46 protein-coding genes and 1 other RNA gene (1 of these 47 running past the window's edge) are annotated in these 57,671 nt (G+C 42.7%); 22 read left to right on the top strand and 25 right to left on the bottom strand.

The features are described 5' to 3' along the window. The 4 genes from IEW93_RS05745 to IEW93_RS05730 all read right to left on the bottom strand — a co-directional run. Positions 1-406, bottom strand: the 5' portion of a protein-coding gene (locus IEW93_RS05745; RefSeq protein WP_160052590.1) for a YjfI family protein. It extends 8 nt beyond the left edge of the window; the window shows 406 of its 414 coding nt (coding positions 1-406); it begins with the start codon at positions 404-406; its stop codon lies beyond the left edge, outside the window. 79 nt (positions 407-485) lie between these two features. Then, positions 486-2,246, bottom strand: a complete 1,761-nt coding sequence (locus IEW93_RS05740; protein ID WP_223419296.1) for a polyamine aminopropyltransferase — start codon at positions 2,244-2,246, stop codon at positions 486-488. 3 nt (positions 2,247-2,249) lie between these two features. Next, positions 2,250-3,149: a DUF350 domain-containing protein gene (locus IEW93_RS05735; protein ID WP_188737846.1), complete on the bottom strand. Its 900-nt coding sequence runs from the start codon at positions 3,147-3,149 to the stop codon at positions 2,250-2,252. A 13-nt stretch (positions 3,150-3,162) separates the two neighbouring features. Further along, positions 3,163-4,131: a hypothetical protein gene (locus tag IEW93_RS05730; RefSeq protein WP_188737844.1), complete on the bottom strand. Its 969-nt coding sequence runs from the start codon at positions 4,129-4,131 to the stop codon at positions 3,163-3,165. Positions 4,132-4,296: 165 nt separating this feature from the next. Here IEW93_RS05730 and glnE point away from each other — a divergent pair, with 165 nt between their 5' ends. Continuing rightward, entirely contained in the window at positions 4,297-7,146 is a 2,850-nt protein-coding gene (glnE, locus tag IEW93_RS05725) for a bifunctional [glutamate--ammonia ligase]-adenylyl-L-tyrosine phosphorylase/[glutamate--ammonia-ligase] adenylyltransferase (protein WP_188737842.1), read from the top strand. Between the two features lie 99 nt (positions 7,147-7,245). Here glnE and IEW93_RS05720 read toward each other — a convergent pair whose 3' ends face one another. Beyond that, positions 7,246-8,199, bottom strand: a complete 954-nt coding sequence (locus IEW93_RS05720) for a sodium-dependent bicarbonate transport family permease (protein ID WP_188737840.1) — start codon at positions 8,197-8,199, stop codon at positions 7,246-7,248. Between the two features lie 152 nt (positions 8,200-8,351). Here IEW93_RS05720 and IEW93_RS05715 point away from each other — a divergent pair, with 152 nt between their 5' ends. Continuing rightward, positions 8,352-8,651, top strand: coding sequence for a DUF3081 domain-containing protein (locus IEW93_RS05715; protein WP_188737838.1), 300 nt, complete (start codon positions 8,352-8,354; stop codon positions 8,649-8,651). A 5-nt stretch (positions 8,652-8,656) separates the two neighbouring features. Here the strand turns inward: IEW93_RS05715 and zapE are convergent, their stop codons facing one another. After that, complete coding sequence (zapE, locus tag IEW93_RS05710) at positions 8,657-9,886, bottom strand: cell division protein ZapE (protein WP_188737836.1); 1,230 nt, start codon at positions 9,884-9,886, stop codon at positions 8,657-8,659. A gap of 137 nt (positions 9,887-10,023) precedes the next feature. Between zapE and IEW93_RS05705 the strand changes: the two genes are divergently transcribed. Further along, the gene (locus tag IEW93_RS05705) at positions 10,024-10,800 is read left to right on the top strand and encodes a bactofilin family protein (protein WP_188737834.1); all 777 of its coding nucleotides are present in this window, start codon (positions 10,024-10,026) and stop codon (positions 10,798-10,800) included. A 102-nt stretch (positions 10,801-10,902) separates the two neighbouring features. On the opposite strand, the gene IEW93_RS05700 is transcribed toward IEW93_RS05705, so the two are convergent. The 3 genes from IEW93_RS05700 to IEW93_RS05690 form a co-directional block, all read right to left on the bottom strand. Further along, on the bottom strand, positions 10,903-11,820 hold the full coding sequence (locus IEW93_RS05700) for a L,D-transpeptidase family protein (RefSeq protein ID WP_373284881.1): 918 nt from the start codon (positions 11,818-11,820) through the stop codon (positions 10,903-10,905). A gap of 134 nt (positions 11,821-11,954) precedes the next feature. Next, the gene (gene norR / locus IEW93_RS05695) at positions 11,955-13,505 is read right to left on the bottom strand and encodes a nitric oxide reductase transcriptional regulator NorR (protein WP_188737830.1); all 1,551 of its coding nucleotides are present in this window, start codon (positions 13,503-13,505) and stop codon (positions 11,955-11,957) included. 142 nt (positions 13,506-13,647) lie between these two features. Continuing rightward, positions 13,648-15,930 (bottom strand): nitric-oxide reductase large subunit, encoded by a 2,283-nt coding sequence (locus IEW93_RS05690; RefSeq protein WP_188737828.1) that lies wholly within the window; start codon positions 15,928-15,930, stop codon positions 13,648-13,650. Between the two features lie 409 nt (positions 15,931-16,339). Here IEW93_RS05690 and IEW93_RS05685 point away from each other — a divergent pair, with 409 nt between their 5' ends. Then, complete coding sequence (locus IEW93_RS05685; RefSeq protein ID WP_188737827.1) at positions 16,340-17,221, top strand: tetratricopeptide repeat protein; 882 nt, start codon at positions 16,340-16,342, stop codon at positions 17,219-17,221. A 73-nt stretch (positions 17,222-17,294) separates the two neighbouring features. On the opposite strand, the gene IEW93_RS05680 is transcribed toward IEW93_RS05685, so the two are convergent. Genes IEW93_RS05680 through IEW93_RS05670 form a run of 3 tightly spaced genes read right to left on the bottom strand, consistent with a single transcriptional unit; the run spans position 17,295 to position 18,768 of the window. Continuing rightward, a complete protein-coding gene (locus IEW93_RS05680) occupies positions 17,295-17,510 on the bottom strand; it encodes a TIGR02450 family Trp-rich protein (RefSeq protein WP_188737824.1) in 216 nt (71 codons plus the stop codon). A gap of 35 nt (positions 17,511-17,545) precedes the next feature. After that, the gene (locus IEW93_RS05675) at positions 17,546-18,133 is read right to left on the bottom strand and encodes an HAD family hydrolase (protein ID WP_188737822.1); all 588 of its coding nucleotides are present in this window, start codon (positions 18,131-18,133) and stop codon (positions 17,546-17,548) included. A gap of 32 nt (positions 18,134-18,165) precedes the next feature. Further along, on the bottom strand, positions 18,166-18,768 hold the full coding sequence (locus IEW93_RS05670) for a CIA30 family protein (RefSeq protein WP_188737820.1): 603 nt from the start codon (positions 18,766-18,768) through the stop codon (positions 18,166-18,168). A gap of 350 nt (positions 18,769-19,118) precedes the next feature. On the opposite strand from IEW93_RS05670, the gene IEW93_RS05665 reads away from it, so the two are divergent. Next, positions 19,119-20,255, top strand: coding sequence for an endonuclease/exonuclease/phosphatase family protein (locus IEW93_RS05665; protein WP_188737817.1), 1,137 nt, complete (start codon positions 19,119-19,121; stop codon positions 20,253-20,255). Positions 20,256-20,291: 36 nt separating this feature from the next. Here IEW93_RS05665 and IEW93_RS05660 read toward each other — a convergent pair whose 3' ends face one another. Further along, on the bottom strand, positions 20,292-20,741 hold the full coding sequence (locus IEW93_RS05660; protein ID WP_188737815.1) for a GNAT family N-acetyltransferase: 450 nt from the start codon (positions 20,739-20,741) through the stop codon (positions 20,292-20,294). Positions 20,742-21,226: 485 nt separating this feature from the next. Here IEW93_RS05660 and mdh point away from each other — a divergent pair, with 485 nt between their 5' ends. The 4 genes from mdh (at position 21,227) to IEW93_RS05640 (ending at position 26,738) form a co-directional block, all read left to right on the top strand. After that, positions 21,227-22,162 (top strand): malate dehydrogenase, encoded by a 936-nt coding sequence (gene mdh / locus IEW93_RS05655; protein WP_188737813.1) that lies wholly within the window; start codon positions 21,227-21,229, stop codon positions 22,160-22,162. 283 nt (positions 22,163-22,445) lie between these two features. Further along, on the top strand, positions 22,446-23,408 hold the full coding sequence (locus IEW93_RS05650) for an extracellular catalytic domain type 1 short-chain-length polyhydroxyalkanoate depolymerase (protein ID WP_188737811.1): 963 nt from the start codon (positions 22,446-22,448) through the stop codon (positions 23,406-23,408). 229 nt (positions 23,409-23,637) lie between these two features. Continuing rightward, positions 23,638-25,917, top strand: coding sequence for a TonB-dependent receptor (locus IEW93_RS05645; protein ID WP_188737809.1), 2,280 nt, complete (start codon positions 23,638-23,640; stop codon positions 25,915-25,917). Positions 25,918-26,066: 149 nt separating this feature from the next. Continuing rightward, positions 26,067-26,738, top strand: coding sequence for a response regulator transcription factor (locus IEW93_RS05640; protein ID WP_188737807.1), 672 nt, complete (start codon positions 26,067-26,069; stop codon positions 26,736-26,738). Positions 26,739-26,843: 105 nt separating this feature from the next. Here IEW93_RS05640 and IEW93_RS05635 read toward each other — a convergent pair whose 3' ends face one another. After that, a complete protein-coding gene (locus IEW93_RS05635) occupies positions 26,844-30,317 on the bottom strand; it encodes a hybrid sensor histidine kinase/response regulator (RefSeq protein ID WP_188737805.1) in 3,474 nt (1,157 codons plus the stop codon). A gap of 167 nt (positions 30,318-30,484) precedes the next feature. On the opposite strand from IEW93_RS05635, the gene IEW93_RS05630 reads away from it, so the two are divergent. Beyond that, positions 30,485-31,654 carry an MFS transporter gene (locus IEW93_RS05630; RefSeq protein WP_188737881.1) on the top strand — a complete coding sequence of 390 codons (1,170 nt, stop codon included), beginning with the start codon at positions 30,485-30,487 and terminating at the stop codon, positions 31,652-31,654. Positions 31,655-31,656: 2 nt separating this feature from the next. Beyond that, positions 31,657-32,595 (top strand): alpha/beta hydrolase, encoded by a 939-nt coding sequence (locus tag IEW93_RS05625; protein ID WP_188737802.1) that lies wholly within the window; start codon positions 31,657-31,659, stop codon positions 32,593-32,595. Between the two features lie 109 nt (positions 32,596-32,704). Here the strand turns inward: IEW93_RS05625 and IEW93_RS05620 are convergent, their stop codons facing one another. The 3 genes from IEW93_RS05620 to IEW93_RS05610 all read right to left on the bottom strand — a co-directional run bounded on the left by IEW93_RS05620 (position 32,705) and on the right by IEW93_RS05610 (position 34,893). Next, positions 32,705-33,505 carry a 3-hydroxybutyrate dehydrogenase gene (locus IEW93_RS05620; protein WP_188737801.1) on the bottom strand — a complete coding sequence of 267 codons (801 nt, stop codon included), beginning with the start codon at positions 33,503-33,505 and terminating at the stop codon, positions 32,705-32,707. A gap of 117 nt (positions 33,506-33,622) precedes the next feature. Further along, complete coding sequence (locus IEW93_RS05615) at positions 33,623-34,492, bottom strand: SDR family NAD(P)-dependent oxidoreductase (protein WP_188737799.1); 870 nt, start codon at positions 34,490-34,492, stop codon at positions 33,623-33,625. 11 nt (positions 34,493-34,503) lie between these two features. After that, positions 34,504-34,893, bottom strand: a complete 390-nt coding sequence (locus IEW93_RS05610; RefSeq protein ID WP_188737797.1) for a thiol-disulfide oxidoreductase DCC family protein — start codon at positions 34,891-34,893, stop codon at positions 34,504-34,506. Between the two features lie 150 nt (positions 34,894-35,043). Here IEW93_RS05610 and folX point away from each other — a divergent pair, with 150 nt between their 5' ends. The 4 genes from folX (at position 35,044) to IEW93_RS05590 (ending at position 38,435) form a co-directional block, all read left to right on the top strand. Continuing rightward, positions 35,044-35,406, top strand: a complete 363-nt coding sequence (gene folX / locus IEW93_RS05605) for a dihydroneopterin triphosphate 2'-epimerase (protein ID WP_188737795.1) — start codon at positions 35,044-35,046, stop codon at positions 35,404-35,406. 22 nt (positions 35,407-35,428) lie between these two features. After that, entirely contained in the window at positions 35,429-36,097 is a 669-nt protein-coding gene (gene folE / locus IEW93_RS05600) for a GTP cyclohydrolase I FolE (protein WP_188737793.1), read from the top strand. A 170-nt stretch (positions 36,098-36,267) separates the two neighbouring features. After that, complete coding sequence (folM, locus tag IEW93_RS05595; protein ID WP_188737791.1) at positions 36,268-36,996, top strand: dihydromonapterin reductase; 729 nt, start codon at positions 36,268-36,270, stop codon at positions 36,994-36,996. A gap of 146 nt (positions 36,997-37,142) precedes the next feature. Beyond that, the gene (locus tag IEW93_RS05590; protein ID WP_188737879.1) at positions 37,143-38,435 is read left to right on the top strand and encodes an O-acetylhomoserine aminocarboxypropyltransferase/cysteine synthase family protein; all 1,293 of its coding nucleotides are present in this window, start codon (positions 37,143-37,145) and stop codon (positions 38,433-38,435) included. Between the two features lie 83 nt (positions 38,436-38,518). Here the strand turns inward: IEW93_RS05590 and IEW93_RS05585 are convergent, their stop codons facing one another. The 3 genes from IEW93_RS05585 to zapA all read right to left on the bottom strand — a co-directional run bounded on the left by IEW93_RS05585 (position 38,519) and on the right by zapA (position 39,760). Then, positions 38,519-39,217, bottom strand: a complete 699-nt coding sequence (locus IEW93_RS05585; protein ID WP_188737789.1) for a 5-formyltetrahydrofolate cyclo-ligase — start codon at positions 39,215-39,217, stop codon at positions 38,519-38,521. 9 nt (positions 39,218-39,226) lie between these two features. Further along, positions 39,227-39,408: non-coding RNA, 6S RNA (gene ssrS / locus IEW93_RS05580), on the bottom strand. A gap of 43 nt (positions 39,409-39,451) precedes the next feature. Next, complete coding sequence (zapA, locus tag IEW93_RS05575; RefSeq protein WP_188737787.1) at positions 39,452-39,760, bottom strand: cell division protein ZapA; 309 nt, start codon at positions 39,758-39,760, stop codon at positions 39,452-39,454. 211 nt (positions 39,761-39,971) lie between these two features. Between zapA and IEW93_RS05570 the strand changes: the two genes are divergently transcribed. The 6 genes from IEW93_RS05570 to gcvP all read left to right on the top strand — a co-directional run bounded on the left by IEW93_RS05570 (position 39,972) and on the right by gcvP (position 48,026). Further along, positions 39,972-40,547: a UPF0149 family protein gene (locus IEW93_RS05570; protein ID WP_188737785.1), complete on the top strand. Its 576-nt coding sequence runs from the start codon at positions 39,972-39,974 to the stop codon at positions 40,545-40,547. A gap of 30 nt (positions 40,548-40,577) precedes the next feature. Next, positions 40,578-41,822: a 2-octaprenyl-6-methoxyphenyl hydroxylase gene (gene ubiH / locus IEW93_RS05565; RefSeq protein ID WP_188737783.1), complete on the top strand. Its 1,245-nt coding sequence runs from the start codon at positions 40,578-40,580 to the stop codon at positions 41,820-41,822. A 23-nt stretch (positions 41,823-41,845) separates the two neighbouring features. Next, positions 41,846-43,069 carry an FAD-dependent monooxygenase gene (locus tag IEW93_RS05560; protein WP_188737782.1) on the top strand — a complete coding sequence of 408 codons (1,224 nt, stop codon included), beginning with the start codon at positions 41,846-41,848 and terminating at the stop codon, positions 43,067-43,069. 219 nt (positions 43,070-43,288) lie between these two features. After that, positions 43,289-44,383 carry a glycine cleavage system aminomethyltransferase GcvT gene (gene gcvT, locus IEW93_RS05555; protein WP_188737779.1) on the top strand — a complete coding sequence of 365 codons (1,095 nt, stop codon included), beginning with the start codon at positions 43,289-43,291 and terminating at the stop codon, positions 44,381-44,383. Between the two features lie 129 nt (positions 44,384-44,512). Further along, positions 44,513-44,902 (top strand): glycine cleavage system protein GcvH, encoded by a 390-nt coding sequence (gene gcvH, locus IEW93_RS05550; RefSeq protein WP_188737777.1) that lies wholly within the window; start codon positions 44,513-44,515, stop codon positions 44,900-44,902. 235 nt (positions 44,903-45,137) lie between these two features. Then, complete coding sequence (gene gcvP / locus IEW93_RS05545; protein WP_188737775.1) at positions 45,138-48,026, top strand: aminomethyl-transferring glycine dehydrogenase; 2,889 nt, start codon at positions 45,138-45,140, stop codon at positions 48,024-48,026. 613 nt (positions 48,027-48,639) lie between these two features. Here gcvP and IEW93_RS05540 read toward each other — a convergent pair. Then, on the bottom strand, positions 48,640-49,620 hold the full coding sequence (locus tag IEW93_RS05540; RefSeq protein WP_188737773.1) for a M12 family metallopeptidase: 981 nt from the start codon (positions 49,618-49,620) through the stop codon (positions 48,640-48,642). Positions 49,621-49,821: 201 nt separating this feature from the next. Between IEW93_RS05540 and IEW93_RS05535 the strand changes: the two genes are divergently transcribed. Then, a complete protein-coding gene (locus IEW93_RS05535; RefSeq protein WP_188737772.1) occupies positions 49,822-50,361 on the top strand; it encodes a DUF4377 domain-containing protein in 540 nt (179 codons plus the stop codon). A 278-nt stretch (positions 50,362-50,639) separates the two neighbouring features. On the opposite strand, the gene IEW93_RS05530 is transcribed toward IEW93_RS05535, so the two are convergent. The 4 genes from IEW93_RS05530 to IEW93_RS05515 form a co-directional block, all read right to left on the bottom strand. Further along, positions 50,640-51,878 carry a hypothetical protein gene (locus IEW93_RS05530; RefSeq protein WP_229706621.1) on the bottom strand — a complete coding sequence of 413 codons (1,239 nt, stop codon included), beginning with the start codon at positions 51,876-51,878 and terminating at the stop codon, positions 50,640-50,642. A 199-nt stretch (positions 51,879-52,077) separates the two neighbouring features. Continuing rightward, positions 52,078-53,180 (bottom strand): IS3 family transposase gene (locus IEW93_RS05525; RefSeq protein ID WP_373284878.1). Its coding sequence is split into 2 segments (ribosomal slippage): positions 52,078-52,925 and positions 52,925-53,180, totalling 1,104 coding nucleotides; the frame shifts between segments, so codons are not numbered across the junction. A gap of 623 nt (positions 53,181-53,803) precedes the next feature. Continuing rightward, the gene (locus tag IEW93_RS05520) at positions 53,804-54,487 is read right to left on the bottom strand and encodes a DUF6933 domain-containing protein (protein ID WP_182745093.1); all 684 of its coding nucleotides are present in this window, start codon (positions 54,485-54,487) and stop codon (positions 53,804-53,806) included. Between the two features lie 196 nt (positions 54,488-54,683). Beyond that, positions 54,684-57,671: site-specific integrase (locus IEW93_RS05515; protein ID WP_188737767.1), on the bottom strand; the 2,988-nt coding region annotated here is incomplete at its 5' end.

Below are 57,671 nucleotides of genomic sequence, written 5' to 3'. Positions count from 1 at the left end.
AAAATTCGACGAGTTCGTCGATAACTTCCAGACAATTGTCTGACAGTACTGCTAATTCTTGTTCAATCTCAATCATGCTTGATTGCACTGATAACGCACCATACACCACGTACTTATCATCAATTTTGGCAAATGAAGATAATGGCATTGGAATGTTGAGCTCTAACATGGTCTCAAACATTTCAGCGCGGCGGGCCTGGTTTACTTCGTTTTCGCCCCACAGATAACTGATACACAATATTTGGTTGTCAGTTACCGATACAAACACCGGGATTTCTTCACGGCCTACAACATTCACTTGTAACACTTCAACATCGCCATCAATGGGATAGCAGTCAAACTGAAAGCCGGTTTGGCTTTGGTCGCACAGTCCGTTCAGGTGGCTTGCAATAGTATGTATGTTCATATTCGTCCTTAATTGACATATTATGTCTGTGAGTAAAGATAGCATCCAGACATAATATGTCAAGTGCTATCTGTTCCAATTAAAAAAGATTAATTACTTCGTTTTCAGACCAGGCCGATAAATGGTAATGGTACAACTGTAATGAGCCAATTTCGTTGACCTTAATATTATCGATATCGTCGTAAAAATGTTTCGGAAACTCAAATGATGCTTGAATAAGTCCTGGTGTTAGCCAGTCTTCAGGCACCGGGATCTCTTCAATGGCAGCTAATCGTTGTTGCGGATTTTTACCCATCTTAGTGCCAATGCTCCAGCCCCATTCGCCAAAACTTGGTACATTGTGATGGTACTGTTTTACCGTAAAACCGGCTGCGCCGAGGGTTTTACCCACCGAAATAAACGCATTAGGCGCATGATACGGTGAGGTTGATTGCACTGTGATGACACCGTCAGCACTGAGCAGCTCGTTGAGTTTTCGGTAAAATAAATCAGAGTACAGTTTATTTAAATCGGGATGGCTTGGGTCGGGTAAATCCACAATAATGGCATCAAACATTTCACCCTGGCTGAGTAATTTATCGACACCGTTAAAGGCGTCATCGACTACTAAGGTTAAACGCGGGTCGTTTAATGCATCGCCATTGAGCGTTAATAATGCCTCACTTAAATGAGCCGGCATGTCAGCGGGCGGTGTTTTAAAAAGCGTTAATAAATCCTCGTCTAGGTCCATTAAGGTCACCGCTTTAGGTTGCCATTTGAGCACTTGTTTGAGCCCAAGACCATCGCCACCACCAATAATTAATACTTTGTCGTGGCGAGCGCTGGCTGCCAATGTTGGGTGCACTAAAAAGCTATGGTAGATGTGTTCATCGCTGCTAGAAAACTGTAAACGGCCATTGATGTATAGGTTGTACACGGGCGTAAGGCCACCGCCACGAAGCCGCTCAGTAAAGTTAAGTTGTTGAAAACGAGTAGCCTTGGCATAAACCACTTTGTCTTTATACAGCAGGTTATTAAAGTGCTGTTCCCAACTCGGGCCTTTTACTGCCAGTAAACCAATAACAACGCTGGCAATAATATGGCCAACTAATAATAATTTAACATGCCGAATTTGTGCCCAAAAACGCCAGATAAACCCAAGCCCTGCTAATAGGTTTACACTGGCGGTTAATGCTGCCGCTAATTGAATATCAATGGCTAACATAAACCCGACCCATATGGCAGCGCCGACACCTGCGCCAATGTAATCGGCACCATAAATGGTGCCAGCATTGTGTAGCAAATGGGCGTCAGATAACGATTGTCGTACTCGGGCAATAAGTGGGATTTCCATACCAATCATTAACCCCAGCAACACCCCCCAAACGTAAGGTAGGTATTCGCTTAAGGTTTGCAAGCTGGCAATAAAGCCGCCGTTAGGGATATGGTCTGGTGGTAAGCCAAGGGTGTTTGCAATGGCCAGTGGCAGTTGCTGGCCAAAGCCAATCACTGCTGCGGTAATGATAATCGCAAACGAGCCACACAAAGCCACGGTGAGTTCGAGCATGGCAAAGCCGGTAAAGGCACATTTTATTTTACGCGCTGCAAACGCGCCCACACCCATAGACACAATCATTAAGCCAATCATGGTGTAAATGGCGGCTTCTAACGCACCTAAAATACGCCCTGCATAGTGTGACAAAAGGTATTCATAAATAAGACCGCATCCCGCAAGTGCCGCCATAATGCCCAATAGCAGGGCATCGTCAAACCACGACACATTACGAGATACTGGGGCGCTTTGCTCTGCACCCCCATGGGCAGAAGAGTGGGGGCTAGACTCAAGCAAAGGGGTTGTCATAAATTACGCCATTAACCCCGTTAAAATCAGTGCAACTGCAATACTGATGGCCATTTCTACTGCGGCAATACCAATGTTGTGCTGCTTTTCTACTTCTTCTGCCAAGTTAATGCCCGCTAGAACCAGTTTTTTCACTAAAGCAATGAGCAATGACAGGGCCACTAACATTATCAATGAGAACACAAACCAGCCAATGATGTTGCTGACATAGCCCGTCGGTTGATAAATAATAAAGTGGCTGGCAGCGTTAAAGCTTAATGCCATAGCAATCATGTAACCGCTGTGACGCAGTGCTAAAGCGGTTTGACCTTGAGCTAATGCCTGTTGCATTGAGGCTTGCTGATTGCGTTTCGCGTAACGCTGTTCGCGTAAGCGAGTTAGCAGTACTAGCATTAACTGCGAAATTAAAAACGCGCTAAAAATAGCAATAAAGGTGTTTACTGTGATGTCTTCTGCCCACATCAATACAGCGCGAATAATAATGGCTGTGGCAATGGCCGCGGCAGCATCAACAACGGCAACAGACACGTTGCCTTTTAAAATTTCGGCGTTTTTAGCAAACTCGTTCAACGCGATTTTGTCATGCAAAAAGCGCCCTAGTTTAATCAGTACTAAACCAAACAAGCCATAAGCCGACATGCCAATGGCCTCGGTTAAATACGATGGCGCCGCTTCGCCAGTAATCGCACCCGTTAGCACAATACCTAATGCTGCAACAGCGCCTGCAGTACTAATACCAAAGGCAAAATTGTCGCGTTCAGCCAGTTCGGCGCTGCTATTCACTTTAATGCTCCAACCTTGCAAATAACGCATCAATGCCAACAGCACAATCGCGATACTCAAGTCGATTACTAAGATGATCGCCAGAGGTTGAGTTAAGCCATATTCTTGAAAAAATGTCATGGGGAGTCCTTACCTATTTACCACGGCTAACACCGCGACTAGTGCGGCTGCTTGAGTTGCGGAAACTGCTGTCTTTAGAATAATTTGAACGAAACTTACTGCTAGAACTTGCCGTGCGAGTCGTGCTACTCGGTTTTGGCGCACTGGTGCTTTGGCGCGACAAAGTAGTAGAGCCGGTACGAGTTTTAGCATATGGGCTATCAAATCGTTTACCCTGGCTGTCAAAACGCTTTTTAGTTTGTTCGAAAGTTTTGGCTTGTGAAGTGGCCTGTTTTGGCGAGGTATAGCGATAACGTCCTACATCGTTGTAGTAGCTGTACCCACGACGGCTTGACCAGTTATCGTAATAAATGGGGCGCGTAAAATTAGAAAACATGGCGTACATGCCATACCAAGCCCAAAAAGACATGCCATTTGAGCCAGTTTGCCAGCTACCATAAGCTGGGTTACCCACTAATTGACTACCCGGTTCTGTGCCATCCGTGCCGTTTGCCAATGCCTCAGTTTCACGGCTAATGGCGTTCACACGGGCTAATTGACCTTTAGACATGTCGGCCACCACGTTTACCGGGTCCGATAACATGTCGTTGTATAAGCTGGTGTCGGCGGCTTGATAGATGTTTTGTGCTTCGGCCAGTTGTTGGTCTAAATCAACAAAATTAGCGCTATTGCTCAAATCCTTATATCGACGAGTCAACGATTGAAACATTGGCCCTTCAGTGCCTGCATCTTTGGCTAATTCATCAAGCAGTGGGCGTAAATCAGGTTGGCTTTTAGCTAAAATACTGGTGTATTGCTTAAGCAAATTGGCATTACGCAATTGATTATCGTTAAGTGAGGTTGATAGCAATTCAAGGCGTTGTTGCGTCAATTGCTGATATTTAGCAATTTGCTCAGGCCTGTCATCGCCACAACCACTTAAGGTGAGCGCAATCATCATTACGGTTATCAATATGAGTACACGGGGGAGGTGACCTACCATGTTTTCTCCAAAATGTAGATTTTTTCATGTGCTAATTCAATATGACACAGGTTATAGTAATCTTGATGTCAATGATATTAATCTGCATCAATAGACTAATTATTAGATATAGCATTCACGACATAATATGTCCAACATTTCATTTTCTTTAGGGATATTTTTGCCATGCAAAACCAAAGTAACAAGATGTTATCTGCAGCGTTATTAGAAACCGCAGATCGTTACTGGTTAAGACTTTGCGAAGTTTGGCCTGAAGCGACAACCGCATTGTCCAAAGATCAACAGCAAGAGTTAATGTCGGTATTTGCGTTAAGTGATTATATTGCAGAGCAATTATGTCGTCATCCTCAATGGATCCTCCAACTCTTTGATGGCTTGTTGAATAATGTGGAACGCAATGAGTTTGATAGTGAACTGCACGTATTATTGCAAGACATCACCCAAGAAGAACAGGCTAAATCGGTGTTACGCCGTTATCGTAATCTGCACATGGTACGTTTAGCCTGGCGCGATTTTTTAAATTACACCCCAATAGAAGAGTCATTACTTGATTTGTCATCTTTGGCAGAAGCTCTTGTTATTGCCGGCCGAGACTGGGTGTATCAAGACATGTGCAAGCAATTTGGTACGCCAACTAGCCCTGACGGAACGCCGCAGCCTTTACTTATTTTAGGTATGGGCAAACTTGGTGGGCGTGAATTGAATTTTTCATCCGACATCGATTTGATTTTTACTTTTCCTGAGCATGGCGAAACCGTGGGCGGTCGTCGCACCCAGGACAATCAACAGTTTTTTATCAAAATGGGTCAGCGCTTGGTTAATATTTTGGATCAAGTGACCGTGGATGGGTTTGTGTTTCGCGTTGATATGCGCCTGCGTCCCTACGGTGAAAGTGGCCCATTAGTGGTTAGTTTTAGTGGCCTGGAGGACTACTATCAAGAACAAGGTCGCGACTGGGAACGTTACGCCATGGTTAAAGCCCGCGTGTTGGGGCCATGGAATGCTTATTGCGACGAATTGCATGACTTGTTACGTCCATTCGTTTATCGACGCTATATCGACTTTTCGGCCATTGAGTCATTACGTAAAATGAAGCAATTAATCGCCCAGGAAGTTAGGCGCAGACAATTAACAGACAACATTAAACTGGGCGCAGGTGGGATCCGCGAAGTTGAATTCGTGGTGCAAAGCTTTCAGCTCATTCGCGGCGGCCGCGAGCCAGCGCTGCGCCAACAGAGTTTATTCGGCGCTATTGATACCCTATACAGCTTGGGGCAATTAGAATATTTAGCCGTTGATCAGTTAAAGCACAGTTATATTCTACTGCGCCGAGTGGAAAACCTACTTCAAGCAATTAATGACAAACAAACGCAAACATTGCCCAATAATGATCTTGATTGGCAACGACTGTGCGTGCCGCTTGAGCTAGATGACGAAACACAGCTGCGCGAGCAAATTGATGATGCAATGGCCACTATTCACGGCCACTTTAATGCCACAGTCGGTGGCAGCGATAACCAAGATTACAATGATCATTGGTCATCTTTGTTTTGGAATATTCAGCAAGATGAAGACGCTGCAACGCTTCTGCAAGAGCAACAAATAGAAGATGAAGCGCTATGGCCTATGTTAAGCGATTGGCGTCAAACTGTGGCTAAACGCTCTATCGGCCCTCGTGGTCGTGAAACCTTAGATAAACTCATGCCCAAGTTGCTGGAAGAGTTATTTAATCAGTCAACGCCTAGCTTAGCATTTAAGCCTGTATCTAATGTGTTGGATAAAATTTTAACCCGCACAACCTATTTAGAATTGCTATGTGAAAACCCAGGCGCAAGGCAACAGCTGGTAAGTTTATGTTGTGCCAGCCCGTGGATTGCACGCGAATTAGCTAATTTTCCAATGTTGCTTGATGAACTCATTGACCCATCGCAGTTATATGACATTACCTCTATTGATGATTACCCAAGCGAGCTTCGTCAATATTTACTGCGCGTGCCTGAAGATGACATGGAGCAGCAAATGGAAGCATTGCGACAATTTAAGTTGTCGCAACAGCTAAAAATTGCCGCGGCAGATGTCACAGGCGTGTTGCCTGTGATGCAAGTGAGCGATCATTTAACCTTTTTAGCTGAGGCGATTATTGAGCAAGTGGTACTGCAGGCATGGCATCAAGTTGCCGCTAGGCATGGCGTGCCAGAAGGCACAAGCCCAACTAACATGGGCTTTGCGGTTATTGGTTACGGTAAGCTTGGCGGTATTGAGTTGGGTTATGGTTCTGACTTAGATTTGGTCTTTTTGCATGGTCACAGTGGTACAGGGAGCACCAATGGTGAGCGCTCAATAGATAACAGTCATTTTTATTTAAAACTGGCTCAACGTATTGTGCATTTATTTGCTACTCGCACCACCTCAGGGGAATTATATGAGGTAGACATGCGTTTGCGCCCATCAGGCGCCTCAGGCTTATTGGTAAGCGAAATCGAACAATTTGGTCAGTATCAATTAACCGAAGCATGGACTTGGGAGCATCAGGCGCTAGTGCGAGCTCGTTTTGTGTTTGGCGACAATACATTGGCTGGGCGCTTTAGCGAAGTGCGCGGGCAAATTTTGCAACAAGCGCGCGACCAAATCGAGCTTGCAAAAACGGTACGCGATATGCGTACTAAAATGCGCGATCATTTACTGCAAGTCGAACCAGGGCAGTTTGATCTTAAACAAAGCGCCGGCGGCATTGCTGACATTGAGTTTATTGCTCAGTATCTGGTTTTGGCGCATGCTCATGAGCATCACGAGTTGACCATATGGTCTGATAACGTGCGAATTTTTGAAGTGTTAGCTGACTTAGAGTTAATTCCTGTCATGCATGCGCAACATCTAACACAAACCTATTGCTGGCTGCGTGATGAAAACCATGAACTGACGTTACAACAACTACCCGGTAAATTGCCTTACTCTATAGTTGAGCAAAAAACTAACGCTGTGATTGAAATATATAATGAGATTTTACAGCCATAACAGGATGCCAAACTGCGATAAACGCTCATGTTAGTTTAGCACTCAGCGCTATAAATAGGCCTACTGCTTATACTCAGTAGGCCTTAATGGTTGAGGCTGTTACATCAAGAGTTGCTCAATCCACATTTGATAAATAGGCAAACCAATGAGTACGTTAATTGGGAAGGTAATGCCAAGAGATGCCAGCATTGCCAGCCCAATATTTGCATCGGGTATTGCGGCTTTTATTGCAGCAGGTGCGGCAATATACGAAGCACTGGCGCTTAACCCTGCTAACACTAAAATACTGCCTGAAGGTAAATCTAGAGCAATACCTAAGCCAATCCCCACCCATGCTAATACAAATGGTATCAACGCAGCAAAAATCAGTAACCGCCATTGCTTGTAAGGAATTGGAAAACATACTTTGGCTGTACTAATACCCATTTCTAGTAAAAATAACGCTAATAATGTTTTAAAGCCAGCGAGTAACATTGGCGTTAATGGTGCCATGCCTGTGGTGCCATATATCCAACCTATGACTACACCACCACACAATAATACGACACCGCGACTGGTTAGAGCCTCGTGTAAAATACTGCCAGCAGAGGAGTGTACTTCGTTGCCTGCCGTTTTGGCTTGCAAGTATCGGTGTAGCCATAACATGATGATAATGGCGGGCAGCTCCAATAATACTAAATATAATGTGGTTTCAGGCCGAAGAGGCCATTGAGACTTATCTACCATAGCCATGACAACTGCAAAGGTCCCCGCACTTACAGAGCCATAATGCGCGGCAATACTAATGGCTTCTTTTTGCGGTAATTTGATGAGTTTTCGTAAAAGTGGGTACAAGCTCAGTGGAGTAATAAAGCCTAACGCAATTACGGCAAGCAATTCTGATATTGCTAAATTGGCTGTTTCACCGTGTAATGCCATACCGCCTTTAAGGCCAAGAGTCAGCATTAATAAAATAGACAAGGTTTCGTAGGTGGCTTTGGGCACTTTTAAATCTGATTTAATCAGCCCAGCAATCAGGCCAAGGGCAAAAAAAGCAATCACAATATCAGGCATCGTTTGGTTATTCCGCAGCTTATAAGGTTGGCCGATTTTGCCTTGCTGAAGCGTTAAAAGGAAATGTTTTAACTCTTTATTTATGACAATATTGGACAGTTTTAATATTGCAGGCGTATTGTTTACTTATTGATCTTCATAGGATGTACATAATGAAAAATGAAATTGATATTCACCGTGCACTAAAAGTGTTTAATAAAGTGACTCAATACGGTGAAAAACGCACCGCTAAAAGTGATGATACCCAAAAAAGTGTCTTTGGAAACGACTATTATTTATGTGGCATAACAGCACAAACTGACCATGATGGTTACACCATTGTGTTGTCTGATACACAAGTGAGTTTGACCGTGTTTTTTCACAATAAATATCAGTTTGAGTATCCGTCTAATGAGGCGCTAGACAACTTTTTACGTCGGTTTAGTGATGTTGAAAATTATCAGCTAACTTAGTGCTGCTATTTGATGGTAGCTGTTAGCATCCAATGCTTCATTTCTGTTAGGCGGCTATAGGTGCGTCTAAATTCAAATGACAGTGCACCATCTTGATATAACTCATCTAATGAACATTGGCTGTGAATGATCAACATAACCTTTTGGTCATACAGTTCGTCAACCAAGCTAATAAAACGGCGAGCAGGATCGTCCTCACTGGCGTAAGCTAATTGTCGCTCTCCTGTTGCCGTTGCCAGTGCGCCATCTTCTGTGCCTCTGGCTCTTATCCAGCTGCGTACTTGTCCGCCAAGCCTGGGTACATTACTTAATAAGATGTACCGAAACTGGCTGGCGATTTCTATGTAATCTAATGCCGATCTTGGGCCTTGGCAAAGTGCACTAAATTCAAACCAAGCCAATTGACCGCATTGTGCCTGTATGACGATGTCTCGCCCGCAAATGGTCAGCGTTTTATTGCTCTCCTGCTGGGTGTGTTGTTGTGCAAGATGTTGACTTATAAAATTAAATATATCTTTAGCATTATCCTGAGAGGGTAAAGACAATTCTGTCAATTGCGGGTTGCTCTGTGAGCGTGAACGTTGCGGGGCCATCCGATGATCTTTATCGCCATTGAGGTGGATTTCTTGGGTAAAGCGCTGCAATAAATCAATCGTGGCTAAAAATCTATCTCGCTGCAAACCGTTTTTGTATAAATCGACAATCGGTATGTTGGATGTAGCCACCAGAGTTACGCCTGAGTGGAACAACGTTTCAAATAGTCGAGCCAGTAAAATGGCATCACCAATGTCGGATACAAAAAATTCGTCAAAACAAATGATTTGATATTGAGAGGCAATCTGTTTGGCAATATGGGAGAGGGGATCGCGAATCCCAGATGTTTGATTAAGTTGCTGGTGGATCATGGCCATAAACCGATGAAAATGCAGGCGTAATATCGGCGCTTTATGATTGCAATGATATTGATTAACGCATTGGTAAAACATGTCCATTAACAACGTTTTGCCTCGGCCTACATCTCCCCACATGTATACCCCAGCTACTGGTGAGGCTGTGGTTATATGTTGCTGATATAGCGTTTCTAATGCCAGTAATGCTTGTTGCTGGGCTGGGTCAGCTTTAAGGCCTTCGTTTAATGCTTTTTGGTATGCCTGATATGGCGACAAAACGAATGTATTGTGCTCCAAAGCATTTGGGTGCGGGGTTAACAATGTTTTAGGAGAAGATGAGGGCATAATGATACAGGCATAACACGACAGGCAAATAGTTGATCTAGGTAATATAGCATAAATAGTATGCTTTATTATGAAGGCTTTTTACTTTAAGCTTTGCGGCTGCCTGTAACAATTTATTAACCCTAAAAGGATGCCAAATGAATAATAAAAAGAAGGGGATAACCTATATAGGTGCCGACATGTCTTTAGAGGGCGATATGTCGATTAGCGGCCCTGCCATTATTGCAGGTAAAACCAAAGGCCAGATTAACTCAAGCCATCACATTAGTATCGATTTTGGCGGCGAAGTAGAAGGTGAGGTTTTTTGCCAAGAAATTCGCGTCTCTGGCGTGTTTAAGGGTAAGTTACATTGTAACAAATTAGTGATTGTCAGCTCAGGCCTAGTCGATGGTGAAGTGTCGAGTCACCACATGGAAATTTACGATGGCGGCCAATTTATTGGGATGCGTACCAAAGGGCCTGAAGCCGGTATTCTTCCTGAGCCGGCAGCAGGTATCGATGCCTCTGAGAATATGCCATCTATAGTGGGTTCGAACAGTAAATCCTCATCACCTAAATGGGCATACGCTGCTTTTGCCGGTGCAGTTATTGTGGCTGGGGTGATATTTTTACCACAAATAAGCTCAGTATTTATGCCGCAAAATATATCAACTGAAACGCTGGCGACCCAAGAGAGCCTATACCCGACAACCTCGAGTGATGATGCCGAAAATGATGCCACGTTATTATTACAAGACGTTGAGCAGCAAAATGCTTTTGTTGAGCAACATGAAGAGCTTATCAATGCCGGGCAAACTGATGTCAATACTGCGATGGAAGATTTGCATGCATTAGAACAAACCAGCGAGGTGTTAGGCGAAACGCAAACGATAGATGCCGAAGTAAGAGAAGCAACATCGCCGAATAAACCTTAAGGTCTTTATCAACAAAGTAGAACAAAATAAAAAGGCTTGAATAACGTTTGTGTTGCAGCGTTATTCAAGCCTTTTTTGATGCCAAATTTAGCGTGAAGGCAACTAAGGGTTAATGCGCGTAGGCATACCGCTACGTGTTTCTAATGAACGTTTTAATGTCATTGAATCCGTTTCTGGGTGAGCAAGGAAACGTGTCATTTTTTGGTCTAGGGTTAATGACACAGGCTCTTTTGAATCAAACTCTTCTTGCGTTTTTGACAAAGGCTCGTGCACTTCAATATAACGGCTACCATCTGGCTCTGCTGTGGCTTTAATCGGTTTATTTAAAAACTCAACGCGAGTACCAACCGGCACAGTTTCAAACAAATGCTTAATATCATCATCGCGTAAACGGATACAGCCAGAGCTCACACGTAAACCAATACCAAAGGTGGCATTTGTGCCGTGGATAGCAAATAAGTTACCTACATATAATGCATATAAGCCCATTGGATTGTCTGGACCAGCAGGCCATACTGCGGGCAGGGTAATACCATTTGCAGCATAAATGCGACGAGTGTTGGCAGTTGGTGTCCAGGTGGGTCTTTCACGCTTACGCTGAACTGTGGTTACCCAGTTTTCTGGCGTGTCACGGCCAATTTGGCCAATACCAATAGGTAACACTTCAACGATATTTTTACCCTTTGGATAATAATATAGGCGCATTTCGGCAGAGTTAATCACAATGCCTTCACGCTTGGTGTCTGGCAAAATTAATTGGTGAGGAATAATTAACGTACTTCCTGGTTTTGGTAAAAATGGATCAACACCAGGATTGGCTTCGATAAGGTTTGTTAAGCCTAATTGAAATTCTGCAGCAATTTGCTCTAATGTTAGTTTACCTTCTTCAGGCACCACATAATATTGGTTTTCACCCACTAAACTACTGCCATCGGCCGGTAAACGGTATTCAACAGCAGCGCTTGAAAAGCTTAATATTATTGCAGACGCGGCGGCGAATGCTGTGCGTAACGAATTTATCATAAGGGGGGTATCATTCCTAAAAATAGACGTTATTTAAGTCAGACTACAATATCTTACAAAGCTTGACTATTGAATAGCGCGCATCCTCACTTATTACGCCTAATATTTCAACTGATTTTTTTGCACTTGAGTCATTTTAATCCCAGGCGCTTCGCTAGGCGATGCAGGTTACCCGAATCAAGTTGTAAGCTTCGTGCTGTTGCGGCCCAATTTCCATTGTGAAGGCGTAAAATTTGTTGGATATATTGGCCTTGAAATTGTTCGGTTGCATCACGTAAGTTCATTTGAGCTTTAGACGAAGCTGATTGTTTAATCGTGTTTTGGGGTGTTGGCGGTAAGTGATTTTCGCCCTGGGGAGCAAATTCAAAATGATGCGCTTGTATGGTGCACATACCATCTCGTATGCCCGCTGATTTTGCGAGTACTGCCGCGCGATGAATGGCATGTTCAAGCTCACGAATGTTTCCTGGCCAATCGTACTGATTGAGTAATGCTAAGGCGTCACTACATAATCCTAAATGATTTAGCTGTAATTGTTGGCGATAGCGCTCAATAAAAAAGCCGGCCAACAAATGAATGTCTTTAGGTCGCTCTCGAAGCGCTGGTACCACAACGGGAAACACACTTAAACGATGATATAAGTCGGCCCTAAAGCGACCTGCGAGTATTTCGCTTTTTAGATCTTTGTTGGTGGCAGCAATGATGCGTACATCGACTTTTAAGCTGCGGTCATCGCCTACTTTTTGCAAGTCACCGTACTGCAATACTCGCAGTAATTTCGCTTGTAAATTAAGCGGCAATTCACCTATTTCATCTAGGAATAATGTGCCTTTATCAGCCACTTCAAATTTACCACTGCGATGGCTAATCGCCCCGGTAAAAGCCCCTTTTACATGGCCAAATAATTCGCTTTCGGCAACTGACTCTGCCAATGCGGCGCAGTTTAAATACACCAATGGTTTATCTGCGCGGGGTGAGTGTTGGTGTACGGTTTTGGCGATGAGTTCTTTGCCTGTACCCGTTTCGCCTAAAATCAATACGTTTAGTTCAGTTGCAGCGACAACATTGACTTCATTGAGTAATGCTAAAAATGCATCGTCCTGGCCGATAATCTCAGTGGCAGTATCGAGTTGCCCCTTGGTTTTATTGTTGATAAGAGCAAAGTTATTGGCTTGTTTTTCAAGTTTATCAATCAGTAAAGCATTATTAAGTGAGGCGGCGGTTATGGCGCTTATGCTGCGCAATTCATGATTGGTAAAATGATCAAATTTATTGGGGTCAAGGGCATCAATAGTTAATGCTCCAATCAGTTGATCGTTAGCAAAGAGTGGTAACCCCACACAGGCGTGTACTTTTAAATCACCATCCACATTAGGGATTAATCCATCATAAGGGTCGGGTAATTGGCTGTCGGCAGGAAAGCGCACCACATCACCGGCCCGCGCAATGGCCTCAAGCCTTGGGTGTTCATTGATAATAAAACGTCTACCCAGTACGTCTGCGCTTAAACCATCAATGGCTAATGGGGTAAATTGATGGCCCTGAAACGACAATAACGCAGCGGCATCACATTCGAGAGTGTCTCTGAGCGTGGTTAATAAACGTGAAAATCGATCGTGAGTTGATAAATTTGCAGTGATATCAAGCGCGATACGAGTTAAATCTGTCTGACTCAATGCCATGGCAAACTCCGAGATGAACTACATACTTGTCATTATGACAAGTGTAAAAATAACAACAAGGGTTGCGTAGTTATCATGATCACAAAAGGGCCGCTATGTTCATAAAAGGGCCCTTTTGTGAGTTAATTACTCGGTTATAGTGTTATGCCAATGCGACGGTTTGCTTCGCTTTAGCGCTCTTGCTACTAATGGCTTTTTTGATCAAATCAAATAAAAACGCTGCCATCAATAATCCACCAACACTAAAGATAATGTCGCCGAACATTCTCATCCATACGAGGTTTTCAACTAACTCACTGTGAATAACCGCAGGTGAGCGCGCATACCAGTAACCGTGATCGATAGCGGCAAAGAACTGTACAATACCTACAGGCAATAGCGACATAAAGACCATCGCAGCAAGGCCAAGGTTTAACGTCCAAAATGCCCCTTTAAGGTATTTATGGTTCCATTGCATGTTGCCAGTTAATCCACGTAAGCAGAATAGCATCAGCCCCATGCCGAGCATGCCGTATACTCCCATAAATGCAGCGTGAGCATGGGTAGCCGTCGTGTTTAAGCCTTGAATAAAGTACAGCGAGATTGGTGGGTTGATTAGGAACCCTAATACCCCAGCACCTACTAAATTCCAAAATGAGGTGGCAACAAAAAACATAATGGCCCAGTGATAACGCTCCATCCAAGGGCTGGCTTTACGTAAGCGATAGGTCTCCATTGCTTCAAAGCCAATGAGGGCTAAAGGCACCACTTCAAGGGCCGAGAATATCGCGCCCCATGCAATCACAGAGGTTTGAGTGCCAGTAAAGTACAAGTGGTGCAGGGTACCGATTAAGCCACCGGTTAAAAAGATAACCGTAGAAAACAATACTGCACCGTTGGCACTGCGTGCACGGATTAAGCCTAAGCGAACTAGCATTAATGCAATAACCGAGGTGGCAAAGGTTTCAAAGAAGCCTTCTACCCACAAATGCACAACCCACCAGCGCCAATACTCTGCAATTGCAAGGTTTGAGTGTTTGCCCATAAATAGGCCTGCACCATAAAACAAACCAATAGCAACACATGAGGCATACAGCACCCAAATAACCGGTTGCATGTCGTTACTGACTTTAAGTGCCGGACGCATTGAAGCCGTAACTAATGCAAGCCAAATTAATAAACCACCCAGTAATAGGATTTGCCACACACGGCCTAAATCAATGTATTCGTAGCCTTGATGTCCAAATAAGAAGTTCATGTCGAGATCAAAATACTGCTGGACGCCTAACCATTCACCCGCCATAGAGCCTAGAACGACAATAACTAAAGCCACCCACAACACATTAACGCCAAGGCGTTGATACTTCGGCTCATAACCAGATAATGCTGGTGCAATATAAAGCCCTGTCCCTAACCATGCAGTGGCAATCCAAAATACGGCTAGCTGGGTGTGCCAGGTACGCGTAACCGAATAAGGTAAGATTTCAGAGATGGCGATGCCGTAAAACTCCTGGCCTTCTACTGCGTAATGCGCGGTCACGCCTCCCAATAATATTTGAAGTAAAAACAGACCAATAGCGGTAATAAAGTATTTGCCTACTGCTTTTTGCGATGCAGTTGGTTTAGTGTGAAATAACGGATCTTCTTTCGCGGGTTCAGGTAACGACTCTTCTTTACAGCTGGCGTGATGCCAAATCAGCATCCCTACACCTAAAATCAGGGTGATAACACTTAATATTGACCACACGATATTGTCTGAGGTGGGTAAATTGCCAATTTGTGGGTCGTACGGCCAGTTGTTGGTGTAGGTGTAATCATAACCTGGGCGCTCAGTTACCGCGGCCCATGCGCCCCAGAATAGGAAAGCATTTAATAACTCACGATGTTCGGCATCGGTTATCGTGCCTTCTTTCATGGCGTATTGTTCACGCAGTGAGCTTAATTCTGGGTCGTCACCAAATAATGACAAATAATGTTGCATCACCTGGTTAATGGCGGCAATACGCGTATTTGACAGTGCAACATAGGTCTTGTCTTCAGCCCCTTTTATCACCGTATTATGACGAATATCATTTCTAAGGGCTTTTTCTAACCCCGCTTGTTGCTCAGTATCAAGATCAGCAAAATCGCGGTTAAAACGTTCTTTTGCCGTAATAGACAGCCAGGCTTGTGCTTCACGATGTAACCAGTCTGCAGTCCAGTCGGGTGCCACGTATGAGCCATGACCCCAAATTGAGCCTAGTTGATGTCCGCCCATTGAGCGCCATACTAACTGGCCTTGTTCAATATCGTGTTGAGTAAAAATAGGTTGGCCATTAGTGTCAGTAAAGGCTGTTGGAATGGGTGGTTTTTCTCGATAGATGCCACTTCCTAAACTGAGTAACACAGTAAAAGAAGCGACTAGCACGATTAGCAGTGCAATGCCGGTGAGTTTGTTTTTGCTCATAAGTCCTCTTAGCACAAAGTCATTTTGATACAGATAACCTGACATTACACAAGACGTGCCAACTTTTTATTTTTATTTAACGTGCTGATTTTAAATATTAATTTTTTGTGTCGGCTTGTTGTTGGTGTGTCATTAAGACATTCTTTTTGTGTGTCATTATGACTGTTTCGTGTCAAAAAGACTGTAATTGTTGGCTTGTGATGTATTTTTGAAGCGACTTTTAAGGCTAGCTAATTTGAAATTTTTAAACGTTGAACCAATCTAAGCAAACCTAGATAAACACTGGCGTAGTGTTAATGTATTGTTGCATTTGGGTATTCGTAGGTTGTTTTTTAACCCTTTTATACTATGGACAACGTAAGCTTTGGCGCTGATAGTAGAAAATCGTTAACTAAAAGGAATTAGCAAAATGCACTATAAAACAATTATTTTTAGCTTAATCGCGAGTCTGCTTATTTTTGTGCCATACAAAGGTGAGGCCAGCCAGTTGCCTGAATGTCAAACAGCGGAATGTGTTGAATACTTTAAAGCCTACCGCATTTTGACTAAACGTGGTCATTCATCGGCAATGGCAATGTTAGGTGAGTTTTATTATGCCGGATATGGTACTGATAAAGATTTAGACATGGCATTAAAATGGTATCGTCGTGCAGGTAAATTTGTATTGGATGCTAAATACAAAGCTGGAGTCTTGTATTTGCAAGACACTCACCTTAAAGATGTCGACGAAGGTATCGAATTTTTAGAATATGCCTCAAAATTGGGCCATGCTCAATCATCATACTTATTGGGTAAGATGTATTTAGGTGGTGGTATTGTCGAAGAGGATATGGGCAAGGCAGACCAATATCTTGCACGAGCTTACGAAGAAAAAAATTATGCTGCTAGAGATTTTGGTCAACAACTTTATCTGCATGAAAAAACGAAAGATCTGCCTCTAACGCAATTGTATGCATTAATTGCAAAAGATGTAGTGACGTTATCACCTAAGCAGGGAGGGGCAGCTGAACAAACTGCGGCGGTAGTGTTCCCAGAAGGTGAAATGGAAACGCTAGATGTGACGATGGATACGTTTGAGAACATGTTTGGCTCTCACATCGCTCAATTGAATCATATGATCCCAGACACATCAAAAGGCACTGGCTCAAATATCCCTGGGCAAACATGCGCTAAAATGTGGGGTTGTAGCAGTGAAGGCGATAGCTTGCGCATAGGTGATGTTATGCTATCTGACTGGGGCTTAGAGACTCTTCAATTTAGAATTGAAGGTTCAGTATTCAATATTAGATAAAAGAATGTTAAATAAGCCAATATTAACTATGTAGGCTTTGGGCTTAAAAAAGTGACTCATGGCGAGTCACTTTTTATTGCCAGCCTATTTTCCATTGCTGTGGATCTTTTAAATCGCGCCATTCGATAGCAAATTCAGCGTTATTCATTTCTGCGCGAATAATGCATTCAATCACATTTTGTTGCTCATCATATTCCACTTTGGTAACGCTAAAGTGCTTAAGCTTATTAACCACCTCAACTTTAGTCCATTTGCTGTGAAGTAATTTCTTAGGGTGAATTCGATTCATGCGGTTCTCTATTTGGCTACGACGTTAGCACCAGATTACTGGATAAATGGCAGTAATTGGTTGAGCTCATCAATCACAATGTCGGCAAGGTCTTGATAGCGGCTTTCAACACCGTGTGTAATTAAACAGGCAATCATGCCGGCATTATTGGCGGCTTGAATGTCATATAAATAATCACCGACATACATAATGTGCTCAGGGGCAATTTGCCATTGGTTTGCAATTGCTAATAGTGCATCTGGTGCAGGTTTTGCCGGGTAGTCTTCTCTGGTTAATACGTGGTCAATGGCGATAGCATTTTGTTTTACTTTCATTGTGCTGGCCACAAGACTGTTGCGGGTGACAATGGCTGTGGGCAGTTTTGCAGCTTCAATCGCGCAAATTAACTCGGCCATGCCTTTAATCGGTTTGGCTGTTATCGCGTCTTGGTATTCATGTTCAATAATAATGTCGTTGGCACGAGCCTGACTGGTTTGACAGCTCAATTCATCAACGTATTTAAGTAGGTCTATACCTTCTGGGCAGCCGATTTGTTGGCGTATTAAATTAAAGTCTAAACTCGACTCAACTAGCGTGCCGTCTAAGTCGAAAATAATGCCTTTAATTTTATAAGGTGATTGCAATTTTTGGCCTTTTTATCTTACATATTAAAAGATTAGCGTTGAGCATCGAATGCAATAGAGTGTAACTCAATTGCAAAAGGGCCTTGCTGCTTTTGTGCTACAAGAAAACCAACACGATCAACATCCATCAAGCTTAATGCTGGTGGATTGCTTACCGTTCGTCCTCTAAAGCTAACCGTAAAATCCTCTACTGTAAAAGTATGCTTGGTAAGCATACCCGCTTGGGTAGTAAAGTTGGCAACGTAGGCTTCACCATAAGACAGCTTAGGTGTTTTTAAACGCAGTTGATAAACCTTACCGTCACCTTTAACTGCAATAGTGAGTGCTGATGCAGCAGATATTTGATGCTTAAACCGAAACTCTGTCGATGCGAATCCACCGTTATTGTCTAACGACACATTACCGGTAAACAACAGTTCTTGCTGTTGATTCTGTTTGATTTGGCTTTGTGATACACCGCCCATCACAGTGTCATTATTGATCTGCCAATGTTCAAAGTGATTCTTGTCTGCAAAATGAAATAACATAGTGTCCTCACTCGTCGCATTAGCCGAATTCATCAAGATTACCGCGACAATAGCGCTATTGGTCAAGGTGTGTTTACACAGTTTATCAGTGTTAAAGGCTAACATCATTGATCCCTCTGCAGTATTGTTTCGTTTGGGTTCGGTGAATTTCGCCGTAAAAAAATGGCTTATCAGGGTGAGGGATAAGCCAAAGGGTCTTACGGAGGTTGGTTACACTTTCATGCATAGGGTTAAATCGGGTCTAAATTACTGACAACGAATGTATTGAAGGTTAATCATGGACCTTTATTCATTCACTGATTATTTTTACGTGAGTTTTTGGGATTCGGTTCAATTTATTTTTGATTTGCTCAACAGACCAATATAAGCGCTTAATGAGCTAAAACTGAGTCTTGTTATTCATGGCGTTCTATCACACAAATCAGTATCCTAGTATGAGGTTTTATTAGGATTAACATATGTTAAACGTAAACGATGGATCATCACCTGCAGCCCAAGAGCTTAGCTTTAATGTGGTGAGCATTAACTTATTTAACTTTATTGAACCGCCTTATGCGTTTTATGACTTTGAAAACATTTACAGCGACAAGCAATGGCAAAAAAAGTGTGCCTGGTTGAGTGATTTTATTGAACAAAGTCAACCAGACATTATCGGTTTTCAAGAGGTGTTTAGCCCAGATGCCTTAGCTAAACTGACCCAATCATTAGGGTATGACTATTTTGTGGCCTTAGATGAGCCAGAAGTGATTAGCGACTATGTTTACCGCAGCCCAGTGGTGGCGATTGCTTCTAAATACCCGATTGTTGATGCTGTGAATGTTAGCCCAGATCCGCAATGGGTCGCTCAATTAGGCCTAGCTGATACTTTTGCATTTAGTCGACATCCATTGAGGGCTACGATTGAATTACCCGTATTTGGCCCTTGTGATTATTATGTTATCCATCTTAAGTCAAAGCGCAGTGGCGTAAGCCGCGACGACATTAGCGAGAGCGGCCTTAGCGGCGCACCAGACTTTGTAGCACGCCAGGTGCTGGGGCGGTGGGCGTCGAGTTTACAACGAGGCAGTGAGTCAGCATTGTTGTGCCACCAAATGTTAATGCGTCGTCAGCAAACTCAGCATCCGTTTATGTTAATGGGTGACTTTAATGACACGCTGGGCAGTGAGTTATTAGCGGCCTTTAATAATCAGCTGCGGGTGTTTCGCAGTGATATTGAAGACCCGAAATTAGCTAAACTTAGCGAGACCGCGTTAATGTCAGAGTTGCATCAAAGCAGTTTGTACGACAGTTATGAATTGTTTATAGCCGCAACCAAATGTAACGCAACATTGGCACAAGATGAGTTTGAATCGGCATCGATCATAGATGATGAACCACACCTTGCAAGACAACCCACTCATTATTACGGCAACACAGGATCTGTACTTGATTATATTTTAGTGTCGAGTGAGTTTAACCCCACTCAACAGCAAAATTTGGCGCATGTTATTGATTATCAAACCTTCGACAGGCACCTTGTTCGACCCGATTATGAACGCGACAGTGACAGTACTGATCACGCGCCCGTGATGATGCGCTTTAGCGTCAGAACCTAAGACTGACAAAGAGTTTGGTTAGTTAGGGGCAACACTTTACTTGGTATTTTCTTCAAACATCACATAATGGCTTTGCTGCATGCCAAGAGACTCATAGGTTTTTTGAGCAATTTTATTATCATGCTCAACATATAATCTAAAGCTTGCGGTGCCACCATTGGCTGCGGCAAAGTCTTTCACTGCTTGGTAGAGTTTGCCATAAATGCCCTGGCGACGGTTTTGCGGGCGTACATACACACTTTGGATCCAGTAATAATTACTGGCGCGCCAGTCGCTCCACTCGTAAGTGACCATCAATGAGCCTGCAATTTCGCCGTCAATTTCAGCCACTAAATAAACCCCGCGTTCAGGGTGCGTTAATAGCCCCTCGACTCCTTTGGTCAGTGTGTCTTTATCTAGGGTTAAGTTTTCGGTTTCCATTGCCATGGCTTGATTAAAATTAACTAGGGCGTGTAAATCGGCGTGTTGGCCAGCTCTTATTATCATGAAATTCTCGCAAATAATTGGACATTGAGGAATGCCGCGATCGTTAATGAATTTTTATATATTCGTTCGTGGCAGCTTTAGTGTACGCCAATATCACACCGTTTCGTAAGAGCGTATGAGCAAACTCATGGGATAAAATCAGTGTTAATGGGGTTGATGGCTTGAGTAAGTAAACACTGCACGGGCAACAATGGCTTATTGTGCCTTTGTTTAAAGGCTAAATCGAACAGCTGGTGCATATTTATACACAAAAACTGACTGGTTGTAGCGAATAAAAAGAGGTCATGTTGATAAGGGATTTCACTCTGCCTTGAGGATAACCTTGAGTATTATTCATGCTCAGGCCTTAGCGTAAACCTTATTAGTGCTCACTTATTTACTCTTGTCCACTAACGTATAATTGAAATTATTGTGACTATGCAGTAATGTGACGCCACGACAATTTAGATCAATGTCACAAACTGCATAAATTGATGGAGATAATTATGAAAGTTGCTGTATTAGGTGCTGCTGGTGGTATCGGCCAGGCTCTAGCTTTACTGTTAAAAACTCAACTGCCTGCGGGCTCAAAGTTGTCTCTATATGACATCGCTCCTGTTACTCCGGGTGTTGCGGTTGACTTAAGTCACATCCCAACAGACGTAGAAGTAAAAGGTTTTGCTGGTGAAGACCCAACGGCTGCATTAGTTGATGCTGACGTAGTATTAATGTCTGCTGGTGTAGCGCGTAAGCCTGGTATGGATCGTTCAGATCTATTCAACATCAACGCTGGCATCGTACGTAACCTAATGGAAAAAGTGGCAGTTACTTGCCCTAAAGCATTAGTGGGTATTATTACAAACCCAGTTAACACCACTGTAGCCATTGCTGCTGAAGTGTTAAAGAATGCCGGTGTTTACGACAAAAACCGTTTATTCGGTATTACTACTCTTGACGTTATCCGCAGCGAAACTTTTATCGCTGAGCTTAAAGGCTTAAACGTTGCTGACGTTAAAGTGAACGTTATCGGCGGCCACAGCGGTGTGACGATTCTGCCACTACTTTCTCAAGTTGAAGGTGTGACTTTCACTGATGAAGAAGTTGCAGCAATGACCACTCGCATTCAAAACGCGGGTACTGAAGTTGTTGAAGCTAAAGCCGGTGGCGGCAGCGCAACATTATCAATGGGCCAAGCAGCATGTCGCTTTGGTTTATCATTGGTACGTGGTCTACAAGGCGAAGCCAACATTGTTGAATGCGCCTATGTTGACGGCGGCAGTGAGCACGCTGAATTCTTCGCACAGCCAGTATTACTTGGCAAAAACGGCGTAGAAAAAGTATTACCTTACGGTGAAATCAGCGTATTTGAAGCTAACGCTCGTGATGCAATGCTAGACACCCTTAAAGGTGACATTAAATTAGGCGTTGAATTTGTTAAGTAATTAACAAAGCTATGCAAAAAAACGCGAAGCCTTGGCTTCGCGTTTTTGTTATTCAAAACACCTAATACCTAAAACCTAACACAGAATAGTTAGCCTCTCGATTTACTTCCATTTCATTTTTCACATTGTCTACAACCACAATCCTACAAAGCGCCAAAGTCTTAGATTAATACCTTACCTTATTGACATACCGACATTATTTTTTATGTGGATCTAAAGTGCCATTGCTGTTTTACGCAAAATTCTGCAAGTTACTAATATGTTAAATTTGGAAATCGCTGAAATGAGCAATAAAAAAAATAGCTTAACGCTACCGCTGCTTTTACTGGGTTGGATTTTTTCGATTCAGTCGGCTCAAGCAACCGACACGCATTACACCCCACTCACTGATTTTGGTGATAATCCCGGTGAGCTGACAGGCTTTTATCTTCCCGCGACTGATACCTCAAATACTTCTCCAACAGGAGATTTCTCTTTAGTGGTGTTACTGCATGGTTGTATTCAAGATGGTGTTGAGCTAGCGAACAAAAGCGGATTAACGTCATTAGCGATAGCGAATAAGTTTGCGGTTTTAGTGCCACAACAAAGCTATGACAATAACGTAAAGGCTTGTTTTAATTGGTTTGCAAGTCAAGATACACAAATAGACAGTGGTGAAATGTTATCGATAAAAAACATGATACTGGCCACTCAAGAAAAACTAGGCGCAAAACATGTTTATGTTATCGGGTTATCAGCGGGTGGTGCTATGGCGAGCGCTGCAATCGTCAATTACCCCAATCTATTTCAAAGCGGTGCGGTCATCGCTGGCTTACCCTATCCCTGCGCCGACAATTTGATTAAAGCCATCTCTTGTATGAAACAAGGGCCTGCGCAGTCAGTTGAAGAATTAGCCCAATTTGCTAAAGCAATACATCCTAAACAAACACGCTGGCCTTCACTCAGTATTTGGACGGGGGACAGTGACAATGTCGTCAGTGCAAACAATGCGAAAATGCTGGCCTCTCAATGGCAAGTGCTAACTCAATCTAATGCTAAGCCGACAGTCACCAATGGATCTGGCTACAGCGTCTCACGTTGGAAAGATAATCAAAATAATACTGTTATCGAACTCGTTACGATCAACAGTTTTGGTCACGGCATTGCCGTTAATCCAGACATAAAACATGGCGGTGAACAAAGTGATTTTTTACTTAAAGCACCGATCAGCAGCATTAATGAAGTCATCAAATTTTGGGGTATTTAATTAATTTTTATATTTAAGTGTTTATTTTTAATTGTATTTTCATTTTATTTGTTTGGCGAGAAAAGAGCAAAACGCATACTACTATAGTACCGATTCAATAAACTTGAAAATGCGATACAGTCAATGTGTGAACAAATAACAGTCAATAAACCAATAAGAAAAATGAGTTGTTAATCGGAATTTGCAGTAATTAAAACCATTAATAATAACTATTACAACGGGGACCTGTATGAAACAGAATACGATTAAAATGAGCTGCATTGCTTTAGCCATTTCGTCAGTGTTAACCGCTCAGCATGCGATAGCCGCAGAAAATGACAGTAACAGGAGCGATAAACAACCTGTACTAGAACGCATTGAAGTGACCGCACGTAAAACAGTGGAGAGTTTACAAAATGTGCCAGTAGCGGTGACATCGGTTAGTGCCACAGAGTTAGCCGAAAATGGCATCAGCGTGATGACAGAAATTCAGCAGTTTTCCCCCAACACCACATTGCAATCAAGCCGAGGGACTAACTCTACACTAACAGCCTTTATCCGCGGTGTTGGCCAAGAAGACCCATTGTGGGGCTATGAGCCTGGTGTGGGTATCTATATAGATGATGTTTATATTGCCCGTCCGCAAGGTGCGGTGTTAGACATTCTCGACGTGCAGCGAATCGAAGTGTTACGTGGGCCTCAAGGCACGCTGTATGGTAAAAATACCATTGGCGGTGCGGTGAAATATGTCACCAAAAAAATGTCTGGTGACGGAGAGTTAAGCCTTAAAGGCACAGTGGGTAGTTATGGCCAAAAAGATGCCAAAATTGCGGGTCAATTACCGATTGTCGATGACAAACTTTACGTCGGTTTTGCCTTTGCAAGTTTAAATCGTGATGGCTTTGGAGATTTTAAGACTTCAGCATTAGATGACCAAGATACCGATAACTATAACAAGGATGTAATGGCAGGGCGGTTAAGTGTTGAGTACACCCCTACAGACGACCTGTTTATGCGATTTACTTACGATAAAACCGAAGATGATTCTAATTCAAAAGGAGGTTATCGACTGCTTCCTAGTTTATTAACCGATGCCCCTGTGCCAGACAGTAAATACGACTCTTACACCAGTATGCCGACATGGAACAAGGTTGAAACTGAAGGTTGGAGTGCGACGGTTGAATATAATTTTAATGAGAATTGGAGTGCGAAATCAGTTACCGCTAAGCGTGAAGGCGAGTCACTCACCAACATCGATTTTGATAATACCAGCTTACGTATTTTCGATGTGCCGGCTATTTATGAAGATGAGCAATTTAGCCAAGAGTTTCAAGTGAACTATGTTGGTGACAATCTCAATTTAGTCTCTGGTATTTACTATTTTGATGGTGACTCTTGTGGCGTTTTTGATGCGATTTTAGAAGAAGCTTTTAAAGCATTTGGTGGGTTAACTCGTGAGGTTAGCGGTTGTAATAATAGCGAAAGCTACGCCGCTTATGTGCAAGGGTCATACAGTTTTACCGAAAAACTGTCGATGACATTAGGCGGCCGCTACACCCGCGAATCTAAAGAAGCCACGGTATACAATGGTGTAATATTCGATAGTATTTATCCTGAAACCGGCTGGTATCCTGGTTTTGTGCGTGATGACACCTTAATTGAGTCGCAAATACCTAAAGTGCTCGACGATGAAGAAACATGGTCTAAATTCAATCCTCGAGTGGGTCTAGAGTATCAAGTGAATGATGACTTGATGGTATTCACCAGCTACTCACAAGGCTTTAAATCGGGCACGTTTAACCCAAGGGCAACGGGCGCCGAGCCTGCGGTTGATCCTGAAACGGTTAACTCATATGAGATAGGTTTTAAAAGTGAGTGGAACGATAATCTTCGTGTAAATGCCGCTGCATTTTATCTCGATCATAAAGACAGACAGTTTGTGACAGTGTTACCGGGCGAAGATAATTCTGATCTTAATCAACGTTTAGGTAATATCGGTAAATCAACCGCGACAGGTCTTGAGCTTGAAGTTGAATTTGCGGCTACTGAATCACTGGATTTGTTTGCCAATATCGGTTTAATTGATGCGTCATTTGATGAGGTCATCTCTTACGACGCTCAGGGTACTAAAATTGATATTAGCGATACCTACACCATTACTAATACCCCTGATACCACTGCCAACCTAGGCTTTAGCTACAATATTGAATCAGATATTGGCAGCTTTATCCTAAACGGTAATTACTATTACCGCAGTGATTACGATTTAGCGGTCGTGGATAACTTACTGAGCCAAGATGGTTATGGACTGCTTAATTTTGGTCTAAATTGGTATAGCAATGATGGTCATTGGAATGCTGGGTTACATTGGAAAAATGTCACAGATGAAGAGTATTTGGTGGGTAACTACGCCTTTGTTACACCAACAGGCGATGGCGACTTTACCCCTGGACTCGGCGGCGATAATACCTTAGTTGGTTACTATGGTGATCCAGAGACTATTTCATTAACGGTTGGCTATACGTTCTAAACATTGTGGTCATTTATTGAGGAACCAACACATTAGGTTAGATAAGAATAGCCGGTCTCATAAGAACCGGTTATTCTGTTTTTATTGCTTATCTATAATGAACCATAACAATATCAATAATAATATCAACGCAATGTAAGGGAGTCATAATGTCTCAAATTAAAGTTGCCATTGCAGATGACCATCCATTATTTCGTGCCGCTCTTACTCAAGCTGTGCAAAAAAGTGTCAACGATGCACACATGCTTGAGGCGGAAAACTTTCAAGAGTTAATTGCTTTAGTGGAGCAGCACCCAGATATCGAGCTTATCTTTATTGATTTACACATGCCAGGAAACGATGGTTTTACTGGCCTCACGTTATTACAAAATCACTTTCCAGACATTGTGGTTATCATGGTGTCATCTGACGATCAGCCTGAAATTATTCGTAAAGCTATCAATTTCGGCGCCAGTGCATTTATCCCTAAATCGGCCAACTTAACCCAAATCTCTGCAGCGATAGACACTGTGCTCGAAGGAGAAGTTTGGCTGCCAGAACACACCAATATCAGTGCCGATCAACACACCGCAGCCGAGCATCAACGATTAGCAAAGCAATTAGCTCAACTTACGCCGCAGCAATACACTGTGCTGGCTAACATTGCCAATGGTCGATTAAACAAACAAATTGCGTATGACTTAAACATTAAAGAAACCACAGTAAAAAAACATGTATCAGCGATTTTGCTCAAACTCGAAATTAATAATCGCACGCAAGCGGGCTTGGTATTTCAGCAATTAATGATTACCTCAACTGAAAACCAGCAAGTAGAGGCGTAAGCATAATCTATAAAAGTAATAAATGCGGCTAAGAGCTTCAATGCTAAAACTAAATGCCTCTCAGTGAGGCATTTTTTGTGGCCATTAATCTATTGGTTGTATGAATTATTCAGGGGGTAATTGTTTAATAATCCGCTTTAACGCGATTGCCTTAAGCGGTTTACGTACAAAACTAAACTGGGCACTGCTGGTGTGTTGCCTTACGGACTCCGACGGGTCGGCAGAGCAAATAATACAGGTGGGTTTGTTGTTGTCATTAAGATGATTGGCCAGTATATATTCTACTAGGTCGACACCATTTTTATCATCCTCTAAATGATAATCAGCAATGATCAGTTTGGGTTGTGGATGTACTATTAATTGTTGTATCGCGCTGGATTGATCTTTAGCCGTAATCACTTGGCATCCCCAACCACTGAGCAAGGATGAGATGGCTTTAAGCATCAGGTCGTCATTATCGATAACCAACACGGTAACGTTGATACTATCGCTGTTAATCTCGTCTTCCGATGTTATCTCAGGAGCCCTAAGTGGTTTTCGTTGTTGTAATACTCGGGGTATTTCGACACTAAAACAGGTGCCTTTTCCAATCTCAGAATGTAGCGATATTGTTACATTGAGCAATTTAGCGATACGATCGCAAATGGCTAATCCTAGACCTAACCCAGGGATTTCACGGGTTAATTCTAAGCGTTCAAACTCAGTAAAAATCGCTTGTTGTTTATCAAGCGGGATCCCCGGGCCATTATCCCAAACTTGTATTAATATTGACTGCTTTAGTCGCCTTACGCCCAAGAGCACCTTGGGTATAAACGCTGTTGTTTTACCCTGATGGTCTGCTTGCTCTTTTGTTTTGCCTGAGGGTGAATAATGAAACGCATTGGATAGAAAATTCTGAATAATTCGCCTCAACAACCTTTGGTCGCTTTGAACAAAACACGACGACATTTGATATTTAAAATCAATACCTTGTTGAATAGATAAGGCGTTAAATTCATTAACTAAGGTAGAGAGTAAGTCATCTATCGCAAATTGGCTTTGCTCGGTTTTGAGCGACTTACTGTCTAACCGTGATATTTCCACTAAGTCGGATAATAGGCTTTCAACAACGTTTAATGACTCTTCAATATTGCTAGCCAAATCTTGTAATTCAGTCGATTTAACGCGTTGCTTTAGCATATCGGTAAATAACGTTAAGGCATTAAAAGGCTGCATTAAGTCATGGCTGGCGGCGGCTAAAAAGCGGGTTTTACTACTGTTAGCGGCTTCGGCCTCGGCTTTGGCTTTTTCCAGTTCTTGAGTGCGACTTTCTACGCGCTTTTCGAGTGTTTCATTAGCCAATTGCAACGCTTTTTCGGCTTCAATATGCGCGGTAATATCAGCAAATGTACTCACAAAACCGCCACCTGGCATAGCTTGACCACGGATCTCTAATACTTTGCCATTAAGCATGGTACGTTGAAAGTGATGCGGGCTGCCACCGCGCATATGCGTTAAGCGTTTCTCTACCAATTGATGAGCTTCATCGCCAACAATAATCCCTCTATCGATATTGAAGCGAATTAATTGTTCGATATGCAAACCGGCTTTAACAAAGTCTTGTGGGTAATCTAGCAGTTCAATATAGCGCTGGTTCCAGGCCACTAAACGCATGTCGGCATCGACAACACTGATGCCTTGTTCAATGTTCTCCACTCCAGATTGCAGCAGCTCTCGGTTAAACTCAAAAATTTGGCTAGCTTCGTCAACAATGCTCACTACATCTTCAAGTGGCACGTGTTGCACTCGAGATGCGGCATTCATTACCATACGAGTTGATGCTGAACCAAGTACGCCAGATAATTTTAAACGAGTATAGTCAACCAATTGTTGCTGCTGGTGTTTTCCACTAAGTTGCTTTGCTTTTGTTAATAATGCATCGGCTTCATCTTTATTAATAAAACGGTTTAACAAACTGGCTAAATCATCAATCGACAAATGCCTTTCTGACTGCACAGGCTTTCTATTTACAAATAAATCTGCTTGTAATACCTCGCCAACACTTTGCTCTTTTAATAATGAAATGATCACAAAACAGCCGATGTTTGCCGCTAAACTGTAAAATACTCCGTGGCTGATACTGTCTAGACTAGTTAATCCAAATAAGGCTGTTGGAGTTAACCATGTAATATCAAACAAGCCAAATTTAACCCAATGCGCATCTGGGAATGTCACCGGCAACAGTAAGGTATACAGCCAAACAATGCTGCCCATAATTAAGCCCACAAAAGCCCCTTGAGTGGTGGCATTTCGCCAATATAAGGCACCAATTGCAGCTGGCGCAAATTGAGATAAGAGCACAAATGAAAGTAAGCCGATGCTGGCTAGGTGGTTTTGTTGATCAATAAATCGCTCAAATGCAAAGGCTGACAGTAAAATCACCGCGATCGAAACACGGCGTAAATTTAATAAAATTCCTGATAACTGCGGCGTTTGTTGCGAGCTAAATTTTGATAGTCGTAATAGTAATGGCGTTAACATTTCGGTAGATATCATGGTGCTTAATACAATTGCCGCTACGATAACCATAGCGGTGGCTGCCGCGAGCCCGCCAATATAAACCAATATGCCCAGCCAAGCCTGCTGATAAAATAGCGGCAATGTTAATACATAAGTATCAGCACCTACACTGCCGCCTGGGAAACTCAATTGCCCTGCAAGCGCGATGGGCAGAACAAAAATATTAATGAGGAGTAGGTATAATGGCACCATCCAACGAGCCGATTTAAGTTCCTTGTCATGATTATTTTCAATCATCATCATGTGAAACTCTTGTGGCAAGGCGTACATGGTTATCGCCCCTAAAATAACCTGTGACACAATAAGATAAATAGAATCTGAATGAGTAGTTTGTTCAAGGCTTTGGCTTTTAGTGAGCAGGTCGCCAAAACCATCAAATAGGTAAAAAGTGGCAAAAATCCCAACCGCAGTCAGGGCCAATAATTTAACAATAGAGCTAAATGCAATTGCTAATACTAAGCCATGATTATGCTTACTGGCAGAGAGCTGGCGCGCGCCAAATAACACGCTAAAAATAATCAGCACAATGGTAACAACAAATGCGGTGCTAATGCCTGACTGAAAAGTGCCGGTGAGTAAATCAAAACTGGTGCTAATAGCTCGTAATTGCAAGGCAATGTAAGGAATCGTGCCCAGTAATGACACTATGGCGACGCTAGCCGCCAGTTTAGGTGAGCGGTCAAAGCGGCACGCAATAAAGTCGGCAATGGAGGTGAGGTTTTGGCTTTTAATGATGTGCAATGTACGTATGAGCATTGGCCAGGCTAAGACCAAACAAATAATCGAGCCGATATAAATGGGCGCCAGCCATGCACCAGTCGTCGCCGCTTGTCCAACCGTGCCGTAAAATGCCCAAGAGGTGCAGCAAACGCCAAGCGATAAGCTATAAATCCACGGTTTTTGGCTGACTTTTTTTACCGCCTGATTCTGCCCCCATTGCGCAACCACAAACAGCATTGCCAAGTAAGCAATCGAGATCAAACTGATCAGCCATGCATCAATAGATAACCAAGCCTGCAAGTTATTCCCCAATATTTTTTATTGTGTGTTCTTGCGAAACTACACTAGACGCCCTGTTTGATAAAGATTTTTAGCAATGCGGTGAACTAAGGTAGTACTTATTTATCCATATCCATCAGATAACATGATTAGCATACGATACAGTCATGAAGGTACCGATTACGCCTATGAACATAACCCATAGATACTTGGTTGAAGGTTTGGTTTTTACCAGTTATGTGCTCTTTGCGATGGCATGGGTTGGCGGGACTGCCAGCATGAGTAACATAATGGCTTCAATGCATATTGATAGCCTAGCTTCTGCCAGTTTTATAAGTGGTGCGGTAACGTTAGCCAAAATTGTCGGCACGTTTGGCGCCGCTTATTTAGCGGTTAAAGTGGGGGTTAAGTATGCTTTTTTATTCGCCTCATTATTAATTGTGGTCGGAATTGTTACCCCTTACGCAACCCATTACGAGCTGCTATTGGCAAGCCGATTTTTAATGGGCTTAGGTGGCGCTTTTATGATTGTTTACTTTAATCCTATTGTGATGCAATGGTTTGCACCTGCCGAACGCCCGTTGATAAATGGCTTAAATGCGGTGGCTTTTAACGTTGGCACTGCGATTGTACTGTGGGGCATGACCAGTATTAATGACATTACCGGCGGCTGGAAAAGTAGCCTGGTGTTGTTTTCGCTTGCCAGTTTAGTACTTGCCATTCTGTGGCTGCTAGTAAAGTTTGACTCTCCGGCTGAGGTTAATCACGCAGCAGGATCAGAACCCGCAGAATATGGCTATATGGACGGGTTAAAAGACAAATTTAATTGGCTCTACGCGTTTACCTATTCTGGGCTGCTGTCGTTTTATATCTGCCTATTCACTTTTTATCCGCAAGCGGGTATTAGTCAAAGTAAGTGGGTGATTGGTTTTGGCATTGTCGGCACCATAGCGGGGATGTTATACAGCCGAAAAAATCCAATGCGCCTTCCCATTATTCGTTTAAGCGGGCTGATTATTTTTATTACAGTACTAGGTTTGTCATTTAGCTCCCAGCCTTGGTTACAAATTTTATGTGCGATGGTATTAGGCTTTTTTATCTTTTTCCCGATAACCGCATTAGTGTCTATTCCTCATGAATTACCGCAGATGACAGGGCAAAAAATTACTGTGGTGTTTAGTTTGTTCTGGTCGATGAGTTATCTCGTGTCGACTATTGTTTTGTGGATATTTGGCAAGTTAGTGGATATGAATGACGGCAGTTACACCAGTTCATTTTTGATGATTACTTTGCTTACCGGCACGGTATTTGTAGGCAGTTATTTTCTACCTGAAACGGGTAAACCTAAGGAGTCATAATAATGAGAGGCACTGTGTCTGCTAAGTTGACTGATTTTCTGGCCCAGGCAAATAGTAATATCGCCTTGGCTAAGCAAAATAATATCCAATTTACCCCAAGTATACTGCGGGAAAACTTAAACAAACTAAGCGGGTTAATGAGTGACTCTCCAGCGGTGACTTACATTGCAGATAAAACGCTTACCTTAACAGACCGCAGTATTAACGTAAGAGTATACAGCCCAGCCCCAAACACGGCTTTGCCTGTGCTAGTGCATTTTCATGGTGGTGGGCATATGTGTGGCAGCGTAGAGTTGTACGACCCCATTTGCCGCCACCTTGCCAGTATTGCTCAGTGTGTGGTGATTTCTGTTGAGTATCGCTTGGCGCCAGAATATCCTTATCCAGCGGGTATCGATGATTGCGAATATGCATTAATTCATTACGCAGATTTACTCGATGATGTTAAGTATTTGCCCAAGGTTACTATCATTGGTGACAGTGCTGGTGGCGCCATTTGCACCAGTTTAAGCATGAAAAGTTTGACTGATAAACGGATTAACATCGATCAACAAATTCTCATTTACCCAAGTGTCGATTACACATTAACTAGCCCATCATTAGACAGTAATGGCACTGGTTTTTTACTCGAAACAACGCGTATTAAATGGTATTTCGAACAGTATTTTCAATCTACTGATGCCAATATCATCAAACAGGCTTCACCTTTATTAGGGCCGATGTCAGCGCAGTTACCTAAAACGCTTATTTTTACAGCCGGCTGTGACCCACTTCGTGATGAGGGCATAGCTTATGCTAAGGCGTTAACTGCAGTTGGTGTTGATGTTGAGCATCATTCGCTTGACGACATGATCCACGCCTACATGTTACTGCACGATCTCGTTAAAGATGAATGCATGAAAACCTACCTTTACATCGCTAAGTTTATGGCCAAGGTTTAACTGCAGTACCCACAGCCAGTTGTTTTTGACAATAAAAAGCCCTTATCGATATGAATAAGGGCTAACACTTAATATGAGATTGCCTGCTATAAAATCAATAACCCCAAGCTTATTGTGCTGTCCAGGCACCATCCATGGGTAATGCTGCGCCGGTAATGCCTTTTGCAGCGCCGCTACAAAGAAACAATACAAACTCACCTATTTGTCTTGGTGCTAGCATTTCTGGTAAGGGTTGTTTTGCGGTAACCAATTGATATTTAGCCTCGTCAAAACTGAGGTTTTTGCCGCTTGAAATACTGTCAATTTGTTTGCCTATAAGCGGTGTATCAACCCAACCTGGGCATATAGCATTAACCGTAATACCTTGCTCTGCACACTCAATTGCCACCACTTTGGTTAAGCCCACAATGCCATGTTTTGCTGCGCAATATGCCACTTTATTTGCTGAACCCACTAAGCCATGTACCGAGGCAATATTAATAATTCGCCCCCATTGTTTATTACTCATTGCTGGAACAACTTTTTGGATGGTATGAAAGGCAGAAGATAAGTTAATTGCGATGATGTCGTTCCACTTTTCAATCGGAAAGTTGGCCACATTTTGAGTGTGTTGAATGCCTGCGTTATTGACTAAAATATCAATAGCGCCTAATTGGCCCACGGCCGCGTCCATAAACTCATGTATACAGGCAGGGTCTCTTAAATCGGTATTGCTAAAACAGGTATTTATTTGGTATTTAGTCGCAAATTCAGCGGCTAATGCCGTGCCTTCAGCTTGGGTCATCAAACCATGTAATACGATATGGCAACCTTGTTCAGCCAGTACATGTGCAGTGGCTAAGCCTATACCGCTTGTTGAGCCGGTGATCAGTGCTACTTTCCCTTTTAGTCCCGTGTGTAACGTCGACATAGTATCGGTTCCTCAATCCAATTTAGTACTTTCAGGGTAAAGTAATTTAGGCACAATTTAATTGGCACCTTAGTACCATATAACATTTGTCAATTTGGAATGTAGATGAATGAGCTACTACCAGTTAATTGGCTCGCCTTGCCAGTCGAGGTAGCTGGCTTCGCCATCGGGCTCACTGTTGTCCATAATCTGGTGAAGTTGGTTGGCGACAAAGGCTGGGGTAAAAAGCTTGCCTTGAGGTACGTTGGCTTGAAACGGTTTTGATAATGGCGTGTCGGTGGTGCCGGGGTGAAACGCAATTAGCTTCACGCGTTTAAGGCGTCTAGCAAATTCTACTGCCGTGGTTTTAATGAGCATGTTTAATGCTGCTTTTGAGGCGCGATAACCATACCAACCGCCGAGGCGATTATCTGAAATACTGCCGACTCTGGCACTCAATATGCTGATAACACATTTTTGCTCACCGCTGACTTTGTGGCGCGCTTGCGACAACAATGGCGTGAGGGCGCTTAGCCATAACATGGGTACAATACTGTTGGCATAAAAGAGCTGCTCTAACGAGTGTGCATTAATATCTTCTATGCGTTTTTCTGGCATTAAGCCAGGCTCTTTTTTGTTGATGTGCTGGTTTTTACTGTGCAAAATACCATTACACATCACTATGCGTGTCACTGTGCCTGCAATGGCCGCAATGTCGGTAACACATTGTTCTATTGAGGCTTGTTGATAATCACAGCTAAAGTGCTGGTGGTTAATACTTCCCATTAGCTCATTGTCTGTTAGCTCATTGTCTGTTAGCTCATTGTCTGTTAGTTCAGGCAATTTAATGCTGGCCTGACGGCTAATGGTAATGATTTGTAACGACTCTGCGACAGGTAAGTTTGGCTGCTTTGCGTGTTGATTACAGGCTTGCTCGATAAACGCCTTGGCAATAAAGGATGATGCACCAATTACAATTATAGTCTTGGTTGACGTTGGTTCACTCATGCGCTTTGCCCTTATTTAATCTTGCAGTTGCCGTTATCACAACGTTTTTGCCCCGTAAGTAAATAAGATATGCGGTAGCGATTACGGGCAAAAGCCAGGTAGGCCAAGTCAGCAACAGGTTTAATCACTGGCAGACGTAGCAGTTTTACCCAGCCGTGTTTACCGGTTAAGCCCCATGCTTTGGCGGTAACATCTAAACCATAAATCCAACTGCCATCGGCTTGCAGGCCATGCAATATGGTGTTGGCTTGCTCTACATCTAACTCAGGGAATCGGTGATTAATATCTGCTGCGTTAATGTCTTCAAGACCAATGCGGTTTAAGCTGTCATAACGCTTAAGTTGCTGCATTTCATTAAGGCACAGTGGGCAGGTGCCATCGTAAAAAATAGTCAGTTCCATTATTAACCCCGTGTAACGATTATGTCGATTATACGCATCAGAACCCTAACTAGTTTACCTTTATTGTCAGTCGCATTGATCGTTTAAGATTTATGATCTTTTTATTTCGTCATGGCGTATAGATTAAAAACAATCCACTAGGGCTCAATAATGCCATTAAGCCAAGCCATCATTAATATCACTAATTTACGTTTACGCACCTTTATTGGTTTTAACCAAGACGAACGCGAAAAACAGCAAGATGTGGTGATCAATATTGAAATTCATTACCCCGCAGATCGATCGTTTCAAACCGACGATGTTGCCGATGCACTAAACTACAAGATAATCACCAAAAAAGTGATTCAGCATGTAGAAGAAGGTCGATTTTTATTACTCGAAAAACTGGTAGCAGATGTACTCGATATTTGCCGAGAGCATCCAAGCGTAACGTTAGCTCGAGTGACTATCGATAAACCCCATGCACTGCGTTTTGCCGACTCTGTTTCGTTGTCTTTAGAGTACCGCAGTTAACCTATAGATTAAGGATGTTATTATGACCACCATTAATGACATAACTCGCGCCGAGTTGTCTGCTGAAGCAATAAAAGTACAACAGGCGTTAGTCGCCCACGGCCTTGAAACGCCGCTTGTGCCAAGTGACATGACCAGCGAGCAAAAATATCAGCGTATTAAAGGCTTAATGACAGAAGTTGTCTCAACGCTTGGGCTTGACTTAACCGACGACAGTTTAGCTGAAACGCCGCACCGTATTGCTAAAATGTACGTCAACGAAATTTTCTCTGGCCTTGATTATGCTAACTTTCCTAAAATCACCCAAATCGACAATAAAATGGGCGTTGAAGAGATGGTGAAAATTAGCAATATCAGTGTGGTGAGCACCTGCGAGCATCACTTTATTACCATCGATGGCTTAGCAAAAGTGGCTTACATTCCTAAAGGTAACATTATCGGTTTATCTAAAATCAACCGTATAGTGCGCTTTTTTGCTCAGCGGCCACAGGTGCAAGAGCGCCTGACCCAGCAAATTTTAGTGGCGCTGCAAACCTTGCTCGAAACAGAAGACGTTGCAGTGAGCATTAATGCCACCCATTACTGCGTTAAATCCCGCGGAATTATGGACACCTCATCAAGCACCCAAACCACTGCGCTTGGCGGTTGCTTTAAAGCGAATCCAGCGAGTCGTGCTGAATTTTTAGCGTAATGTTATTCGGGTTACTTCAATTTATTTAATGGCTTCAACACGTCCCCGAGTTGAGGCCATTTTTATATGAAAAAGTTTAATCCTTAACGTTTATGATAAATACTTACCATAAGCACTTAATTTGCTTATGATAAGTACCAAGTCTTCAATTAAAAGATAAAGAGAATATTATGGAACGCACAATACTGATAACCGGTGTAGGCAAGCGAATTGGTTATGCTCTAGCCAAATATTATTTAGCCCAGGGTCATCATGTTATTGGCACTTATCGCACTCATTACGACAGCATTGAGCAGTTAGGTAAACTTGGAGCCAGTTTACATTCGTGCGACTTAACCGACCCCGCCGCGATTGATAAACTTATTGCTCACATCAATCAGCATCATGATCGTCTTGATACTATTATCCACAACGCCTCAGACTGGTTGCCAGACAACAGCGGTTTAAGCCCAGCCGACACCATGACACGTATGATGCAAATTCATGTTTCGGCGCCTTATCAAATCAACCTCGCTTTAGCGCCATTATTAATAGCGACAGCTGAAACGTACGACGACAATATCGGTGCCAGCAATATTATCCATATCACAGATTATGTTGCTGAAAAGGGCAGTAAAAAGCACATTGCTTATGCTGCCAGTAAAGCGGCATTGCATAATATGACCTTGTCGTTTGCCAGTTTGCTAGCCCCGCACGTTAAAGTGAACTCCATTGCCCCGGCAATGATTTTATTTAACGAACATGACGATGATGCCTATAAAGTCAAAGCGCTAGCAAAAGCGATATTGCCTAAAGAAGCCGGTAATAATGAAATTATTAGCCTCATTGATTACCTCGAAGGCAGCCACTATGTTACTGGCCGCAGTTATGCTGTCGACGGTGGCAGGCAGTTAAAATAGGCGTCAATAATCTTCAAATTATAAGGTGTGCAGCAACTCATGTTCGAATTTACTATAGACTTCTAGATGGCTAGTTGGTAGTGTGGATATTAAACAATATCCACACTCGCACTTATCTTGAGGAAGTCACTATGTCTGCAGAAAACATGAAGCTGGAATCACTGGCATTACACTATGGCTACGAGTCCGAAGCCACAACAAAAGCCGCAGCGGTACCGATTTATCAAACTACCTCGTATACCTTTGACGATACCCAGCATGGTGCAGACCTATTTGACCTTAAAGTCGCAGGCAACATATATACCCGCATTATGAACCCAACCACCAGTGTATTAGAGCAACGTTTAGCGGCGATTGAAGGCGGTATTGGTGCGCTGGCTGTGGCATCGGGTATGGCAGCCATTACCTATGCGATTCAAGCTCTCACTCAAGTAGGCGATAATATTGTTAGCACTAGCCAACTGTATGGCGGTACCTATAACTTATTTGCTCATACTCTGCCACGCCAGGGCGTTGAAGTGCGTATGGCGGCATTTGATGACTTTGACGGCCTAGATGCATTAATTGACGATAAAACTAAAGCGCTATTTTGTGAGTCGATTGGTAACCCTGCCGGTAACATCGTCGATTTACAGCGTCTGGCTGATATTGCCCACAAGCATGGTGTACCACTGATTGTAGATAATACTGTGGCTACCCCAGTATTATGCCGCGCGTTTGATCACGGCGCCGACATTGTTATTCATTCATTGACCAAATACATTGGCGGTCACGGTACCACTATTGGTGGGGTGATTATTGATTCAGGTAAGTTTGACTGGGTTGCCAATAAAGAACGCTTTGCAATCCTCAATGAGCCAGACCCGTCTTATCACGGCGTGGTATACACCGAAGCTTTTGGCCCTGCCGCTTACATTGGCCGATGCCGTGTTGTGCCACTGCGTAATACCGGTGCAGCCTTGTCGCCACAAAGCGCTTTTTTACTGCTGCAAGGGCTCGAAACCTTAAGTCTTCGTATGGAACGTCATTGCAGTAACGCCCTTGCGCTTGCAGAGTTTTTACAAAAACACCCAAGTGTCAGCTGGGTCAATTACGCAGCTCTGCCAGACAGTCCATACAATGCCACATGCCAAAAAATCACTGGCGGTAAAGCGTCAGGCATTATCAGTTTTGGTATTAAATCTGCTAATGCAGAAGCGGGTAAAATTGCGGGTGGTAAGTTTATTGATGCGCTGCAAATGGTGCTGCGCTTAGTTAACATTGGTGACGCTAAATCGCTAGCTTGTCATCCTGCCAGTACCACTCACCGCCAACTTAGCGGTGCAGAGCTAGCCAAAGCCGGTGTATCAGAAGATCTCGTGCGTATTTCGGTAGGTATTGAGCATATCGACGACATTATTGCCGATGTAAGCCAAGCACTTGATAAGGCAATTGTGTAAGGTTATTTTTAGTCTAATCATTTAACTAAAAAGCCCCATCAATAACGTGTATTGATGGGGCTTTTTATGATCAAAAAAACTCGTCACTTAACGGCCAATCGTCTCGTTGGGGTAATAATCACCGGCAACGGTATATCCCAAAAGTCGGTAGGCACCTGGCTCACTTCTTGGCAGTCGTGGGCAAAACCAACGGCTAATGGTTTGTTGTCTTTTACGTGTGCTAAGGTGCGGTCGTAATAACCGCCGCCCATGCCCATGCGGTTTCCGTGATGATCAAATGCCACTAAGGGGGTTATGATCATATCGAGCTTATCGAGGGTGATCACATGCTGTACATTCAATTTAGGTTCGCTAATACCGTATTGGTTTTTAACCATCACTGAGTCACGTGCGTAACGCACAAACAACAAGTGGCCTTTACAAAATGGATGGATAAGCGGCAGGTAAACATTGATGTTTAACTCCCATAATGCATCAATTAATTTTTGCGTGGCTAATTCGCCGTCATGGGTTAAATATAGCGCCACATGTTGTGCCGATTGCGTCTGGATTTCAGCTAGCATGTGTCTACTGGCAATTAACGAAAATTGAGTTTGCTCTTGCGGGCTAAGACTATTGCGCTCCTGGCGTACATGGCGACGAATATTATCGCGGCTCATGTTGGTACTATCAAACAGCGGCTCTTGTAACTCAGAAGGGCTGGCAAAATAGCTAATACTTGCCGAAGAGGTTGACGTAACCGGACGGTTGTCTGTGTTAGTCATAAAACGTGTGATGGTCATAAAATTAGGATGCTCCCCAAAATACCGCTGCCGGCGTAGCCCTTGAACCGTAGGTTCAAGGCGGGTAAATGTTCATTTCCTAAGGCTTCTCGATACGAGCCGAGCATGCACAATGTCAATGAAAGCATTCACCCTGGGTTTGTAAATATCGGCACAGGGACATAGCCAACTCGCGCATATCCCAGGGAGCAAAACAGGGTAGAACTAAGCTACGCTTAATCCTGAATACTTAGTTTAGTCATCCTTGCGGCTTCGTTCAATCAACGATGTCTCTAATGTTGATTGTAACAACGAAATACGCTCATCCATTTGCGCCATATACTGTTTGTTTTTTTGTTTTTCTTCGTACAACTCATTGCCAATATTAAGTGCGGCCATAATAAGCAGCTCTTCACGGCTTAAATTGTTAGTACGTGACTTTAAGGTAGTCAGTTGGTTTTCAATTTCTCTGGCAACAGTGCGTAATGCATCTTCACGTCCTTTCGGACAGCCAATAGAGTAGGTGCGCCCTAAAAGGGTTATATCAACAGCGCTGTTACTCATAATATCGCCCCAATCCTTAGTCAGTCCGCGAACTATATAGGGCTGAATTTAAAAGCGCAAGGCAACAGCAAGGGTTTTTAGCTATTTGCTGTTTGAGTGAACAAATCGACTGCGACTATTCACAAATTTGACCACAATTAGCGCTAGTATTTGGAGCATGATACTAACTCTGCTAGCATTGAGACTGATATTGCGCTATTAGGAATAAACCATGGCAACCCCACCTTCATTATGTATCGAAAATCTAAAAAAAGCCTTAGATGCGGCCGAAATTGGTCAGCACCCTGTTGAAGTGCATGGCGCACTTGTTGGGCTTATATGTGGTGGTGTAAAACAAGATAATCTCGCGTGGTTAAAACCCCTAGTCGAGTTAATGAACGACGGCCAACCGCTAGAGGCAAATTTGCAGCAATTAATTGCTGAACTTTATCAAGACACAGTGGCTCGTTTGGCTGATTTTGAATTTGGTTTTACCTTATTACTGCCAGAAGAAGAGGTGTCGCTCAGCCATCGCGTTGAGGCACTTGCGTTATGGACTCAAAGCTTTTTAACCGGCATTGCAATTATTCAACCTGAATTAGCAAAATCGTCGCCAGACGTTCGCGAAGTAATTAAAGATCTCGCTGAAATAGCTCAGGTTGAATTTGATGTTGGCGATGATGAAGAATCAGAAACCGCTTACATTGAGCTGCAAGAGTTTGTCAGAATGTCGGCCATTTTATGTTACTCAGAGTTTGGCCTAGACATGCCATTAAATGACACCGACAACTCATCGATTATCCATTAATTTACAGCAGTGATAAAAGCGGCGCAGCCTATGACTACAGCAAAGCATTCAACTCAAGTAAACGCCGTTGACATTGCCATTGTCGGTGGTGCAATGGCTGGGGCGACACTAGCCCTAGGGTTAGCAAAATTATCAGTATCCCTTAAGCGCACGCTGCGTATCGCCTTAATCGAAGCCCACGTGGCCGACCACAACCACCCAGGGTTTGATGCCCGCTCTATTGCCATAGCGCATGGGTCTATTTTTGAGTTAAGCCGATTAGGTATTTGGTCAAAGCTTAAGCATTTAGGTACCCCGATTGAAAACATCCATGTGTCTGATCGCGGCCACTTTGGTATGACCGAGCTAAATGCTAAACCATTAGGATTAGACGCGCTCGGGCAGGTGGTTGAGCTGGCACGAGTGGGTAAAGTGTTATTCGACGAGTTAGCTAAGTCTCAGGTTAATGTATTTTGCCCCGCCAAAGTCACCAGTTTGCAGCCCCAACAAAATGGCCACTTATTGTCGTTAGATGATGGCAGTCAACTGCATTGCCAATTGCTGGTGGCGGCCGACGGTGCTCACTCTGTGGTACGCCAGCATTTAGGCCAAACCACTGAACAGGTCGACTTTGAGCAAACGGCCATAGTTGCTAATGTCATCACCGATGCTCCTCATCAGCATTGGGCTTATGAGCGTTTTACCCAAACAGGCCCCTTAGCATTATTACCCATGCAATCGGTGCCCTCTGTGGCAAGCGCACAATCACGCTTTTCATTAGTGTGGGCTGTATCGCCTGCTCAAGCCGATGAGCTAAAACAGGCAGACAAAACGGTATTTTTAGACGCACTACAACACGCCTTTGGCCACAGAGTGGGTCGGTTTGTTGATGTAGGCCAACGAGTCAGTTACCCACTCACGCTGTCATACATGCCAAGACCTATTTATCACCGCTGCATATTTGTGGGCAATGCCGCGCAAACGTTACATCCTATTGCGGGGCAAGGGTTCAATTTAGGATTACGTGATGTTGTTGGTTTACTCGAGGTGATTGAAACCGCACTGACTCAAACCCAAGGTGAGGTTGATTTGGGTAATATCCAGCTAATACATCAATATTTGGCTTCAAGACAACGCGATCGTGACAGCACACTGCGCAACATTGAATTTTTAGTCCGTGGTTTTTCAAATCAACATTGGCCATTAGTTGCAGGGCGTAATTTAGGCCTGCGCTTACTGTCTTGGCTGCCGCCACTAAAGCGCCCTGTTGCACAAACTGCCATGGGTTGGCGTTAACTCAATTAAGGTAAGGATTAACCATGTTTTCTACCCAAACATATGATGTAGCCATTGTTGGCGGGGGAATGGTCGGGCTTGCAACCGCCATAGGGTTAGCCAATGCAGACCTTAATGTGGTGGTGATTGATGCTGGCACCACGCAGGCTGTGAGCGGCGCCCCTAAATTACGTGTTAGTGCCATTAATAAAGCGAGCCAGCAACTGCTGGAAAACCTCGGAGCATGGCAATATTTGGACGACAGTCGTGTTAGCCCGTATCAAAAAATGTCGGTGTGGGACAAAGACGGATTAGGCAAAATTGAATTTGATGCTCACAGCATTAGTGAAACCTATTTAGGCTCAATTATTGAAAACGACGCTATAAGCTACGCCCTTGCTAAACGTGCCAGCGAAATTAGCAATCTAACTCACCTAGAAGACCAACGCCTAGAGCGTGTAGCCTTTGGCGAGCGTGAAGCCTGGCTAACCTTAGCCAATGGTGACAACGTAAGCGCAGCCGTGGTTGTGGCCGCAGATGGCGCTAACTCATGGGTTCGCCAACAATGCAGTATTCCATTAACGTTTTGGGATTATGGCCACCATGCCATTGTTGCCACTGTGCGCACAGAACTCGCCCACGACGCAACGGCAAGGCAAGCGTTTTTACCTGACGGGCCATTAGCCATGTTGCCGCTGTATGAAGCTAATTTATGCTCAATAGTGTGGTCAGTGTCGCCCGAGCAATCTGCGCATTTGTTAGCATTAGATGATAGCGAATTTGGCAAGGCATTAACTGCGGCACTCGACGGCCGCTTAGGTGTGTGCCAGCTAGAAAGCGATCGTCAGTCTTTCCCATTGCGCATGCGCTATGCACGTCACTTTGCCCGCCACCGTTTAGTATTAGCCGGTGATGCGGCACATACTATTCATCCGTTAGCAGGTCAGGGGGTTAACCTTGGCTTTTTAGATGCCGCCAGTATTGTCGACACCCTTACCGAGTTACATGAACAGGGCAAAGATTTGGGCGAATATAGCCATTTGCGCGCCCTTGAGCGCTGGCGCAAAGCAGATGCCATGGAGATGATTGCCACTATGGAAGGCTTTAAAAGATTATTTGCAGGCAGTCACCCACTTAAAAAAGCCATTCGTGATATTGGTCTAACGCTGGTCGATAATGTCGCTGGGCTGAAAACAGTGTTCATCAAACAGGCTATGGGTAACAAAATGACATTACCTAAACTTTGTCGTGGATCAATTTCGTCATAGCTAATGTAGAAACTTGTTTAATATCAGACAATACAGCTAAATCAGTCAGTTTATTGTAAAAAGATGTGTAAAAAAATTACAGCAATGGATTAGCTAAACTAATGCGATAGTCGTCGGATTAGAAAATTTTTTTGTATACAAAACAGGTCTGCGGAGTATAATTTTGACCGCATTTTATCAAAGACCTACACAAGAAAGGCCTCAAAAAAAGGGATAATAATGGCTAGCAAAACTGTACTTTTTAACAAGCATTTAGAATCAAAAGCCAAAATGGTTGATTTTCACGGTTGGGAAATGCCAATTAACTATGGCTCTCAAATCGAAGAACACCACGCTGTGCGTCAAGATGCGGGCATGTTCGACGTATCGCACATGACAGTAGTTGACGTGACCGGCAATGACGCTTGTGCCTTTTTACGTAAGTTACTTGCTAACGATGTTGCCAAACTCACCGTACCAGGCAAAGCTTTATACGGCGGCATGCTAGACGAAAACGCCGGCATCATCGACGACCTTATTACCTATTATCTTAGCGACACGCATTACCGTGTAGTGGTTAACTCCGCTACCCGCGACAAAGACTTAACCTGGATAAACAAACAAGCCGCAGCATTTGATGTTGTGGTTACCGAGCGTCCAGAGCTTGCCATGATAGCCGTACAAGGCCCTAACGCTAAAGCGAAAGCAGCACAGGTGTTCAGCGCTGACCAAAACGCAGCCTTAGAAGGCATGAAGCCATTTTTTGGCGTGCAGTCAGGCAGCTTATTTATTGCTACCACCGGTTACACTGGCGAAGCAGGCTACGAGATCATTGTGCCAGAAGCCGAAGCAGAAGCCCTATGGCAAGCACTACTAGATACAGGCGTTAAGCCATGTGGCTTGGGTGCGCGTGATACATTACGTTTAGAAGCCGGCATGAACCTATACGGTCAAGACATGGATGAGTCAATCAACCCATTGGCAGCAAACATGGGCTGGACCGTGGCATGGGAGCCAAGCGAACGTGATTTTATAGGCCGTGCAGCACTGACCGAAATTAAAGCGGCAGGCACGCAAAAATTAGTCGGTTTGGTCATGGAAGAAAAAGGTGTTTTACGCCATGATATGCCTGTGTTCTTTACCGATGCAGAAGGTGTTGAGCACCAAGGTGTTATTACTAGCGGTTCGTTTTCGCCAACATTAGGCTACTCGATTGCCATGGCTCGTGTACCAAGTGGTATTGGTGCGACAGCCGAAGTTGAAATGCGTAAAAAACGCGTTACAGTAAAAGTGATCGCACCGAGCTTTGTACGTAATGGCAAACAAGCTTTTTAAGCTTTAGCAATGCTGTTTATTGTGCATTGTTACAGGCAACAATGCATTATTGACTAAAGTCGGGTTGTCGTTTACCCCAAAAGAATTTATTGATTAAGCACTAGAACATCAGATAAAGGAACAACAACAATGAGCACTATTCCAGCAGACTTGAAATATGCATCTTCGCACGAATGGATCCGTCAAGAAGACGACGGTAGCTATACCGTTGGTATTACAGAGCATGCTCAAGAACTTCTTGGTGATATGGTATTTGTAGAATTACCAGAAGTAGGCGACACGGTAACTGCTGGCGAAGATTGCGCAGTAGCAGAATCAGTTAAAGCGGCATCTGACATCTATGCACCTATTTCGGGTGAAGTGATTGCCGTAAACGAAGCATTAGAAGACTCTCCAGAGCTAGTTAACAGCGATGCTTACGGCGACGGCTGGTTCTTCCGTGTGATGCCATCTGACGAATCAGAAGTTGATTCATTATTAGATGCTGACGGCTACCAAGAAGTGATTGACGAAGAATAATCGCCAATAACACAGGAAGCTCCCTTGGGAGCTTCTTTGTTATATAACGATAAAAGTGCTGCGTTTAACGTATTGTCGTTTTGTTATACAAAGTAAGTGGCTCAAAGAAACCACTCACGGCAAGCGTTTGCAGTATGAATAAACCCTTAGCGGGTTAGTTACGTATTACACGTTTTCACCTAATCCAGTTCTGTGCCCTACCGCCATAACTGGTCGATTTGGAACAAGGTTTAACATGACCAAGCAAACCCTGACACAACTAGAACAACACGAGTTATTTCTAACCCGTCATATTGGCCCAAATGCTGAGCAGCAACAAGAAATGCTCAACTTTATTGGTGCTGAGTCGTTAGAAGACTTAACCGCGCAAACTGTTCCTGGCAAAATTCGTTTACCACAAGATCTCACCATTGGTGACTCATGTGGCGAAGCCGAAGGTATCGCTTACATCCGCAATATAGCAAACAAAAACAAAGTGTTTAAAAGCTATATTGGTATGGGTTACTACGGCGTACAGGTGCCAAACGTTATTTTGCGTAACGTGTTCGAAAACCCAGGTTGGTACACTGCTTACACCCCATATCAACCAGAAATCGCCCAGGGCCGACTAGAAGCCATTTTAAACTTCCAACAAGTGTCAATGGATCTAACCGGTCTTGACCTTGCATCAGCCTCGTTACTCGACGAAGCCACCGCAGCGGCAGAAGCCATGGCATTGGCTAAGCGTGTGTCTAAAGCTAAAAAAGCCAACACTTTCTTTGTGGCAGATGACGTGTTCCCACAAACATTAGACGTAGTGAAAACTCGCGCAGAATGTTTTGGATTTGACGTAGTCGTTGGCCCTGCTCATGAAGCTGTAAATTACGAATTATTTGGTGCTTTGTTCCAGTACACCAACCGTATCGGCCAAATTACCGATTACACCGAGTTGTTTACCACGCTACGCGATAACAAAGTTATTGTGACTGTGGCGGCCGACATCATGTCGCTTATGCTCCTTAAATCACCCGGTGCTATGGGCGCTGACGTGGTATTTGGTAGTGCGCAACGTTTTGGCGTACCAATGGGATACGGCGGACCACACGCGGCCTTCTTTGTTGCCCGTGACGAGCACAAACGTTCAATGCCTGGCCGTATTATTGGTGTATCAAAAGACACCCGTGGTAACAAAGCCTTACGTATGGCCATGCAAACTCGCGAGCAACATATTCGCCGCGAAAAAGCCAACTCAAACATTTGTACCGCACAGATTTTACTGGCCAACATGGCGTCGTTTTATGCAGTATTCCACGGCCCACAAGGTCTAAAAACCATTGCCTCACGCATTAATCGTTTTGCCGATATTTTGGCCGCAGGCTTAACTGCAAAAGGTTTAACCTTAGCAAACACAACATGGTTCGACACCATCAGTGTTAAAGGTGCCGACATTGCTGCCATTAACGCCCGTGCCATTGCTGCACAAGTTAACTTACGTATAGATGCAGACGGTGTATTTGGTGTCAGCCTAGATGAAACCACCACTCGTGAAGACATCGCGGTGTTGTTTGACGTTATTTTAGGTGCTGGCCACGGTTTAGATGTTGCCACGCTTGATGCCGACATCGTTGCTAATTGCAGCCAGTCAATTCCGCAAGCGCTCGAGCGTCAAGATGCGGTATTAACCCACCCAACATTTAATCGCTACCAAAGCGAAACCGAGATGATGCGTTACATAAAACGTCTCGAAACCAAAGATTTGGCCTTAAATCACTCTATGATTTCGTTAGGTTCATGCACCATGAAACTTAATGCCGCCGTAGAAATGCTACCTGTGAGCTGGCCAGAATTTGCCAACATGCACCCATTCTGCCCGCTAGATCAGGCGCAAGGTTACACTCAGTTAATTAATGAGTTGTCTGAGTATTTGGTTAACATTACTGGCTACGATGCCGTATGTATTCAACCTAACTCAGGTGCACAAGGCGAATATGCTGGTTTATTAGCGATTAAAAAATACCATGAGTCTCGCGGCGACGCACACCGCGACATTTGTTTAATCCCACAATCTGCTCACGGCACCAACCCAGCATCGGCACAACTTGCCGGTATGAAAGTTGTTGTAACCGCCTGTGACAAGCAAGGTAACGTTGATTTAGAAGACTTACGCGCAAAAGCGTCAGAGTTAGCTGACAGCTTATCGTGCATCATGATCACCTACCCATCTACCCACGGTGTGTACGAAGAATCAATCCGTGAAGTATGCGAAATCGTCCATCAATATGGCGGCCAAGTGTACCTAGATGGCGCCAACATGAACGCACAGGTTGGTTTAACATCACCTGGCTTTATCGGCGCCGACGTATCGCACTTAAACTTGCATAAAACCTTTGCTATTCCGCATGGCGGTGGTGGTCCAGGTATGGGCCCTATTGGTGTTAAAGCTCACCTAGCGCCATTTGTTGCCGGCCATGCAGTGGTAAAACCTGGGCGCGAAAGCGACCATAACGGTGCTGTATCAGCGGCACCATATGGTAGCGCCAGCATCCTGCCAATCAGCTGGATGTACATCAAGCTGTTAGGCACTAAAGGCATTAAACAATCAACCCAAACGGCATTGTTAAACGCTAACTACATCATGAAAAAGCTATCAGCCCATTACCCAGTATTATTCACTGGCCGAAATGATCGCGTCGCCCATGAATGTATTATCGATTTACGCCCGCTAAAAGAAGCGTCAGGCGTAACCGAAATGGACATTGCAAAGCGTCTAAACGACTACGGTTTCCATGCCCCAACCATGAGTTTCCCGGTAGCGGGAACTTTAATGATTGAGCCAACAGAGTCTGAGTCTAAGGTTGAGCTAGATCGTTTCATTGAAGCCATGATTTCTATTCGCGGCGAAATTGCCAAAGTAGAAGCAGGCGAGTGGCCACAAGACAACAACCCACTGCACAATGCACCACACACAATGGCAGACATTATGGACAGCGAGTTTGACTCACGCCCATACAGCCGTGAAGTGGCCGTGTTCCCAACGGCAGCGGTTAAAGCAAATAAGTTTTGGCCAACGGTGAATCGTATCGATGATGTGTATGGGGATCGTAATTTGATGTGTTCGTGCGTCCCACTATCTGACTACGAATAATTGCTGCTTAGTGTAAAACTACAATTAAGATTGTGAGCGTTACAATTAAGTTTGTGAATTCAATTAAGATTGTGAATCACTAGATATCAAAAAAGCGAACCGAGTGGTTCGCTTTTTTATTGATTCCGTCTTATCTACAATTTACTTAGTCGGTAAATCATTTCTGCCCCAAAGCTTGTTTCGCATGCCTAGATTAGATTTGCTTGATACTGGCCTGTTGGCCTAATTTTAGTAATGCTACAGAGTGTCCATTGAACTAGGTCCACTCCAGATAATGCACCAAAGTGTTTACTATTTCTGTGACGATTTAAATAATACAGTGGCTTGTCTATCTATGGATACAGTCTCAACAGCAAGAATGGATAACAAAATATTAATCCTGATTCAAGTTAACTTTCCAATTGACTATGCTATAGAAATATTACTTGATGTTGAATCGATGCAGTTAGATAGGCTGAATTTTAGTTAAGTTACCAAGCCAGAAAGCCCAGAATGTTTAGTCTTCACTTAAAATTCAGCCAATTTTCAACTATTTAAATCACATACAAACTGATGCATATTTGGCTGTAACGCTGTTAGAGTACTTCGAGCATTGCCCCTCATTATTGCAAGCTCAAACTCTGAACTCTGTATTTTGATTAACACTTACTTGATATGCTTTATTTGTAGTTGTTGCGAAGTTTGAAAACGCATACCCTGAATTTATCTGAATCTCATAATAATCAGCATCATCATTATATGATGCCCAATTGAGAGAGTTTTCGCCGTAGCAATAATGGTAATTTACGTTTAAATCAACTTCTTGAAGATAACCGTACATTTCTCGAAGAGTAGAAATGTCTGTCGAAGTCATAACAGAACCACCTAGAGAAGACATACCGTCATTTCTCGAAATAGTTGCTTGACCATTAGAGCTAAAAGCGGTCGAGTGATAGTGCATTATAGAATTATAGTCGTAGGGGCCAACATCTTCCCCATCAGAAATATGTTGTTCAAAATTGTGCTCTTTCCCGGATATAATATTCTCCCAATTAATTGTAATATATGAATCACGATCTTCCCGTGATTGTTCATGCCAAAAGCCTGCAGCATGTAGGAGTTCATGTGTAGGTGTTCCGCCGCTAAAGCAACCATCTGCTAAACTAACATTTTGAGAGCCACCTCGCTTCCCTACTTGAGAGCTGCAACCTGAGCCCTTGTATATAGAGATATAGTCCGCTTGATTCGAGCGTTCGACAAAAATAACACCTGAAACATCTTCTATATCACTCATCGCCTGAAGAATTGAATTTATTTGACTGGTGCTATAATTTGTTGAAATGGTATAAGGAATTACACCCAAATCCCATCTATATTGACTACCGCTAATGATAACGGAATAAGGAGTTGGAGTGTTTAGAGTTTCAATATGCTCAGTGACAATGATATCTCCTTCAAAAATATATTCACCTTTTGATCTCTCAACTGTTAGAGTTTTGTGAACCAACACATTATTTTCATCGGCGCCTTCTACCAATATATCATACGTTTTCGAGTGTGAGTTTAGTGACAGTGTAATGCATGAAGATAAGATTAAATAGTTAAATAATTTCATTCCTTCGATCCTATTTACAATCAATAAAAATCCGAAATTGGTTTTTATTCAGAAATTTAATTAGAAATAAAGACAGTAACACATGTAAAAATTTTGTTACCAAGATGTGATCTGAATCTATTTACTGTTTTTATTTTGTTGCTAATATAAAATTTTATAATTATGTTTATTCATATCCAATAAAACTAAAGGATTAGTGTTATGCAATCTAAATTTTCATTTTCATTTTTGTTTGTTGTTTGCCTTATGTTCGCGTCAGCTTGTAACAATTCAGACGAAAAAGACGCTTCATCATATGAACAGTCAACCTCCATAGCTTCTTATATGCAACCGTGCACAGGTGTAAATCAAATGCTTTGCGTTGTGGCTGATGGCAAGCTCTTTTATGACGAAATTGAAGGCTTTACTTATATGTGGGGGTATACTTATGAGCTTACAGTCGAAGTCAATGAGGATGGCTCACCTTCTGCGGACGCTTCAAGTAAACAGTATTCATTGGTTAGTATCAACTCATCGGTTGAAGATGAATTGGGTGTGGAGTACGTCATTGATAATGTTGAACTTCTTGACTCAACAATTCATATGAATGATGGTGAGTACTTTTTTTTAAGTCAATCATTTGAGTGTGAAGATACAGCGTTGTGTGAGTCTTTATTAAATATGAATAACTCAGGTGGAATAGTGACAATCACTTTTAAATATATGGGGAATGGTGTTATCAATTTAATTTCATGGAATTAGAAATCTATCAATTTGCAAATAAGGAAGCCATTATAGTGCAATTATAAGTGATAAATTCGCTCTAGTAACAATCAATTTTTGTAGCGGCCGATAAATATTAGCCGTATTGAATCACCATTACTTCACATGTTATGCGAACAAGGCATACACTGATGGCATTCGTAACTCAGAAATGTCCAAAAGTGAGCTTCGAATTTAGTTTATTAGCCATTTATCACTGACCAATTAATCAATCTTTTGCAATGCTTCATGTTACTAGATCAGATCAACCGCGGCCCTTATACACATACTGATGGACGTAAGTATGCTTTTAGTTGACCATGATCCCGTTTAGCATTTTTGATAAATGCTAACTGTTGGAACTTCGACATAACACGTTCTCCGTAATCATTATCCGGTAGTTTTAGCTGAATATTCCCCTTACGCATTCCCGTAAACTCTTCCAGTTTTATTTTCTCCAAGATGTCGCATATTTTAGCAAAAGATTCTTGGTTTTCAATAAAGTGAAGTGACAACTCTCTTCGTTGGAGAGTTCCTAGAAGCGGAAGCGAGGCTTCAATAATGGAGGAATCTAGTGCCGGCGGTTGCATGTTTGCAGATAGTACATCGCTGATAATGGCCGCGGCTATCTTAGATTTGCTGGAGAAATCCAAATCTTCATCAAGACAATAAATATCCAATCTATCTTGTATGTGAAATGCACGTTCGCTTAAAACAAGATAGATAAGATCCGTTGAAATAGGATGCTCATCAGTATCAAGCAGCAAGTTTTTACTGTCAGGCCAACGCTTTTTGATGTAATGAAAAGCTGTGTTGGTAGATACACTTACTAGAGCTTCAAGAACATTGTTTGATAATTCCAGACTTGCATTTTCAACTATTAGGTTCCATCGTTTACAGTCCCCATCGAGTGCCGACATGATTGTAGGAATTAGCGCTAATGAAGGTGGGAAAACCTGAATGATTTTCTCGAATGTCTGGTCAAGAGTCTCATTGCTATACAGGAAGCGGATTAATTCCTCGTAATCTTTACCACCGGCCGGTGGAGCTATAGACTCACAAAGCTCCGTAATATTTCTGTCTATGAATACTACGAGCTTCTGTTTTCCTTCGATAGATTCTAACAAGGCGTCTTTATCGGGTGAACTAGTAGTCGGAGATGTATCATTGAAGCATCTAAGTGCAGCTTTGATTTCAAGCCATTCAGGCAATAAGAGGTTCTCGTCAATAAAAGCAGCCAAACATCGCCCTTCAATCTCGTTGAACGAAAATCTTTGCATAGTCGCTTTGGCGATGATAGTGCAAACCTCGACAGTATCGATATATTTACATACTTCGATGCAACTGCCTTTAGGCTCTACCCACTCAATTTGATTTTGAATCGCTGCTAAATATCTCTGTGGTTCTGCTTTAATCAATGGTTTGAAATCACAACCATTAGTGCCTATCAAATCTTGAAAGGTGAGTGATGCTTTTTCGTCTATTATACCCAGTGCAATGAGTAGTACTTTGAGCATAGATAGACTAGGTATAAATTGAGCATTTTTGATAATTAGTATAGCTTGAGAGCGGCTTAGCTTCTTCAGCCTATCATATTTAATTTTTTTCAGTTCCCAAAACCAATCAATATTGCTAGGGCAGATAAGGCTCTCTAGGGAACTTAGACCCGATATGGCATCTGCAAACGAATCGGTCTGTAACCCTCCCTTATATCGATCATATTTTGAGAGAGTTCTCCTCAATTAACCGCTCATATAATTTAGGCGGTAAATCATTCAATGATTCATGTGGCCGGTCATAATTATATTCTTCAATCCAACTATCTGTGATTTCCCTAACTTCAGTCAAGCTTTTGAACAAGTAACAGTCTAATACTTCATTTCGATAAGTGCGGTTGAATCGCTCAATATACGCATTTTGCGTCGGTTTCCCTGGCTTAATAAAATCTAACTTAATGCCATGTTCTTCTGCCCAAACCTCAAGCGCGTGTGAAATAAACTCTGGCCCATTATCTTGCCTTAAGCGCTTTGGGTAACCCCGATAGGCGGCAATCCGGTCAAGCACGCGTATCACTCGCTGAGCAGGTAAGCTCGAATCGACTTCGATAGCTAAAGCTTCACGATGATAATCATCAATGACATTAAACGTTCTAAACGATTTGCCCGAAAACAAGTTATCGCTCATAAAATCCATTGACCAGCACTCATTAACTTTGGCTGGAACAGCCAGCGGCTCTGGCTCTCGAGAAGGTAAGCGCTTTTTCCCTTTACGCCGTAAGTTAAGCTTCAAACCACAATAAACACGGTAAACGCGTTTATGGTTCCATTTATGCCCTAAGAGTCGTAGCCGTTTAAATATCTTCCGAAAACCATAAGCCCTATGCTTCTCTGCAATATCTGATACAGCCTCAATGATGTCATTATCATCGATACGCTTGAGTTGGTAATAAAATGTGCAACGACTAATACTTAGCGCATCACAAGCCAACACAACACCTAGGCCAAATTCATTAATGGCATAGTGGGCTAACACCTTCCGCTCTGCTGGCTTTATAGCTTTTTTTCAACAATGTCTTTGAGCGCCATATTTTGTAAACTGACATCCGCAAACATCTTTTTAAGTTTGGCATTTTCGGCTTCTAATTCCCGCATACGACTTAAATCAGAGGCTTGCATTCCACCATATTTTGATTTCCATTTGTAATAGGTGCTTTGACCCACATTATGTTTGCGGCATAACTCTGGCACGGTGAATGCGCCTGACTCGCCTTCTTTGAGGATGTTGATAATTTGGCTTTCAGTAAAACGTATCTTTTTCATGTGATTCTCCATTTGGTTTAGTGTAAATGGAAAACTCTATTTAAAACATTCTGATTTTAAGGGAGGGTTACATTTGTATGTGATTTAAATAGTTGAAAATTGGCTGAATTTTAAGTGAAGACTAAACATTCTGGGCTTTCTGGCTTGGTAGCTTAACTAAAATTCAGCCTATCTAACTGCATCGATTCAACATCAAGTAATATTTCTATAGCATAGTCAATTGGAAAGTTAACTTGAATCAGGATTAAATATTTTGTTATCCATTCTTGCTGTTGAGACTGTATCCATAGATAGACAAGCCACTGTATTATTTAAATCGTCACAGAAATAGTAAACACTTTGGTGCATTATCTGGAGTGGACCTAGTTCAATGGACACTCTGTAGCATTACTAAAATTAGGCCAACAGGCCAGTATCAAGCAAATCTAATCTAGGCATGCGAAACAAGCTTTGGGGCATAAATGTGCCAGCAGTATTCGAGTGGCACGCCTTTGCACATCAACGCGTTATTAAGCATGCTCAAACTTACTTGATCAATTACCTCTTTTAACTTGCTCAATTTGCAGAGAAGCTTTTAGGCGGGGAGTGTCAGCTGAGTCGCTACAAAAAGTTATTCTTACCCTCTATTGTCTGCGATGGCTTAACACGATGACATTACTCATATCCACTGGTTGAGGCTTTAATGCCCACTGTTGCCACTGGTTAACAAATTCTTCATTAGGGAAAAAGTGCTCCTTCTTGTGCTTACTATTACGAGGAAACTGACCTGAAAATAAGTTAAAGCCAAGTAGATCAACATCTTCAAGTAACATTCCATCTTCATAGCAGTGACGTTCAAGATGCCAATGAACGTCATTTAGGTGAGCTTGCACGCTACGGTCACTTCGAGGGTAGAAGGCACAGTCATTAACTTCTCTGTCATAATGGTCAACACAGTTCTCTACCTCGACCGTATCAACACCGCTTTCATTGGCTAGACTGTGAAAACACGCCTTTAGCATTGGCTCAAAGGTATTGAGAAACTGATAAATATCACCTTTCTTTCCTGCTAGTACTGTTATACAAAAACGACTTTGATAATCCATCGCCATTAAGTATCTTTTGCGTTTAATGGATACACAATGTAGTACCCACTGCCATTGAAATTCACCATTGTTGTCGGTATCAACACCGTTTGGAAAAACAGGCGTTTCAATCGACTCTGCGATGGTTTTATGTGGCGCAGGCTCTAGATCTGAAACCTTTTGGCCTTGACGTGTAACCGTAAAAAACTCTACTGCGGCTTTGGTGCAGTTAAAAACTAACATTTCGTATTACCTATTTTTGATAGTACATCACCATCGTCATGGTGTTCTATTTTTACTCGCATTATATGATCACTCATACTAAATATGAGGAATATTTTATGGTTTATCGCATTATAATAGTTTAGGCAATGAGGAAACTGAAAAATGTTAGGGAAAGCAGCACTGAATTGGAATGGGACATAAGTAAGCTAACACTTTATTTGTTCTCATAGCTCAAAATCAGTAGAAAATGTAAAAAGCTAAATATGCTTTGATGTCGTTGTGGCTGCTTATATGTATTGTTGACCAATGCGATTTCTAAAAATCCATTACCATCATGGTTACCTAAGTAGAGTCCTTGATCCTCTTTTGCAAATAAAAAGTTTTTAGGATTAAAACCAAAATCTGAGATTGTTTTTTTCCACCGAATTTCAATGTACTTTGACTCTTCAATAGTTAAATCGGCCCTGTAAAACGTGAATACTAAATGCCTACCCTTTAAGCCTAAAAGTTGACAAAAACGCATAAACATTCTTGATAATGTTGAGTCCGGACACCTCAACTCATAACCTTTACCTGGTACGGCGTATTTTAATATTTCCATGCTCAACCTCACGTTAGCTAAGGTTAACGGTTCAACTCCAATACTCTTGTCAAATTTGTCGCAAAGATACATAAATACTTTACTGGATTTAGCAACAGTTGCATCAGCTTTTGCAACATATTCGGCATTATGTAATCTTGGAAAGGCTGGGATCAATGGAAGTCGCTTACCTATGCGCGGGTAATGTTGATGTATTTGCTCAGCATTATTAAGTAGTTGCTGTAACTCTTCGAGTGGAACATTGTAATATTGAGAAGACTCGATAACCGAGCTGACTTTCAAGGCGTTCAGTGCACGAGCCCAAGTCATGCTGCTTATCTCAATATTTGGTTTTATTTCTTTGTCATACGTTGAAAATGTTGGCACCGATAAGGATGACGTTAATGGTGCAGGCTTTATTGCTAATTTCGCTTCTGTATCTCGAGTGTAATAGTTTAACCTTTCAGCCAAACTTAAGCCCGACTCTGGTTCTAGCCAAGATACTCGCCCAACACATTCTGAAGTAAAATACTTAGTTAACGTAAAGTAAGGCTTTAAGTCTAAGTAGTACAAAATATCTTTAAGGTGTAAATAGCTATTTAACGTTGATTGAACATCTTTATGCCCCATCAGATGAGCCAAGATGAACATTTTTTTACGGCTATTCATATTAAAGCGTAATCTGCTTTGTAACCGTTGTAGGTAATCATCATCGAATATTTGATGACCGAATATCGTTAGTTGTACACGCCCCTGCTTTATGGTTCTTGGATTTAAGCGGCACCAAGACCAATTAGCAAAACTATGACGAAGATGATGAATTCGTAAAGTGTAGTCTTGAGTAAAGTGACGGATTAAATCTGTTATTAACTCATAAGCCTGATTGACTCGAGTTGCATCGTCAAACAATAGCGCCTTTTTGTTTGCACCTGAGTGTTGCTGTATTTGATATCGCACCCGTAACTTTTCTATGGCTGTCTTTGGCCAAAGTGCATCTAGTGGTAACTCTCGTCGAGCAGAAGTCGTTTTGAGCGTGCGATGCTGATTGGGTCTAACCGAAAGCTGCACATAGTCAAATGCATCTTTGGCTGGCGTATTGACTGCAAATGAAAAGTCAGCCCAGGTTAATTTTGCAGCTTCATTCCTTCGCAAGCCGCTGTAAAAGCAAAAACATAACAAAAAATAAGCATATTGATAGACAAGACCATCATGAATATGATCTGTGAGATATTTCAATACTTCATCAATATGACTTGGTGAAATTAAATTCGCGTCAACTTCACTAGAACTACCAATAACATCGATATCGGATAGGCAGAGATCTCGAACTAAATTTGTTTCTATTAAAAACTGTGCAAAATAATACACATATTTTTTTCGTTGGGCTGAGGTAAAAACGTCAGAGGATTCATTCAGTTTATTAGCCCAATCCTCTCCCGATAATAACCCTATATCGCACGTACTAAATACGACGAGAAACGGATTGCTCAAGCTTTTGACATAATCCACTGCAGTGGCCAACTTTAATCGGCGCTTGTAGGTACCTCCATTTTTTAACAGTGAGAATAACCAAGAGCATAGCAGCCAGAGGTAAGGATTGGCGGTGACATCTAATGACTTAAGCTTTTTACTTAAAGTATCTAAACATGCTGATCTTGATGCTTCTTTGATTAAATCCGAATAAATGGCATCTAGTTGTTTTAATGTAGTATCAATAGCAATAAAACAATGGTTGTTGTTGGCCACATGCCTCAATTGTTTAAATTCGTTTGTGCATAAATCACTTGCCCCTAACAAATGCGGCTCGAAATATATGCATGCTTTATCAGTTAAAATCCGCATAAAAGCATGATCTGGTAATGCTTGACTCATACTGGGTAAAAAATACATCTGATACTGTACTGGTCCTAACTGCAGAATATTATGAATTTTTCTCAGTGTACTTAATTTAAGCATTGATAGATCTGACCAATCAAATTCAGATGTCGTGTTTAAATACTTTACAATGCACCCTTGGATTTTTGATACATTTTGTTTGACGTTAGCCCATTGTTGTAATGCCATTACCGCAACATCACTTAAAATGTATCGTGATTGATCTGTTGTCTGTTGTTTTTGCCAATAACAAATTCCGCCGACGTAAAACACATCCTGTGGATGCTCAAGAATAGACATAAGCTCTTGAGTATCGCTTACGTTAACGGTTAAATATACCAACAGAGCAGAACGACCTAGTTTTTGGTTGTTAGATAGAGCTCTATTTGGGGTCATTAATTCTTTATCGAGTAGCGAGAAAAGCATATCAACAATTGGCAGCTGGACGAGCTCAACCGGCGATATAATGGGTTTATCTCGTTTAAGAGTAATAATCGACGGTATGTTAGGAGAATCAATACCATGATGCTTTTTGGCATAGTTGAGTATTGACTGCAAAATCAACAACTGCGTTTGCTTACTCAACACCGCTGGTTTAAGTTGCGCAATTAATGCCTCTAGCTCAGCAGGTAAAAATTTTGTTTCCGATAGGATGATTCGTTTTTTTAAATGCCCAAGTAAATTGTTATAAGATTGATAAAAATCCTCTTCAACTTTTCCTAAAGCATCTTCTTCAGCTTTACTTTG

The organism is Shewanella inventionis, assembly GCF_014641855.1.
Lineage (GTDB): Bacteria > Pseudomonadota > Gammaproteobacteria > Enterobacterales > Shewanellaceae > Shewanella > Shewanella inventionis.
The sequence above is the reverse complement of the archived record's forward strand: the minus strand, read 5'-3'. Positions and strand labels throughout refer to the sequence as shown.

Coding starts and splice junctions, on each gene's coding strand:
- IEW93_RS05740 (WP_223419296.1), bottom strand. CDS start 2,246: ATGACAACCCCTTTGCTTGAGTCTAGCCCCCACTCTTCTGCCCATGGG.
- IEW93_RS05735 (WP_188737846.1), bottom strand. CDS start 3,149: ATGACATTTTTTCAAGAATATGGCTTAACTCAACCTCTGGCGATCATC.
- IEW93_RS05730 (WP_188737844.1), bottom strand. CDS start 4,131: ATGGTAGGTCACCTCCCCCGTGTACTCATATTGATAACCGTAATGATG.
- glnE (WP_188737842.1), top strand. CDS start 4,297: ATGCAAAACCAAAGTAACAAGATGTTATCTGCAGCGTTATTAGAAACC.
- IEW93_RS05720 (WP_188737840.1), bottom strand. CDS start 8,199: ATGCCTGATATTGTGATTGCTTTTTTTGCCCTTGGCCTGATTGCTGGG.
- IEW93_RS05715 (WP_188737838.1), top strand. CDS start 8,352: ATGAAAAATGAAATTGATATTCACCGTGCACTAAAAGTGTTTAATAAA.
- zapE (WP_188737836.1), bottom strand. CDS start 9,886: ATGCCCTCATCTTCTCCTAAAACATTGTTAACCCCGCACCCAAATGCT.
- IEW93_RS05705 (WP_188737834.1), top strand. CDS start 10,024: ATGAATAATAAAAAGAAGGGGATAACCTATATAGGTGCCGACATGTCT.
- norR (WP_188737830.1), bottom strand. CDS start 13,505: ATGGCATTGAGTCAGACAGATTTAACTCGTATCGCGCTTGATATCACT.
- IEW93_RS05690 (WP_188737828.1), bottom strand. CDS start 15,930: ATGAGCAAAAACAAACTCACCGGCATTGCACTGCTAATCGTGCTAGTC.
- IEW93_RS05685 (WP_188737827.1), top strand. CDS start 16,340: ATGCACTATAAAACAATTATTTTTAGCTTAATCGCGAGTCTGCTTATT.
- IEW93_RS05680 (WP_188737824.1), bottom strand. CDS start 17,510: ATGAATCGAATTCACCCTAAGAAATTACTTCACAGCAAATGGACTAAA.
- IEW93_RS05670 (WP_188737820.1), bottom strand. CDS start 18,768: ATGATGTTAGCCTTTAACACTGATAAACTGTGTAAACACACCTTGACC.
- IEW93_RS05665 (WP_188737817.1), top strand. CDS start 19,119: ATGTTAAACGTAAACGATGGATCATCACCTGCAGCCCAAGAGCTTAGC.
- IEW93_RS05660 (WP_188737815.1), bottom strand. CDS start 20,741: ATGATAATAAGAGCTGGCCAACACGCCGATTTACACGCCCTAGTTAAT.
- mdh (WP_188737813.1), top strand. CDS start 21,227: ATGAAAGTTGCTGTATTAGGTGCTGCTGGTGGTATCGGCCAGGCTCTA.
- IEW93_RS05650 (WP_188737811.1), top strand. CDS start 22,446: ATGAGCAATAAAAAAAATAGCTTAACGCTACCGCTGCTTTTACTGGGT.
- IEW93_RS05645 (WP_188737809.1), top strand. CDS start 23,638: ATGAAACAGAATACGATTAAAATGAGCTGCATTGCTTTAGCCATTTCG.
- IEW93_RS05640 (WP_188737807.1), top strand. CDS start 26,067: ATGTCTCAAATTAAAGTTGCCATTGCAGATGACCATCCATTATTTCGT.
- IEW93_RS05630 (WP_188737881.1), top strand. CDS start 30,485: ATGAACATAACCCATAGATACTTGGTTGAAGGTTTGGTTTTTACCAGT.
- IEW93_RS05625 (WP_188737802.1), top strand. CDS start 31,657: ATGAGAGGCACTGTGTCTGCTAAGTTGACTGATTTTCTGGCCCAGGCA.
- IEW93_RS05620 (WP_188737801.1), bottom strand. CDS start 33,505: ATGTCGACGTTACACACGGGACTAAAAGGGAAAGTAGCACTGATCACC.
- IEW93_RS05615 (WP_188737799.1), bottom strand. CDS start 34,492: ATGAGTGAACCAACGTCAACCAAGACTATAATTGTAATTGGTGCATCA.
- IEW93_RS05610 (WP_188737797.1), bottom strand. CDS start 34,893: ATGGAACTGACTATTTTTTACGATGGCACCTGCCCACTGTGCCTTAAT.
- folX (WP_188737795.1), top strand. CDS start 35,044: ATGCCATTAAGCCAAGCCATCATTAATATCACTAATTTACGTTTACGC.
- folE (WP_188737793.1), top strand. CDS start 35,429: ATGACCACCATTAATGACATAACTCGCGCCGAGTTGTCTGCTGAAGCA.
- folM (WP_188737791.1), top strand. CDS start 36,268: ATGGAACGCACAATACTGATAACCGGTGTAGGCAAGCGAATTGGTTAT.
- IEW93_RS05590 (WP_188737879.1), top strand. CDS start 37,143: ATGAAGCTGGAATCACTGGCATTACACTATGGCTACGAGTCCGAAGCC.
- IEW93_RS05585 (WP_188737789.1), bottom strand. CDS start 39,217: ATGACCATCACACGTTTTATGACTAACACAGACAACCGTCCGGTTACG.
- zapA (WP_188737787.1), bottom strand. CDS start 39,760: ATGAGTAACAGCGCTGTTGATATAACCCTTTTAGGGCGCACCTACTCT.
- IEW93_RS05570 (WP_188737785.1), top strand. CDS start 39,972: ATGGCAACCCCACCTTCATTATGTATCGAAAATCTAAAAAAAGCCTTA.
- ubiH (WP_188737783.1), top strand. CDS start 40,578: ATGACTACAGCAAAGCATTCAACTCAAGTAAACGCCGTTGACATTGCC.
- IEW93_RS05560 (WP_188737782.1), top strand. CDS start 41,846: ATGTTTTCTACCCAAACATATGATGTAGCCATTGTTGGCGGGGGAATG.
- gcvT (WP_188737779.1), top strand. CDS start 43,289: ATGGCTAGCAAAACTGTACTTTTTAACAAGCATTTAGAATCAAAAGCC.
- gcvH (WP_188737777.1), top strand. CDS start 44,513: ATGAGCACTATTCCAGCAGACTTGAAATATGCATCTTCGCACGAATGG.
- gcvP (WP_188737775.1), top strand. CDS start 45,138: ATGACCAAGCAAACCCTGACACAACTAGAACAACACGAGTTATTTCTA.
- IEW93_RS05540 (WP_188737773.1), bottom strand. CDS start 49,620: ATGAAATTATTTAACTATTTAATCTTATCTTCATGCATTACACTGTCA.
- IEW93_RS05535 (WP_188737772.1), top strand. CDS start 49,822: ATGCAATCTAAATTTTCATTTTCATTTTTGTTTGTTGTTTGCCTTATG.
- IEW93_RS05530 (WP_229706621.1), bottom strand. CDS start 51,878: ATGCTCAAAGTACTACTCATTGCACTGGGTATAATAGACGAAAAAGCA.
- IEW93_RS05520 (WP_182745093.1), bottom strand. CDS start 54,487: ATGTTAGTTTTTAACTGCACCAAAGCCGCAGTAGAGTTTTTTACGGTT.